Consider the following 57,671-nt stretch of genomic DNA (forward strand, 5'->3'; position numbering starts at 1 on the left):
GGCGAGTCCCAAGCCCGAAGTTAGCCCGCAGAGGCGGCGACGCAATTCGCGCTTGTTGGCCAGGGCGACGGCATGTCCGGGATGAGTGGGGTCGGGGAACTCGATCGCGGTGTTGACGAAGGCGCAGCCGCGATAATCCGGGCTGGAAATCCGTTTGGCCAAGGCATTGAACAGGTCACGCAACTGGGCGCGGGGATTGCCCGCGCTGGCCGCTGTCACATCGTCCCACCACAGCCAATAGCGCCGGTTGCGGTCGGCAAGGAACGCCGCGACCAGATCGTCCTTAGAGGGGAATGAGCGGTAGAGGCTCATTTTCGCGACCCCCGCCTTTTCGATCACCGCCTCGATGCCGACGGCGCGAATTCCCTCCCGGTAAAACAAATCCGCCGCTGCGGCCAGGATGCGGTCGCGGGCACAGGGTTTGCCGTTACAGTCAGACGGGTGCGTTTTGGTGGTGTTCATCGTGGTTCCGGTCACATCATCGATTGACAATGATAGGAACCCCTGTGTATCGGTGCAAGGAGTAGACCGATCTGTCTCATTTTATCCCCGTCTCTCCGCGATCGCCGAGGTTCCGATGTCGCTGTTTCCTACCTTTCACCGGATACATTTCGGCTGGATCGTCGCCGGGCTGACCTTCGTCACCCTGCTGGTGGCGGCGGGGATTCGCTCGGCCCCCGGGGTGATGATGGTGCCGCTCGAAACCGAGTTCGGTTGGAGCCGGGCCACGATCTCGGTGGCGATTTCGGTCAATCTGGTTCTGTACGGGCTGATGGCACCGTTTGCCGCCGCCTTGATGGATCGGTTCGGGGTGCGCCAGACGATAGTGGTGGCCCTGTCGGTGCTGGCGATCGGTGTTGCGACCACGACGGCGATGGGGGCGCCGTGGCAAATGGTCGTGTTGTGGGGAATCGTCGTCGGGTCCGGGTCGGGCAGCATCGCCCTGGTGCTGGGGGCGACGGTGGTGACTCGCTGGTTCGATGCCTGGCGCGGAACGGTGATGGGGGTGCTGTCGGCGGCCAACGCCACCGGGCAATTGGTGTTTCTGCCTTTGATGGCGCTGGCGGTTCAGCATTGGGGGTGGCGTGTCGCCGTTCTGTTGATCGCGGCGGCGGCGGCTTTGTTGGTGCCGGTGGTCTGGGTGCTGATGCGCGAGCGTCCGGCTGATCTCGGCTTGTGGCCGGTGGGGGCGAGTGAAGCGCCGCCTGCGCTGCCGTCTCACGGTAATCCGGCCTGGACCGCGATCGTGGCGTTGGGCGAGGGTTTGCGCTCGCGCGATTTCTGGCTGCTGGCCGGGGGATTCTTCGTCTGCGGCCTCTCGACCAATGGTCTGATCGGCACTCACCTGATCCCGGCCTGTTTCGATCATGGTATCCCCGAAGTCCGGGCGGCCGGGCTGCTTGCCCTGATGGGGGCGTTCGATCTGGTTGGGACCACGTTGTCGGGGTGGCTGTCCGATCGGTGGGATTCTCGCCGTTTGTTGTTCTGGTATTATGGGTTGCGCGGACTCTCGCTGATCTTTCTCGATGCCGCTTTCGGTCCCGATGTGTTCGGTCTGTGGCTGTTTGCGGTGTTTTACGGTCTGGACTGGATCGCCACCGTGCCGCCGACGGTCAAGCTGGCTGCCCAATCGTTCGGGCGCGAGCGGGCCGGGGTGATGTTTGGCTGGATCTTTGCTGCCCATCAAATCGGGGCGGCGGTCGCCGCGTTTGGGGCGGGGTGGATACGAACCGACCTGGGGGATTACTGGCTGGCCTTCGTGATTTCGGGTGTTGCCTGCCTGCTCGCCGCGGTGATGTCGTTGATGGTCGGGCGCCGTGTCAAGCTTGAGTCGGCATAGAAAGAAATCAATATAAGGCATTGAATATAAAACAACATTCATCGCACACACTCCCGTGTGCAACGATAGGGTGCGTGCCTCATTTAAATCAGTTACTCTAGTAGCTTGTCGTCTTTGGCCGGAGAGTTCGGCGCGTGCATCCCGTTTTTGCAACCTGCGGCACCTCGGTCTTTGAAGAGATGTCGCGTCTGTCCGCCGCTCATGGCGCGATCAATCTCGGTCAAGGCTTTCCGGTGGGGATGGAACCGCCGGAGGTGCTTGCCGCCGCCGCCCGCGCTATGAACGAGGTGTCGCACCAATACCCGCCGATGATGGGGATGCCGGTCCTGCGTCAGGCAGTGGCCGAGGCCAATCGTCGCTTTTGGGGCCTTGACGTCGATTGGGAGACCGAGGTGCTGATCACCTCGGGCGCGACCGAGGCGCTGGCAGATTGTTTTTTCGCCCTGCTCAATCCGGGCGATGAAGTGATCGTCTTCCAACCTGCTTATGACAGTTACGGGGTGGCGATCCGCCGTGCCGGGGGCGTGCCGGTGCCGATCCGGCTTGACCCGCCGGATTGGGATTTGCCGCGTCAGCGGATTGTCGATGCGATCACGCCGCGCACCCGACTGATCGTTCTCAACAGCCCGATGAACCCGATCGGAAAGGTATTCGACCGCGACGAACTAGCCTTTCTCGCCGATCTGCTTGATCGTCACGATCTGATCGCGGTCTGCGACGAGGTCTATGAGCACATCACCTTTGACGATGCGCTCCATATCCCGCTGATGACACTGCCCCAGGCGCGCGAGCGCTGCTTGCGGATCGGGTCGGCGGGCAAGACGTTTTCGGTCACCGGGTGGAAGGTCGGCTATGTCACCGCTCCGCCCGCTCTGCTGGGGCCGGTTGCCCGGGCTCACCAGTTCCTGACCTTCACCACGCCGCCGATGCTGCAAAGCGCCGTCGCGGTCGGACTGGGGCTGGGGAACGATTATTTCGACGGGCTGAAGGCGACGTTGCGCCAGCGTCGCGACGTGTTGGCGGCCGGATTGCGCGGGTTGGGAATCGAGGTGTTGCCCTGCGATGGCACCTACTTCCTCTGCGCCGGGATAACTGGTCTTGGGGATGACGATCATGCCCTGTGCCGCCGCCTGACCGCCGAAGCCGGAATCGCCGCTATTCCCCTCAGCAGCTTTTACGAAGACCGGGCTGTCCGCTCCCACCTCCGGTTCTGTTTCGCCAAGGAAACCGTCGATCTGGAGCGGGCGGTGGTGCGGATCGAATCCTGGCTTGGTCAAAGACAAAGGAGAGCGATATGAAGCGTTTCCTCGGTGCCGTGGGCGCTGTGATCCTGGGCATGGCCGCGTTGCCCGCCTTGGCGGGCGAGATCGAGATCGGCAATGCTACCCTGCGGCCTCCGGTGGTGGCGGGGGGGAATGGAGCGGCTTTTTTCACGATCACCAATCACGGCCCGGCTGACCGTCTGATCGCTGCTGCTGCCACCGCTGCCCGCTCGGTCGAGTTGCACACCCATATCCGCGACGGAGACGTGCTGCGGATGCGCAAGGTCGATGCGATTGCGGTGCCCGCGCAGGGGCAGGCCGAGTTGAAGCCGGGCGGCGACCATGTGATGCTGTTCGGACTGGACCCGGCGGCGACCGGTCCCGGCGCCCATGTGCCACTGACCCTGACCTTCGAACGGGCGGGAGATATCCAGATCGAGGTTCCGGTCGCGGCTTTGCCTGCGGCGGCTTCCGGGCATCATGGAGCGCATGGTGATCAATAACACGGTTAAGGCCGCGGGCCTGATCGCCGTTCTGGCCGTCTTGCTGATCCTGGTGGCGGCGCTCAATCCCGGTTTGTCCGAACGGATCAGCCAGGGGTTGGCGCTGGTCACATCGCCCCGGCTTGATACCGGGTTCACCCTGACCGATCCGACCGGAAAGACCGTTACCGACCGCGATTATCGTGGTCGGTATATGCTAGTCTTTTTCGGCTATACGTTCTGCCCCGACGTCTGTCCGACCACTTTGACCGTTCTGGCCGGAGCGCTCGACCATCTCGACGCGGCGACCGCCGCCAAGATCGTGCCGGTTTTCGTTTCGCTCGATCCCGAGCGCGACAGTCCGGCGGTGATGGGGCAGTACGTCGCCGCCTTCAGCCCCGCGATCGTCGGCCTGACCGGCAGTGCCGATGCGATCGCCCAGGTCAAGAAAAGCTATCGGGTCTATTCCGCCAAGGTCGAAGGCAGCGCCCCCGATCTCTACACCATCGACCATTCGGCGTTGCTGTATCTGATCGGCCCCGATGGGCGCTTTCGTGCCACCATCGATCCCGGTCATTCCGCCGCGGGTCTGGCGGCGGAACTTTCCCGCGCGGTGCAATAGGGGCCGTCAGTCCGGCTCGGTTTCGCTGGCGCGGCGTTGCCGTTCAACGCGCAAGCGGGGCAGGTGGCGGTGAAACAGGAGTCCGGCGGCGGCGCAGATCAGGCCGCCCAGCGCGACCGTCGGCGGTGCCCCGACTCGTCCCGCCAATATACCGGACAGCAGGGCGCCGAACGGGGTCATCCCGATAAACATAATCGAGTACAGCGCCATGGTGCGCCCCCGATAGCGGTCGGGGACCATCATCTGGATCAAGGTGTTCGAGGACGCCATCTGAACCATGAAGCAAAAGCCGGTGCAGACCAGGATCGCGGCCGACAGCCAGAACCAAGGCGACAGGCTGAACAGCACCAGCGACAGCCCAAACCCGACTGAGCCATAGGCGACCCAGGTCTCCAGCCCATGGAGTTTGCTGCGGGTTGCTAGCAGCATCGCGGCACAGAGCGCTCCCAACCCTGACGCACTCATCAAGATGCCCAATCCGGCCGCACCGCCGCCCAGGATGCGGTCGGCGAAGATCGGCATCAGCACGGTGTAGGAGATTCCCATCAGGCTGGCGATGCCGAGCAACAGCATCAAGGCACGGATCGGGCCGTGCCCGGCGACAAAAGCGACGCCTTCGCGGATATTGAACAGCACGCTGCCGGAACTCGGTTGTCTTGGCTCAGGGTGGCGGCGCATCGCCAGGAGCCCGGCGATCACCGCCAGATAGCTGACCGCATTGACGGTGAAACACCATCCTTCTCCACCCGCCGCCACCACCAGTCCGGCGATGGCCGGACCGAACAGGCGGGCACCGTTGAACAGCGAGGAATTGAGAGCGATCGCGTTGGGCAGATCGTCGCGCCCGACCATCTCGACAATGAAGGCTTGGCGGGCCGGGATGTCGAAGGCGTTGGACACGCCCAAAAGCGCGGCCAGGGTGAACAATTCCCACACCTGGACCCGTTCGGTCAGTGTCAGAACGGCGAGGACCGCCGCCAGCACCATCGCGCTGGTCTGGGTTATCAACATGATGCGGTGGCGGTCAAAGCGGTCGGCGACGACACCGCCCAGGGTGGCGAGCAGAAAGACTGGACCCTGGGAGGCGAATCCCATCAATCCCAGCAGTTCTGCCGAGCCGGTCAGACGGTAGACCAGCCACGATTGCGCCACGGTCTGCATCCAGGTGCCGATCAGCGAGATCAGTTGACCGGCGAAGAACAGCCGGTAATTGCGGTGATGCAGGGCGCGGGCAAGCAGGGCAAGTTTGGGGGGTGGATTGGTCATGGCCGACCCATCAGCGCCCGAAGCCGGGCTGTAGGTCAAGTGTCGAGTTGTCCGACACTTGGGTCCGGTCGAGCTTGCCCGCATCGCTTGTCTTGGCTGGTACGATGTCGGAAAATAATACAATATCGGAGCCAGTGCGAAGGGTGAGCGCTGTTAATCGCGGGCGGATCGCAATCACGCTGGCGAAGGGGGGATGGATGTCGGTTTGCTACCGATGGTGGGCGTCACGGCCTGTCATTGTATTGACTTTTCTTCTGACCGTCTTCGCCTTCGGTGCTCCCGCCCAGGCGGCCGATAATCGTGAATCGACGATTTACCAGCGCGGCGTTCTGCGTGTCTGCATCTGGCCCGATTATTACTCGATCACTTTCCGCAATCCCCGCACCGGGACGTTGGAAGGAATCGATATCGACATGGCGCGGGCCTTTGCCGCCGATCTGGGGGTGTCGGTGGCGTTCATCGAAAGCTCGTTCGCCCGTCTGATCGAAAACCTGTCCGGCAATGCCTGCGACATCGCGATGCATGCCGTTGGGGTCAGGGCTGATCGCGCCGCCCATGTCGCCTTCAGCGCCCCCACTTTGATCAGCGGCATCTATGCCGTCACCATCCGCGATCATCCGACCATCCATACCTGGGCCGATATCGATCGTCCCGGTATCGTCGTGGTGGTGCAAAAGGGGACCTATATGGAACCCGAAATGCGCCGCCGTCTGGTTCACGCAGAATTGCGGGTGGTTTCCGCGATCCAGGAACGCGAGCGCGAAGTCGAAAGCGGCCGCGCCGATGTTTTCATGACCGATTACCCCTATGGTCGGCGGATGGCCGATCTGACCGACTGGGCATTGCTGATCGAACCGCCGGTGCCTGTAGCGCCGACCGCGTATGCTTATGCGCTGCCCAAGAACGAGCCGGCCTGGCTGGACCGGGTCAATCGCTTCGTTGCCTCGGTCAAGGCTGACGGACGCCTGCGCACCGCGGCCGAGCGCCATCGTCTGCTGCCGATTTTGGCCGAATAGCCAAGGAGTGGGGATGGCTCGTCCGCTGCCGCCGCCCACCCCACCTTCCGCTGCGGGTCCCGCCGTCGCCTCGCGTCTGCGAGTCGCCAGACCGTTATGGATCGCCGGATTCCTGGCCTTCTCGGTGGCGGGATTGTTCGCCGCAGCGGTGGCGGTCTCGTTGCGCGACGCAATCGACCATCAGGGGGAGAGCGCCCGTCTGGTCGCTGCTCTGGCCGAGGAAAGCCTGACTCGCAGTCTTGAATCGACCGAAAGCACCTTGGCCGCGATCGGCTCGATCGTGCGAAACCCAAACAATAACGGGGCATTGCGGCAGGCGTTCGAACAATCGCTTCGCTTTGCGCCGCATCTGCGGCAAGTGGTGGTGATCCATCGCGACGGTCGCGTGCTGGCCGACAGCGCCAACCGATCGGTGGGGGCCACAATCGATTTGGAGCGGTTGGGGTTTCACACCGGACTCGGTGCTGACAGGGCACATGATCCGACTCAGCTTGATCTGGGTGGTGAAGTCACCGGACGGTACCTTCCCCTGCTCAACATGCCGCCGGATCTGTCACCCCGCAGCATCGTTCCGGTTGCCCTGGCCGCCGGTCCCGATTTCGTTGTGGTCGGCGCGCTCAATCCCACCCATCTGCTGCGCCGGTTGTCGTCGTCCGGGCTGGGACCATCCAGTTCGGTACAGTTAACCCGGCTTGATGGGCATCCGATTCTGACCGCCGAGGACCCCCAACGGTCGGTTCTTGCCAACGGGCGAGGAGTATCGCTGATGCCCGCGGTCGATCAGGGGCTCCAGTCCGGGATGTTGCCACTGTCCGGTCCGGGAGAGGCGGGGGTGGCGGCGTTCCGTCTTTCCTCGCATTACCCTCTGGCGGTGGTGGCGGCGATCTCGCGCCAGGACGGGATTGAAACATGGCTGCGCAATAGCGGAATCCTGCTGTTCTGGGGGGCGGTGTCGCTGGGCGGCCTGCTGGTCGGTGGCGGATTGTTGCTGCGCGAGATGGTGCGGCGGATCAGCCTGCAAGACGAGGTGCGGTTGCTGGGGCTAACTCAGACCGTGTTCGCCCATTCGGCCGAGGCGATGCTGATCACCGGCGAAGACGATCGCATCCTCGCCGCCAATCCGGTCTTTGCGACATTGACCGGCTTAGACGCGGCGGCCTTGGTCGGGCGTTCTCCCGCCGAATTCCTGGAGATGGATTCCGTCGCGGCGGTGGGAGACGGCCCCTCGCACTGGCGGCTGCGCTCGGCATCCGGGTCTTCGCGTGCCGTCACTCTGACCCGTGCGCCGCTGGGCAGCGGTACCGTGATCATGACCTTAAACGACATTACCGAGCGGATTGACAATGAACGTCGTCTGCAAGACGCTCTGCGCCAGGCAGAATTCGCCAATCGGGCCAAAAGTGAGTTTCTGGCCGCGATGAGCCATGAATTGCGCACGCCGTTAAACGCGATCCTGGGCTTTTCCGAGATTATCCGCGACGAATTGGGCGGGCCGGTCGATCCGGCATTGTGCCGCGATTATGTCACCGATATCTATAACAGCGGCTCTCACCTGCGCGACATCATCAACGATCTGCTTGATCTCGCCCGGATCGAAGCGGGAAAGCACAATCTGGTTCCCCAGCCGCTCGATATCGATGCCGAGATCGCCATCTGTGTCCGATTGGTACGGGAACGTGCCGCGCACCACCGGCTCACTCTGACAATTGTCCCGTGCTCTTGCCCCAACCGGGCGGTGCTGTATGCTGATCAGCGCGCTGTGCGTCAGATGCTGTTCAACTTGTTGTCGAACGCGATCAAGTTCACCCCACCGGGCGGAGATGTTACCGTGTCGTGCGATTGCGATCCCGATGGCTCGGTTCGGTTGGCGGTCAGCGACAGCGGGATCGGGATCGCGCCCGAACTGCACGAGGTCGTGTTCCATGCCTATGAACGGGTGCCCAACAATGTGGTCCGCAAGATCGAGGGCAGCGGGCTTGGCCTTGCGCTGGTGCGGACGATGATGAACCAGCATGGCGGATCGGTGACGTTGGTGAGCACCCCCGGGGTCGGGTCAACCTTTACCCTGGTTTTCCCCCCGGGGGCTTGCTGAACGCGGCGGTTAGAAGCACTCTTCCTCAAGCTTCTTCAACGCCTCCATCGCCACGTCATCGTCATGGTCCTCGAACAGTTCGACCATGTAATAGACGTGGGAGTGGAGCAACAGCAGCTTGTCGGTCGTCGCGGTCGCGCTGCTTTCGGCCAGTGCCAGCCGCTGACGGAAGCGGTCCCACAGGGCGTTATTCTTCGCCGGGTCGTCGATGTGGCGATAGAGATGGCCCAGCACCACCTCCATGTTGCCGTCGAAATCAATGCCGCGGAAGCTGATATAGCGATCGGGGTTGGCGGCGGACTCGTCCGCGGACAGAGAGAGCGAAGCCGGGGAAGACGTCATGGACGGTACCTTCATGCCAGGAGAAGCCGAACCGTAAGGCTTCGCTCAGGGTGACATTGCCCGGCCTGAGCGGACAAGTCCTTGCGCGTGAACCGTTCGATATCTGCACGAACGACACTGAAGCTGCACGGACGGCGGCGATCACACCGCCAACAGACGCCGCATCAGGTCGATTTTGTCTCGGCTGACCGGGATCAGAGTGGAATCCGGGTCGGCCAACCGCAGATGCAGGCGGCCCTGGTCCCGTTCGGCGGCGAGGACGTGGCGGATATTGACGAGGTGGCGGCGATGGACCCGAACGAAGGTCAGCGGATCGAGCCTGCGTTCAAGATCGGCCAGCGGACGCGGGCAGAACGCGGTGAAGGACAGCGTTTTCGCTTCGGCATAATGACCCTGGGCAGTCAGGCAGGCGACCTGATCGACATCGATCAACGTGGTAACGCCCCCCTTGCCGCGCATCAGCGGCAGTTTGAGCAGGGGGCCGAGGCCGTCTTCGCCCGTGTCGCCCATCTGAAGCTCGCCCTGGGCATGAAACATCATGCAATAGCCGATATTGGCGGGGGCGGGGCCGGTATGCAGCCGGGTCACCTTCGCCACCAGACTCCCCATCGGAGTCGTCACCAGCAACGAAGCGACTCCATCGGCCGAATCGCGGGCGCAATCGATCAGCCAGCCGACCTTGGCCCGCGCCCCCTCGGGGTGGAGGGACAGGATATCGACCCCGTAAAGCGGTGTCGTGCTTTCGCGGCCCAACAACAATTGCCGGGCCAGCGGATTGACCGAGCGAATCTTGCGCGCCGCATCAAGGATCACCACCCCCACCGGGGTCCGTTGCAGCCGGTATTCGAACGAGCCGCCATCGGCCGCACCAGCGGCCATGAACGAAGGGGCGCGGTGGGGATGGGATTTAGATTCCTCACTCATCGCGCCTGATGTCTCCGCCGCCAGAGACGCGCGGATCCCGCCCAGGTCAGGGCCACCAACAGCGCCATCGCCGACCCCAGACAGGATTCGAGGAACCGCAAGCTGGCATTGCTGACGGGATGCAGGTCGGGATTGATCACGGTCAGGATCGCGATCACCGTCACCGTGATCGCCGACAGTCGGCCACCGTCGGTCAATTGGAGCAGGGCACCGGCTCCGGCAGCCAGCCCCGCCGCAACGGTAAGGCCCAAGAGGCTGAACGGCAGGAAAGAGAGATAGAGGGCGGCGATCACTGCGCCGACCAGGGTACCCCAGACCCGCAGCGTGGCGGCGACCCTGGTGCCGGGCAGATCGTCTTGCAGCGAGGCCAGCCCGGAAACGGACGCCCACATTGCCCCGAACAAGGCGGAGTCGGGATGGATCAGGCCAGTGAAATAAATCCCGCCGCTATAGGACAGCAGCACGACGGTAAACGCCTTGATCGCCCGGCTGAGGGCGAGCGAGCGGCGGATCGAATCGAGACTGAGGATGCTCTTCATTTGCTGTGGAAGATAGGGGGGGCGGCGTTTCGAGACAAGCCCATCGGCTGGAACAATGCTCGTCAGGAAAAAATGATGTCGCACCATTGAGAAACGCGGCGCGGCTGCATAAATGCCGACTACCCTGTTCCAAACGGCGAACAACCGAGGTTCCATGACGGCAGAGTCCTCTTTTCGCGCGTCGCCCCTCGGCCCCGACGCGGCCCGGAAACTCGATGATTTGATCGGGATCGTATCGGCGGATGAAGCCCTGTGGATCAGTGGCTATCTGGCCGGTTTCGCCTCCAAGGCGGGGCAGGGATTCCGTGATGCCGCGCCGAAGACCGAGGCGGTGGCGACCGAACCGCTGGTGATCCTGTTCGGATCGCAGACAGGGCATTCCGCCGAGCTTGCCCGCCATATCGAGCGCCGTGCGATTGGAATGGGGCTGGCCGCCCGTGCCATCGACATGGCGTCCTATCCGCTTCAGGAAGTGAAATCCCTCCGCCATCTTCTGCTGGTGGTCAGCACCTATGGCGAAGGCGAGCCACCGGATGCAGCGCGGGGATTTCACGAATTTCTGATGGGGCGTCGGGCACCGCGTTTGCCTGGGGCTGAATTTGCCGTGCTGGGCCTGGGCGATTCCAGCTTCCGCCATTTCTGCAAGACCGCCCGTGAGTTCGATGCCCGATTGGAAGAATTGGGGGCGCATCGCCTGATGCCCAGGCTCGATTGCGACGTCGATTACGAAGACCCGGCCGAGACATGGATCGAGGCGACCCTGGCGGCGATCGCCCCACACCTGACCAAGGTTCCGGTTGTCTCCGTTGCCACTTCCATCCCATCTGCCGGGGGGTATGACGAGGCCAATCCGTTCCCGGCTCCGCTGCTGGATACGATCCCGCTGACGGGGCGAGGGTCGGACAAGGTGGTTCGCCATGTCGAGCTGTCGCTGGAAGGATCGGGACTGGTCTATCAGCCCGGCGATGCGCTGGGGGTGCACCCCCGGAACGATCCGGCCCTGGTGGCGGAACTGATCGAAACCCTGCATCTGGATCGCGATGCCTTGATCGCCGAAGGCGGGCAACAGCAGCCTTTGGCGACGGTGCTTGAGCAGACGCGGGAGATAACCCTGGCGACGTCCCGCTTCATCGATCTCTATGGCGATGCGGCGAAGGCGCGAAAGCTGAAGACGCTGACCCGCCCCGATAAACGTGACGAGCTCGAAGCCTATCTGAAGGGGCGCCAGATCGCCGATATCGTCCGCGAGTTTCCCGCCAAGGGGATCGAGCCGGGCAGCTTCGTCACGATGTTGCGGAAATTGCGCCCGCGCCTCTATTCGCTGGCGTCCAGTCCTCTGGTGTATCCCGACGAGGCCCACCTGACCGTCGGTCTGGTCGCGTTCGGCGCGGCCGAGCGTCCCCGCCGCGGGGTGGCTTCGGGTTGGCTGGCCGAGCGGGTCGGGCCGGAAGACACGGTCCCGGTCTTTGTCGCCGCCAACGAGCATTTTCGTCTGCCCGCCGATCCGACCCGGCCGATTCTGATGATCGGGGCAGGAACCGGGGTTGCTCCCTTCCGCGCCTTTATGCAACAGCGCGAGGCGATCGGAGCGAGCGGACGGAACTGGCTGTTTTTCGGCGATCGTCGCTTCCGTACCGACTTCCTCTATCAGACCGAATGGCAGCGTCTGGTCAAGACCGGACTGTTGACCCGGATGGATGTCGCCTTCTCGCGCGATCAGGCGGAAAAAGTCTATGTCCAGCACCGCCTGTTGGAACAGGCCAAGGATGTCTTCGCCTGGATCGAAGCGGGCGGCCACGTCTATGTCTGCGGCGACGCCTCGACTCTGGCTCCGGCGGTCGAAGCCGCTTTGACCCGGATCGTCGCCGACCATGGCGGTCTTGGTCCCGAACAGGCTGCCGACTATCTCAAACGTCTTCAGCGCGAAGGCCGCTATCAGAGGGACGTCTATTGACCATGGATGAGCAGCCCACCCGTTCGCCCGAAGACCGCTCGCGCGATGTCACCCAGCCCTTGTCGGCTCTCAGCCCCGCCGAAAGCCTGAAAGCATCCAGCGATTATCTGCGTGGCACGATTGCGCAAGGGTTGGTCGAACCATTAAGTGGCGCGATCTCCGCCGATGATCAGAGCCTTTTGAAATTCCATGGAATTTATCAAGAGGATGATCGCGATCTCCGTGACGAGCGACGGCGGCAGAAGTTGGAACCGGCCTTTGAATTCCTGGTGCGGTTGCGTCTGCCGGGTGGGGTGTGCTCCCCCCAGCAATGGCTGGTGCTGGACGATCTTGCCCGCACCTATGCCAACGGGACGTTGCGCCTGACGACGCGACAGACCTTTCAGTTCCACGGCATCTTGAAGAAAGATCTGAAGAAGACGATCCAGGGAATTGATAAAGCTCTGCTCGATTCGATCGGGGCCTGCGGCGATGTCGTGCGCGGGGTGTTGTGCTCATCCTTGCCCGAACGCTCGCGCCTGCACACCGAATTGTACGAACTGGCGAAACGGACCAGCGAACATTTCCTGCCCAAGACCCGCGCCTATCACGAAATCTGGCTGAATGAGACGAAGGTGGCGGGCAGCGCCGCCGAGGATGAACCGCTGCTTGGCAAAACCTATCTGCCGCGCAAGTTCAAGATCGCGTTTGCTGCTCCGCCGTCGAACGATGTCGATGTCTATACCCACGATCTTGGCTTTATCGCGATTGCCGAGGAAGGGCAACTCGTCGGCTTCGATGTCGTTGTTGGCGGGGGGATGGGGCGGGCCGACAACGATCCCACCACCTTTCCTCGTCTCGCCGATCCGATTGGTTTTTGCCGCACCGACGAGGTGATTGCGGTTGCCGAGGCGGTGGTGTCGATCCAGCGCGATTACGGCGACCGGGTCACCCGCAAACATGCGCGGATGAAATACACCATCGATTCGCGTGGGGTAACGTGGTTTCGGGGCGAACTGGAACGCCGCCTGGGGCGGAGCCTGGAGCCGCCGCGTCCCTTTGTCTTTACCGCGAACACCGATCCGTTCGGCTGGACCGAGGGAGAGGACGGACGGTCTCATTTCACTCTGTTCGTCGAAAACGGGCGGGTGAAGGGACGGATGATGGAGGGCGTGCGTGCTCTAGCCGCGATTCATCAGGGCGATTTCCGTCTGACCGCCAACCAGAACCTGATTATCGCCAATATTCCCGCCCATGAGCGGGGGCGAATCCAGGCTGTGCTGGCCGAGTACGGATTGGATGGTGGAGGCGACAGCGGCCCCAGCCTGTTGCGGCGCAACGCGATGGCTTGCGTGGCCCTGCCCACCTGCTCGCTGGCAATGGCGGAAAGCGAGCGTTATCTGCCCGGCTTCATCACCCGGCTCGAGAAAATCCTGGTCGATTTTGGTCTGGGCGAGGTGCCGATTATTCTGCGGATGACCGGCTGCCCCAACGGTTGCTCGCGTCCTTATGTCGCCGAGATCGGCTTCTCCGGACGGGGGCCGGGGACCTACAACCTCTATCTCGGGGGCGGTTTCCACGGTCAGCGCCTCAACCGCCTGTTCCTCGAAAATGTCGATGAAGAGACGATTGTCGCGACGCTGACCCCAATCTTCCGCCGTTTTGCCGCTGAACGCGGCGCAGATGAACATTTCGGCGATTATGTGATTCGGGCTGGGCTGATCGCGCCGGTGACCTCGGGACGGGATTTTACCCGGTAAGCGGGATAAACGAAATGTGATGGAGTGTTGTCCTGTCCGATCACATCTCTAGGTAGTCATGCGCTTTGTGGTGTTTTCTTAGGTTGCTGTCTGTGCGAGGATGAGGCGTCAGGGTTTTGTCGATCCTGGCGATTCAGGCATTTTGCAACCTAGGCGGATGACACCGTGTCGAATACCCGTACATCAAGCCGTGGGCGCACCCCGTCCGGGCGCCCCAATCCCGTCGATATTCACGTCGGCGAGCGCTTGCGCCTGCGGCGCATGCTGCTGGGCCTCAGTCAGGAAGCCCTGGCGCGATTACTGGGGCTGACCTTTCAGCAGATTCAGAAATACGAAAGCGGCGCCAACCGCATCGGAGCCTCGCGGTTGTACGACCTCGCCCATGCCCTGGGTGTGTCGGTTGATTATTTCTATGAAGAGATGACCGAGCAGGTGCGGCAGGCCAGCCCCCGCCATATGGTGCGGCTGGATTTAGAGCCCGAGGTGCCGCCGATTCTATCGGTCAATAGCCGCGAGACTCTGGATCTGATCCGGACCTATTACCGGATCAACGATCCCTCGGTGCGCCGCCGGGTGCACGAGCTGGCCCGCTCTCTTGGGGCACAGCTCGAACGTCAGGCGGAACGGCTCCGGCTTAGTCAGGGTGTCGATGCGGTTCGGCAGAATCGGCCGGATCCTGGTGAATGATGATATCGAAGCGGGGATATTCGGCCAGAATGGCCGCTTCGACCTCATCGGCGATCCGATGCGCCTCGGCCAGCGGCAGGGTACCCGGCAATTCAAGGTGAAGCTGGATGAACCCCTGGCGGCCCGATGTACGCGAGCGCAGATCATGCATGCTCTGCACTTCGGGATGAGCCAGAACCAGGGCACAGATACGGTCGCGGTCGGAATCCGGCAATTCCCGGTCCATCAGCGTGTCAAGCGCGCCGCGAGCGATTTGCGCCGCATTGATCATCAGCCAGATGCCGATGGCGATGGCGAAGATCGGATCGGCGACGGTCCAGCCCGGCCCCATTGCCAACAGCAGCGAGATGATGACGCTGGCATTGATCGCGACGTCACCGGCGTAGTGCAGCGAATCCGCCGAAATCGCCAGTGATTTCGTTCGAGCCACCACCCGGCGCTGGAACGCGACCAAGGCAAAGGTGGCCAGGATCGAGAACACCATCACGGCGATACCCCATTCGCCATGGGTGACGGGCTCGGGGTGAACCAGACGTCCCCCGGCCTCGACCATCAGCAACCCACCCGATCCGACAATGAACGCCGCCTGTCCCAGACCGGCCAGCGCCTCGGCCTTGCCATGACCGAAGCGATGTTCGTGATCGGCCGGTTGCAGCGCCTGACGCACCGCCATCAGGTTGAGCGCCGAGGCGGCGAGGTCGAGAGCGGAATCAATCAGGGTTGACAGCAGCGATACCGATCCGGTGGCGATCCAGGCGGCCAGCTTGGCGGCGATCAGCAGGGCCGCGGTCGCGGTCGAGGCATAGGTCGCCAGCCGCATCAGCCGGGCTTCCGCCTTGTCGTTCTCGTGTAATGACGCGGCGGCTAGGGGAAGAGAGTGACGGTCGTCCATGATCCATTTTCCCGAAGAAAAACCTGCCGCTCATGCAGCCTGAACTGGCGGTCCTGCCAAAACTCGATCCGCTTGGGCACCAGACGAAAGCCCGACCAATGCGGCGGGCGCGGCACCGTGCCAAGTCCGAAGCGGGCGGTGAATTCGGCGATCCGGCGCTCGAGCTCGAACCTGCCGGTCAGAATCCGCGACTGGCGCGAGGCCCAGGCCCCGATCTGACTGGCGCGGGCCCGGCTGGCGTAATAGGCATCGGCCTCTTCTTCCGACACCGGGACGATGTCGCCTTCGACGCGAATCTGCCGTTTCAGGCTTTTCCAGTGGAAGCACAGCGCCGCCTGGGGGTTTTCCGCCAGATCCTGTCCCTTGCGGCTTTCCAGATTGGTGTAGAAAACAAAACCGCGTTCATCAGCGCCCTTCAATAGCACCATCCGCACACTGGGACGGCCGGTCGCATCGGCGGTGGCCAGCGCCATGGCGTTGGGATCATTGGGTTCGTGGCGGGCGGCTTCGTCCATCCAGGCGTGAAATTGGGGAAGCGGGTCGTTCCCATCGGCAGGTTTCGAAGTCTGAGACATGATATCCTGTGGATTATTCCCTCTTGCCGAGGGTACCTCAAAATGCCCCAAATTCATCCCATATGGTAGTCGTTCCTTAAATCTGATCTTGACGCGAAGAGACTGAGATGCAGCCGCAATTTGCCGATTGCTTTCCCCCTTTTGTCCGCTGCCGCGGCGTTACCCCGCCGCCAACGCGGAATCCCGGGTGGTGGAGTCGGTCGAGTTTCCGTAACATGCCGCCCGACGGGGGCCGGCTTGTTCCCGTCCTTGCACTTTTCTCGATCATGCGGACGCCGATATTGTGAAAGACCCTTATCAGATTCTGGGCGTGGCCAAGACTGCCACCGACGACGAAATCAAGAAGGCCTATCGCGCGCTGGCTCGCGAACTTCACCCTGACCTCAATCCCGGTGACAAAAAGGCCGAGGAACGGTTCAAGGACATCTCGGCAGCCTATGACTTTCTGTCGGATACGACCCGGCGCAGCCAGTACGATTCGGGAGAAATCGACGCCACCGGCGCGCCGCGTCGGACCCGCTCCTCGTCCTGGCGTCCCGGCACGGGCGGCGGAACCGATTGGGGATCGGCCGGGTCGGCCTGGGGATCGCGCAGCGGTTTTTCCTTTGGCGATGATGCCGACGATATTCTGGCCGAGATGATGCGGCGCAAGGCGCAGGGCCGCGCCCGCTCCGATTCCCATCGCGGCGGCGAGGTCCGTCATTCTCTGACGGTTTCCTTCACCGACGCGGCGCAGGGGGTGACCAAGCGGGTAACCCTCATCACCGGCCGCACCGTCGAGGTCAAGATTCCTCCCGGAGCGACCGACGGCCAGACTTTGCGGCTGAAAGGGCAGGGTCAGCCCGCCGGTCCGACCGCCGCGATTGTCCCTGACGCCTTCATTGACCTGCATGTTGAAAGCCATCCCTATTTCGTCCGCCGCGAGCTCGATATTCTGATCGATCTACCGATCTCGGTGCAGGAGGCGGTGCTGGGAGGCAAGGTCACCGTGCCGACCATTGACGGCAAGGTCACGTTGAGCATTCCCCCGGACTCGAATGGGGGCGGCGTCTTGCGGCTGAAGGGCAAGGGGATTGCTGGTTCCGACGGAACTCGCGGCGATCAGTTGGTCACCTTACGGGTGGTTCTGCCCGAAAATGATGCCGAGTTTAAAAAGCTGGTCGAGAAATGGGGGCCGCGCAACGGCTACGATCCCCGTGCCAAGGCTGGAATGGCTTGATACCAACTGGTCAAGGACTTGGCCGGTTGTATTGTGCCTCTGCCTTAGCGGGCGCATTCGCGGCCCTCGGTCGCCGCCGCAATGGCGGCTAAATACCGGCCAACGGGGTAAATCGAGGTGAGATAATCCCGGCCTGGGGGGATCGCTTCAAAGTGATCTTTCCAGGCCGAAGGTCGCGTAGGTGACGGGCTGTTCCCTCAGCCCCGCGTCTTCACTCTCGGCTTCTCTTACATTTTATGGCCGGGCAGGCGGATCACGCCGAACCAATATTCCTGAATACCCTGAATCGCAGCGAACAGGGCATCAACATCAACAGGTTTGGTGACGTAGCCCGACGCCCCGGCGCTATAAGCGCTGGTGATATCGCGTTCGGCGTCCGACGTAGTCAGCATCACTACCGGGATGTCGCGCAACTGTGCATCGGCTTTCAACTCGCTTAAGACGGCATGGCCGTTTTTACGCGGCATGTTGATGTCGAGTAGAATCAGATCGGGGCGCACCGGGCCGTTATGCCCGTTGCTGTCCTTGCGCAGGAATTCCATTGCCGCCATGCCATCGGCAACATGGTCGAGCCGACAGGGGTACCGCCCGACCGAGAACGCTGCTTTGACCAGACCGGCATCGCCGGGATCATCATCGACCATGAGAACGACAAAGGGGGGCGGCATTCTTGCACGCGTCCTGATATTTACGAATAAGTGCAAGTGTACCCTTCTGTGGCGCGCCAAGGGAAACAAACTTTGGCAGCCTGGCTCTGCCGATCGATTTATCCCGGTTGGATCAGGGGTGTCTCTGCGACGATCAGCACATTGCATGGGGCGCGCTCAAGCAAATCGTGTCCAACCGAGCGATCGACCAGACGTCCTAGCCATGACAGATGGCGGTGACCGATCACGATCAGATCGGCGGAGATCTCGGTGGCCAGGCGGGCGATTTCATCTGCCGCCAAGCCGGTTGGGGCATGGGTTCGGCAGGGCAGTCCGTTTGCGGCCAACTGACGCGCCGATGCCTCCAGAGTGGCGACGGTGTCGTGATCCAGCACATCGAATGGCACAGAGGTCGGGTTGGCGATCCCCAATTCCCAATGGCGAGCCGGGTCAGAGACCGAAACTACATGCAACTCTCCCCCACATTGGGTGGCGATATCCGCCGCCGCCTTGATAACAGCCGAAAGTTGTGGCGAGGCATCGACGGCGATCAGTACGATTCTGGGCATCGGACTCTTCCCCTTATTCCTTTCGACGCGGCCGCATCAACCAAGCCGGACCGAGGGCAACGAAAAAGATCACGGCGACCAGCAGGAAGCTGTCGCGAAATCCCATCACACTGGCCTGGGCCGCCACTATGCTCGACAGGAAACGGTAGACCTCCTGGCTGTGAAGGGAGAACTGCGGGCTATCCGGAATCCCGGCGCGGGTCATCAAGACCGCCAGCTTGTTCAACGTTTCGGTCGCGGCGGCTCCGCCCGTCTGAAGGGCGTTGAAGGCATCGGCATGGAGCGCGGTTTGCCGCTCCAGCGCGACCGACAGCGCCCCCACTCCAACGGCACCGCCCAATTGGCGCATGAAGTTGATCGCTCCGGCCCCCTGGCTGATCAGGGCCGGGTCCAGAACCCGTAACGCTCCGACATTCAGAGACGGCAGGATCAGACCGAGCCCGATCCGGCCCACCACCACCCATCCGGCAAAGACCCAGAAATCGGTCGAGGTGTCGGCGTTTGCCATCAGAAGGCTTGACCACGCAAACAGGATCAGACCGGAGAGGATCAGGATATAGGGTGGCAGCCGGTCACTCATTCGTCCGGCCAGGGGAAAGACCACGCCAAGAACGATCCCGGCAGGCATCAGCAACAGACCGGATTCGGTGGGGGTATAGCCCTGGACGGTCTGGACGAACAGCGGGACCAGATAGGTGGAGCCGTACAATCCCAATCCCAGGATGAAGGCAACCGCCGAGGCAACTGCGAAGCGGGGATTGAGGTAAACGCCCAGCGACAGAATCGGCGATCTCGTCCGGTTTTCGTGCCAGATGAAGCCCAACGTCGCGACCCCGGCCAGGGTAAATCCGCCGGTGACCATCGTGGACTCCCAGCCCTGGCGCTGTCCATTGGCCAGGGCGGTCAGCAGCGCGGCAATCGCCACCGACAGCAGGATGAAGCCCAGCATGTCGAACGCGACCGGGCGGCCGGGGGGGCGCGTCGCCAGGAAGGTCGGGGCCAGGAGGATTCCGGCGAAGCAGAAGGGGGGGCCAAGAAAGAAGACATCGCGCCAGGAATAATTGTCAATCAGCATCCCGCCCAGGGTTGGCCCCAACGCCGGGGCCAGGATCACGCCGACGCCGTAAATCCCCATCGCGGTGCCGCGCTCGGCGGGGGGGAAGGCGCGGAAGATCACCACCATCGCCAGTGGCTGGACCAGCCCGGCAGCAGCGCCTTGCAGGGTGCGGGCGACGATCAGAACGTCTTCGTTGGGGCTAAGGCCGCCCAGGATCGAACTGGCGATGAACACGACCAGGGCGGCGATATAGGTCGTGCGGGTGCCAAAGCGGGCAATCGCCCAGGCGGTCACCAGCATCGTCGCCGTCATCGCCGCCAGAAAAGCGGTGGACAGCCATTGCGCCTTGTCCTGCCCCATCCCGAATTCGCCCATGATGTCGGGCAGGGCAACATTGACGATCGTCGCCGATAGCACCATTGCGATGGTGCCCAGCATCACCGTGCCGGTGGCGTACCATTTGTAGGCCGGACCATAGCGCTCGGCGAGGTCTTCAGCGCTGACCGACATCGATATCAATCTCCACCATCATGCCGGGTCGCAAGGGGAAATCGTCGGGTTGAGTAACGGCGATCCGCAGCGGAACCCGCTGGGTGATCTTGGTGAAATTGCCCGATGGGTTCGGGCTGGGCAGCAAGGCAAACTGGCTGGTGGTGGTGTTGCCGATCCGCTCAATCGTCCCGGTGAAGCTGCGGTCGGGATAGGCATCGACGGCGATCGAGACACTCTGGCCGGGACGCAGGCGTTCCAGCTTGGTTTCCTTGATGTTGGCCTCGACCCACACCGTCTTGGGGTCGTGTAGCAGCAACAGGCGTTGGCCGGGGATCACATATTCGCCGGGTTCGACGAATTTCTGATCGACGATGCCATCGACCGGGCTGCGAACGACGCGGTCGCCCATTGATATCTCGTGCTGACGCCGTTGTGCCTCGATCTGCTCGGCATCGTGGGCCAGCCGTTCGGTCTCTTTTTGCAGCACACCGACATCACCCAGATGGGCGCGGGCCTCGGCCAGGGCGGCTTCGGCCTCGCCTAACCGGGCCTGGGCGGCGCGCTGGGCCTCCTCGGCTCGCCGCAATTGCGAACGATGGAGGTCCCAGGTCTGGCGCGAGGCATATTGCGCGGCGAGCAAGGCGTCAGTGCGGTGAAAATCCTCGGCGGCGCGCTCCGCCTCCGAGTGAGCGGCGGCCAGATCGGCGATTGCGGCGGTGCGGCGCGCTTCGGCGGCGGTAACCGCGCTGGTCGTGGTGCCGGTAACGATCCGCATCTGGGCTTCGGCGCGTTCGCGGTCCAGCCTGATCGAGTCGGCGCGGGCCTTGAGCTCTTCCAACTGCTGGGCCGCCTCGCGCTGGTCGATCACAGCGAGGACGTCTCCCGCTTTGATCTTCTGTCCGTCGGTGACCGGGCGTTGCGCGATCCAGCCATCAATCCGGCTGCTGATTGTTACCATGTCGGCCATCACCCGGGCATCGCTCTCCGTGATGTGATCAAGGCGGCCATACGACCAGCCTCCTACCACGAGCACGGCGACGAGGGCGGCCCCGATCATCGCCTGGCCGCGCAACCGGGGTAGACGCGACATCGCCCGCAGACGCAGCCCCAGCGAAGGACGGTCCGGCGATAAGAGCGGCTTCATAGCGACTCTCCGTCACTCGTCCGACCGCCGCCAAGATTTCGGGTCATCCGGGCGATCAGCGACTGGCACAGTTCCAACTCGGCATCGTCGATTTCACTCAAGGCTTCGGCGCGCAGGATGGCGGCAATCGTGGCGATTTCGCCGATCAGCGGCGTCGCAGCGGAGGTGAGGTGAATGATCTTGCTGCGGCGGTCGGTCGGACAATCGCGCCTCTCCAGCAAGCCCAGCCTCTCCAGGCCGTCGAGCACGCGCACCAGGGTCGGACCTTCGACGCCGACCCGTTCGACCAGTTCACGTTGCGGCAGATGGCCATCAGCTTTCGACAGATGGAGGAGAATCGTCCATTTCGCCTGGGTCAGCCCCAGGGGAGCCAGCCGCTCGTCCAGTCGCGCCCGCCACAGCCGGGCCAGTCGGGCGAGATCGAAACCGAATTGTTCTTTGGCCCGAGGGGGTGCCATCGGATTCTCCAACGCGGGAAATAGGTATGAGGCTATTAAGTAGGAAGCTATCGATTTTGACGCAAGCCCCAAAATGACGAAGGCTGGCATTGCTGCCAGCCTTCGCCGTTCCGGTTCGCACGAATTCGTCTGTTCAGCAGCAGCGGGTTGCTCCGCCGCCGCCGTACCGCGCATCCTGGCGGTTGCGGAAGAATTCCTCGTAACTCATCACCGGGTCGTCGGGATGGCGGGTCATCTGGTGAATGACATACCCATCGTAATCGGGCACGCCCACCATCAAGCGGCTGGCCTGGCTGAGGATGCGATAGGCAACCTTCAGATCAAGCATGCCCCACCTCCTTGGTCCCACCGGATTCGAGTGCGGTCGGGTGATCTGTGGCGATCGCCCGACGGATCGAAACGATGCCAAAACCCACCATCGCCACGACCAGGATCAGCAGGAAGATCGCGATCCCGGCATCGACATAGGCGTTGAAGACGATCTGGTTCATCTGGTCGATCGTCTTGGCCGGACCGATCACCTTACCGGCATCAAGTGCGGTGCCGAATTTGTCGGCCTGCGCCAGGAAGCCGATTGCCGGGCTGGCGTGGAACACCTTCTGCATTCCGGCAGTCAGGGTGCAGATCAGCAGCCAGATCGCCGGAAGCACGGTGACCCAGGCATAACGCTGCCGTTTCATCTTGAACAGCACCACTGTGCACAGCACCAAAGCAACCCCGGCCAGCATCTGATTGGCGATGCCGAACAGCGGCCACAAGGTGTTGATGCCGCCCAACGGATCAATCACGCCGGTATAAAGGATATAGCCCCACAAGGTGACGGCGATCCCGGTGGCGATCAGGTTGTTGCTCCAGGATTTGGTCTGGCGGAAGCTGGGAGCGACCGCGCCGATCATGTCCTGGACCATGAAGCGGCAGGCACGGGTGCCCGCATCGACGGCGGTGAGGATGAACAACGCCTCGAACAGGATCGCGAAATGGTACCAGAAGGCCATCATCGCCTTGCCGCCGATGACGCTGGAAAAGATTTGCGCCATGCCCACCGCCAAGGTGGGAGCACCGCCTGCCCGCGACAGGATCGAGGTTTCGCCGACATCCTTGGCGGTCTCAAGCAGCATTTCCGGGGTAATCGCAAAGCCCCAGGAACTGATCACCGTCGCCGCGTTGGCGACGTCGGTGCCGATCCGGGCAGCCGGGCTGTTCATTGCGAAATAAACGCCGGGGTCGATCACGGTGGCGGCGACCATCGCCATCACCGCGACGAAGCTTTCCATCAGCATGCCCCCATACCCGATCAGGGGGATCTGTGTCTCGGTTTCCAACATCTTGGGCGTGGTGCCCGATGAAATCAGGGCGTGGAAGCCCGACACCGCGCCACAGGCGATGGTGATGAACAGGAAGGGGAACAGATTTCCAGCAAAGACCGGCCCGGTTCCGTCGATGAACTGGGTCACCGCTGGCATCTTCAGAGTGGGCATCACGACGAGAATGCCGAGTGCCAAGCAGATGATCGTGCCGATCTTGAGGAAGGTAGAGAGGTAGTCGCGCGGGGCCAGCAGCAGCCACACCGGCAACACCGAGGCGACGAAGCCATAACCGATAATCATCAGCGCCAGTTGTTCCCCCTTGAAGGTGAACAGCGGGGCCAGATCGGGGCTTTCGGCGACGGTCTGGCCATAGAGCAGGGCTGCCATTAGCAGGGCAAAGCCGATCAGACTCATCTCGCCGATCCGCCCCGGCCGCAGGAAGCGGGCATAGATCCCCATCAGGATCGCGATCGGAATGGTGGCGATGACGGTGAAGGTGCCCCAGGGGCTGCCGGTCAGAGCCTTGACGACCACCAGGGCCAGGACGGCAAGGATGATGATCATGATCATCAGCACGCCGACCAGCGCCAGCGATCCGGCGAGGGGGCCCATTTCCGAACGGATCATGTCGCCCAGCGAGCGACCGTCACGGCGGGTCGACAGGAACAGAACCATCGAATCCTGAACCGCTCCGGCGAAGACGACACCAGCGAGAATCCATAGGGTGCCGGGAAGATAGCCCATTTGCGCCGCGAGGACCGGGCCGACCAGCGGACCCGCCCCGGCGATGGCGGCGAAGTGATGGCCGAACAGCACATATCGGTTGGTGGGGACGTAATCGAGGCCGTCATTGTAACGAACAGCCGGGGTCAACCGATTCGCATCGACGCTCATCACCTTGCTGCCGATGAACAGGCCGTAAAATCGATAGGCGATGAAATAGGTACAGACGGCGGCGATCACGAGCCAGATGGCATTGACGCTCTCGCCGCGCTCCAGCGCCACCACGCCCAGCGCAAAAGCACCGAGCAGGGCCGTGGCTAGCCACACCAATTTAGATAGAGGTGCACCCATGGACCTAATCCTCCACTCTGGGAGCCAAGGCAAAAGTTATATTATTGGCCGGGCGCGGAGTCTATTTCCGTCACGGGCTCAGATCAAATATTGCGACGCAATATCACCTGGAGCGCTTCCATTCTCCTCGGCACGCAACCTGAAATTACGCCCGGGGCCCCGGCTGATTTGGAGACGTGCTGGCAACGCGCCGCAGGTTTTACTTGGACAGGAGGTGGCAGCGACGATGTGCGGGGCAAACCCTTTTGGGTCAGGGTTTGCGGGCCGAAGCGTCGGCGGGTTTGCTTTCAGGCTGATCCTTGGGTTGAGACTTGCCTTCGGGCGGTAAAATGGTTTGCCCCATCATCGCTGGCGGAATCGACGGCTCTACTTTGCGTTCAACCCCATACGTCGTCGGTCGGGCAGCATTCTGAGGCGGGATGTCGGACGAGCGGGCATTGTGGGTTTTCAACTCGGTCGCGGTCGAGGTGTCCTTGGTCGCGGCGGCATCGCTGCGGGGGCCGGATGGTGCCGGGTTGTCGGCGGTGTTGAGGATCACCGGCAAGCCATCCTTGCCGCCGCCAATAATGATGATCTTGCCGTTGGGTGAGGTCGACAACGCGATTGTCGCTTCGATTCCCCGCAGGCGCAAATATTCCGGGGTGATGGTGCGGGCGACGATGTCTTGGAAGGTCCGAATACCTTCGGCCTCGATCTTCTTGCGCTCACGTTCTTTTTCTTCACGGGCGATACGGAAATCGTACTCAAGCATCGCCTGGTATTGCTCGGCCTTGCGCTCGATCGCCTCGGTCACCTTGTCGGGGAGTTTCACCGAGCGGATCAGCACATCTTCAACAGAAACCAGTTTGCCGCGAAAGCTTTGATTGACCAGGGACGAGCCCAGTTCCCGCACCATCCGTTCCAGCAACTCGGCCTGGATAAAGCCACGGGCGTCAGAATAAAGCTGTTCCGGGGTATAGCGCGAGATCAGTTCGCGGACATGTGATCCGATTTCGGGATAAACCAGAATTTCGGGATAATCCGGGCCAACCAGGGAATGCAGCAATCCCAGCGCATCCTTGTTGACGCGATAGCGAACCGCTACTTCGACCTGCATGGTCAGGCCGTTCGAGGAAATCGTGTCATATGTCCTGGCATTGTTCTGAAGCCGGGCGTCATAGACATACATCTCGTCCCACGGAAAGATGGCATGGACGCCTTCGCCGTAGGTTCGGTCGGTTACCGTCCCCCCGAAAAAGCGCAGCCACAACACTCCGGCATGACCGGCGGGGACGTTGATAAAAATGCTGGGGGCAAGGAGGATGATGCCGAGGATCAGCAGTAGAGAAAAAATGTAGATGGAACTGGCGTTCTGGCGCAGGCGACGGTGCAGCGAGCGAAGACCAGATCGATCCATAAAGCGACGGAAAGACCCCGGCGAACCGTCCGCCACGGGTGGTGCCGCATTGTTTACCTCTGCCATCTTCACCCTTCTCGCTCGTCGGGCTTATCCTGAAGCGGTCGGTTTGCCCCGAAATACTCGCGATCAATCCACGCGATGCCGGTTCAGGCACCACCGAAGACAGGATTACTCTAACGTAACTTTCTCGATTTGCTTACGAATTTCGCGAGATGGGCGACAGGCGATGAGAATCAGCAGGTCAAAGAGGGGGGAGTAACAGCAGGGCGATGGTAAAATGGCCCAAGAAACCGAACGCGGTGGCCCGGCCCAACAGGCCGCAGATTGCGCAGGCAATAAGATAGAGGATCAAAACAATGATCGACATGCCGCGTTCCCTTGCCTTCCGCCGTTAAATCCGCCGCGCACAAGCCAGTGCTCGCCATGTTCGGACCTGAGACGAGGATACTCTAGGGCCGGTTCAATTGAAATAGAACCGGCCCTAGCCTTTGCCAAAGGGTGACGCCCCTTCGGGGTGCAGGCATACCTCAACCGTCGGTTGGCGCGTCTGTCGGTCAATGTGGATTGGGGTCAGGCCGCCGCCGCGTCGGTAGTCGCTCCCAATCCCTTGTCCTTGGCTTCCTTGAACGTGGCGGCGAACTGATCCTTGGCCTCCTTGGCATTGAACGACAGGAACGTCCCGCCGGAGGCGAAATGGCGCTTGAAGGTCTTGCCAACGGCATATGTGAATGCCGCCGCGAATGCCGGTTGTGTCGCCAACGAGAACACCGTGCCGAAAACCGGCGCACTGCGCAGCAGGCTGTGAACCGCGCCCGAGGACAGAATGCTGCCGCTGACGGCCGAGGTGGCGATCCCGGCCAAAAGGGCGGTGACAGAAGATTTGACGGCATTAGCCTTGAAGGGCACACCGTAGAGATCGCCCAGTTCCTTCAACAGCTTGACCTGAACGGCGATCAGGGCAGCGGTATCAACAAAACGGAAGGGGATGACGCCCGCTCCGATCGACCAATAGACGTTGTTACGGATGATGATATCGGCCTGGGCGGCATGATGGTCCGGTTCCGTGGCCGAATGTGCTTTCTCTTCAACAGGCTCGTCCGAAACAGCGGCCTGAGTCTTGGCTTTAGCCTCGCTGGTCATGATCTCCCCCGTGAGGTGAATCCAGTTGGTAAGGATCGACAAGGCAAGAATAGCATGATCTGGACGCAAAGGGTGGGCCGGTCTGGAACGAAACCGTCCTTTGCGGGCATCGAAGTGCCGAGCTTGCAGCCGTTGGAAATCGGACTCGCTCTGTCGCCCGCACTCGCCCTGAGGATAGGGATGAATGGTTGTGTCGTCAACCTTGGAGTCTTATTAAGTGGGCGCGTCTAATTTTTTAGTTGTGGCTGGAGGAGTCCGATCTCCCGCCAATAGCGGAGCGCTCCGGGATGGAAGGGCAGGTAATTGCCGGTCGACACCATCTCCTGGACGTTGAGAGACTGAAGCGCGGGATGCTGAGTCCGTAACAAGTCGATATTCTCTACCGCCGCGCGGACCAGCCAATAGACGATGGTCGGATCAAGTGGTTCGTAGGCGAGCACCGCCGCCCGGATTCCGTATGTTTCCAGGGGCTTGTCCTGTCCGGGATAGGTGTTCGAGGCGAGGGAGAGCCGGGAGAATTCGGGGTGGAGTCGCAAGATCTCCTCCATCCCCGGACCGGACAGGCCCAGAACCTTGGCCTCACAGCGGCCAACCGCTTCGGTTACCAAGGGCGATGGATGCCCGCTCCACACCGCGAAGGCATCGATATAACCGCTGCACAGACCCTGGGGGCTGGATTCGACCGAAACCCTGTCACGACGGGCCAGATCGACCGGACGAATGCCGCTGGCGCTCAGATAATCGAGGAACAATTCCTGGCCGATGGTGCCGTCCGGTCCAAGATTGATTCGCTTGCCGCGCAAATCGGCGGCGGTATCGATCCCCGCCCTGGCCCGTGTCACCAACAACCCCATTTCGCCATACAGCGACATTACCGATCGCGCTCCGGGGATATCTTCCTTGCCTGAAGCCGCCAGATAGGAGAGGTCCGATTGCATGATCACGACTTGCGCCCGACCCTGTCGCATCAGCCGGCGATTGTCCGAGCTGCCCTGAGAGCGGAGCGCGACGCAATGAATCCGGTGCTGTTCGAAATGAATGCGGAGTGCACTGCAAAGAGCGCTGGCGACGGTGAAGTATACGCCGCTGGTTCTTCCTGAATAAATGGTCAGATATCTCTCTTTGAGGGGCTTTGCCGCATTGGGATGCGACGCCGATGTAAAATTAATATCGGTCCAGTCTTTGTATTCGCTCAGAGGGACGAAGTCTGGGTTGTAGGGCAGGGTGTTCTTTTTCTCTGCCGCCGAAGCGCTCGCCACCGAAAGCAGCACGATCAGGGTGGCGAGACCGCGGAACACAACAAGGCGTGCGCTCTGGATCATGACGCCTCCTGGTAAAGGCCCGATCTGACCGGGGACGATTCGCGTCCGGCTTCTTCGATCATCAGCCGCACAATCTCATCTTTGTGACTTTGCGCGAAAAAGTGGCCAGCAGCCAGCGTTTCGAGGCGGAAGTTGCGGGCGGCAAAGGCGCTCCAGGCTTGCATATCAGCCACGGCGACGAAGGGATCATCGCGTCCGGCCAGGGCGAGCACAGGGGCGGCGATCATCGGAGCGGGCGAGCGGGAAAAGCCTTCCGACAGAAAGAAATCGGCCCGCAGAGCGGGGAGAAACAGCGCCATCAGTTCCTCGTGTTCCAACGCTTCACGCGGGGTGCCGCCCATGGCACCGACCGCTTGCAGGAACGCACGGTCGTCGAGCGGAGACAGAGGGGCGCGGTGGGGGGGCACGTGGGGTGCCGCGCGGGCGGCGACCGTGACCAGAGACAGGGGGGCGGCGGCCTTGCTCAGGCTGACGGCAAGATCAAGCGCCAGGGCCGCTCCCAGACTGTGCCCGTACAGCGCCAGCGGTGCGGCAGGCAGCGCCAGAGCCGCCTGGGTTAATTTCTCGATGATGGTGGCGAGGTCGCGGCAGGGCGGTTCGGTCACTCGCCGTTCGCGGCCGGGTAATTGCGCGGCGACCAACTCGACGCTGGGCGGCAGCGACTCGACCCAGGGACGGAACAGCGCCGGTCCGCCACCGGCATGGGGCAGGCACAATAGCCGCAGCACGGGGCGCTCGACCGGCTCCCCGATCCGAACCAGCCAGTCGCCGCTCATGTCTCCTCTCCGTCGACAAAGGCTCCGTCGCGCATGGCCAGGACCTGGTCGGCCACGCCGAACCAGCGGTCGTCATGGGTGACGCAGATGACGATTTTGCCGCGGGCGCGGTAGGCGGGAAGAATCTCTTCATAGAACAACTTGCGGAAATGCGGGTCCTGATCGGCCGCCCATTCGTCGAGGATCAGCACCGGCTTGTCCTCGATATCGGCAACCACCAGGGCCAACCGCTTGCGTTGCCCGGCCGAAAGGGAAAGGGTTGAAAAGGCACCGTTTTCGATCCGAACCTTGGACTCAAGACCTAACCGGGCCAACAGCGGTCCAGCGGCTTGCCACGCTTCGGATGGAATGCCGTACAATCGGCGAAACAGGTGATAATCGGCGAACACGGCGGAAAGAGTATCGCGATAGGCCTGCATCCGCTCTTCGGTGATGATCTCGCCATTGACCGAGAGAGTCCCGCCGCTTGCCGGAATCAGTCCGACCAACAGGCGCAGAAAGGTCGATTTGCCCGAACCGTTGCCGCCAGTGATAAAGGTGATTTGTCCGGCGCGGAAACGGGCGTTCAGCGGCCCGACCGAAAACCCGTAATCGCCTTTGTCGTCCGGGTAGCGATACCCCAGGTGCGACAAAACGATCTCCTGTGGCGGGGCCATCGGCGACGTGGATTCCGTTTCGCTCCGGCGGCCGCCGCGCAACTCGTCTTTCAGGGCATAAAGCCCGGTCAAGGCGTGTTCCGCATCGCCGATGATCGGAACCGCCTGGACCACGGTGCCGATCGGCCCGATCATGAACATTGCGGCCGTGGTGGCCTGGATCGCCTCGGCGTGAAAGGTGGTGGTGACCATCGGCACCACGAACACCATCACCCCGACCAAAAGGTAGAAGGCCAACTGAATCGCCGCGAACTCGCGGGCCCACCGCTGCTTGATCGCCGATTTCGCCGTCCGGGTCCGGCGCGAAATTCCGGCCAGATCGCCAACGACGTCATGCCCGCGCCGTTCGTTCAGGCGAATTTCCTTCTGCCCGCGCAACAACCCTTCCAGACCGTCGAACAATTCCATTTCGGCGGTTTCGGCCCGACTTGTTTCCTGACGCAAATCGGCCATCCGCCGCCAGTGCAGCCATACCGCCAGCACCAGAAACAGCACCACCGCTCCAAACGCGGCAAGCGAAAGCCAGGCGACGTACAGGGAAACGAACAGCAACGTCACCGTGTCCTGCGCCCCGACCGCCAGCATCGGCACACAGCGCGAAACGGCCTGACAATCGCGGGTCAGGGCGGCAAAGGCTCTGGCCTTTCCGATCCCGTCAAGGCTTTGCATGTCGGATTGGCGAATGCCCTCGACCACCTCGCCGCGCAATCGGTCGACCACGCCCTCGACTTCGGTGGCGCAAATCCGCGTCACCGTCGATTGGGTCGAGGCGTACAAAGCGGTGGCGACCAGGAACAGCAAGATGAGGCGCAACCCGGCCCCACCCGATTGAGCCTGCTCCGCCGCGATGTTGATGACGGCGAGAACCACCGTGGTCGACACCGCCGACAGAATTGTCAGCCACAGCATGACCCTGGGATTGGTGGACATCTCGGCGCGCAACAGGCGAAACGACGACATCGGCTCAGGCTCCGGCAGCCGACGGGACGGCGCGCAGGCGTCCTTCGTCGAGATGATAGCGACGGTCGGCGGCGTCGAAATAGGCGTCGTCATGGGTGACCGCGATGATTGTCAGACCGCGCGCCCGCAATTCGGGGAGTATCTCGCGATAAAACCGGCGGCGAAAGTGCGGGTCCTGGTCGGCGGCCCACTCGTCGAGCACCAGGACTGGGCGTTGCTCCAGCAGCGCCACCACCAGGGCGAGACGTTTCCGTTGCCCGGTCGACAGGTCGATCCGGGTGAAGCGGTCGTCGTGAAGGTCGCAGATTTTGTCCATCTCCAGCATCCGCAGCAACGGTGCGGCCTCGGCAATCCGCTCGGGAGCGATGCCGTACAGGCGCGGAAACAGGTGGAAATCAGAATAGACCGCGGCGATCAGGCCGCGATAGGCCCGCATCGTCGCCGAACCGATGGCGATACCGTCGATCTCGATTCGTCCCTGGAGCGGGCGATAGAATCCGCACAGCACCTTCATCAGGGTCGATTTGCCCGAGCCGTTGCCCCCGGTGATGAAGATGATCTCGCCCCGTTTAACGGTCAGATCGATCGGACCGACGGCAAAGCCGGATTCCCCGTCGGTTCCGTCATACGCATAGCCGATACCCCTCAGGCTGATTTCCGAGAAATCGGCGGGCAGGGGGCGCGGCTCGACCCGCTCGACCTCATCTTCCATTGCCGTCAGGTCCGCATCGAGGCGGAGGATTTTTTCGGCGGCGGCGTTCGACGCGGCCAGGATGCCCAGCGACTGGATCAGTCCGCCCATCGGTCCGATGATGAAGATCACCGCCGTCGTCACTTTGACGATATCGATATTCGCAGCGAGCCCATAAAGCGGGATCACGAAGACGACGACGGCCAGCAGGCAGTAGAAAATCACCTGACCGATGATGAACTGGCTGAAGATGTGAGTCTGGACATCAAGCCGGACCGCACCGGCGTGGCGGCATTGTTCGGCAATGGTCTGTCCGAAATCGGCGCTGCGGCGGCTCGATAGCCGGATTTCCTTGAAGCCCTCGAAGAGGTCGGACAGGCTTTCGAACAGACTGGCCTCTTCCGCCATCATCTCGTGGTGACGGCGGTGAAGCCGGGCTCCCAACCGGGCATAGATCCAGCCGCCGGCCGAGACCCCGATGGCAACGATAACGAACGCCAGCGGCGAGAGGTAGAGGATGTAGAGCAGCACCGCACCGGCCAGAATCCCCGAGCGTAGCGCCAGGGCGAGAAACTGGCTGTTCTGGGAAATCGTCTGAGTTGCCTGGGTGACGCTTTCGAACAGGGTCTGATGCCCGATCCGTTCCAACTGAACGAAATCGGCGCGGCGGATGCGACCCAGGATGCGGACGCGCATGAAGTCGATAGCGGTTTCCAGGTCAGAACCAACCCGTCCGACCAGAAATACCTCGGCGTAATAATAGAGGGCGGCGGCGGAAACGAAGAGAGCGGCTAATCCCCAATCGACCTGATCGAATCCCTGGCGCGCCATCTTCTCGGCGGCGAGATTAACCGTGGCGAGGAGAAAAACCCCTCCAATGCTCGACGCGACGGCGCTGGCGAGCAGTCGCAGGCGAGGTGTGCCCCCTTGCACGGTCAAGAGGTCGAGGATTTTCATCTTCGGATCGATACCCCCGGAACATCTCTTCCCGATGGGGAAGTCTTGCACTCTAGCCGCAACGGCGCCAAGCCGTCCATCCATTGACGGACGATTGGACTCATTCGACGGGCAATGTTTGCGCGCACCAGGAGGCAAGGGCGGCAGGGTCAAGCCGGGAATGATCGATCTGGGCCGCATCTTCCCAGGCGAGGGCGAGGAGATGATCGGGGGGGAGGGGGCACCGCCACAAATGCCAGTGCCGTCCGTTGAGAACGGCTGACTCCTCGCCGATCTCGATTCGCTCCATCGCCACGGCAAGGCCGACGCCTTCGGCCTTCAGCACCGCCTCGCAGGCGGTCCAAGTGGCAAAAAAGGCGGCGCGCCAGGAATCCGAGGTCGGATCGGAGCCGAGCCTTGCCGCTTTGGCGGCTCCAAATGCGGTTTCCGCCAACGCCGCATCAAGTCGGGGGCGACGGATCGATTCGACATCGACCCCGACCGCGCCGCTCGCGACCGCCACCGCGACGTGGCCGTCGGTATGGCTGAGGCTGAAATCCGGTGCGGCGGATGGGGTGGTCAGGACCGGCTTGCCCCCTGTTGTGGTCGCAAAGGTCAGATCAAGCGGGGGAATGCCCAGAGTGAGGCCCAGCGCCAGCCGGGTCAGGGCATGGGCGGCAGTGTACGCATGGCGATCCTCGGCGCGGCGAAAGCGGTCGGCGCGCCCTTTTTCATCGGCCGAAAGCGCGCGGCGCCATACAGATTCCGCTATCGGGTTTCCATCCAGGGCCACGGAATACAGGCGTACGGGCTCCACTGGATCACCCGACCCAAACCAGGAGAACAGAGCGAACCCGACCTCTGCGTGCCGCCATATTTTCTCTCCGTCCCTGCGCCGTAAGGACCTCCCCAATGCCCGGAAACCGGCCGACGGTCAAGCCGAACCAGGGGCGTTGCCGTCCTCCTTTCTTGCCATTATGGTTGAGACGGTGAGGCGCTCTGTCGTTGTCAGTCTAGGCCAGGAGGGGGTGCATGTGCTTGGAATAGCTGCCCAATTCGCAAATGATGTGATTCTTGTCTTTTCTTTGGCCGGGCGGCTGTTAGAAGCCAATGAAAGATTTTACGACCTATACGGGTATCGTCATGATGACGTGGCTGACATCACTCTGAGCGATATCCGCAGCCTGAGTTGCATGGACTCGGTTCCTGCCGATTTGAAGCGGGCGGAAGATGAAGGCGGGGTGACGTTCGAAACCGAGCACCGTCGCAAGGATGGCTCGGTCTTTCCCGTCGAAGTCAGTTCGCGGGTGGTCGAGATCAAAGGCACCCGTTGTGCCGTCAGCATTGTCCGCGACATCACCGAGATGAAGGCGGCCGCGGCCCGAATCGCCGGGATGAACTGTCTGTTCCAGACCGTGACCGCCGCCCATCAGGCCCTGTTACATTCAAGCAGTGATGACGAGGTTTTCGCCGGAATCTGTTCGGTCGCGACCGCATTCGGGCTGAAGATGGCCTGGGTTGGTCTGGTCGATGGCAACGAGGTGACCCCGGTCAGATGGTCGGGCAACGGGAGCGAGTACCTGGCTGGAATTATGATCAGGGTCGATCCCGATGACCCTCGCTCATGGGGGCCGACCGGAAAGGCGATACGGCTTGGGGTTCCTGTCGTCTGTAACGATTTCCAGAACGACCCGCAGACCGCTCCCTGGCACGAGCGGGGGCGCGCCTATGGCTGGGGGGCCTCGGCGGCGTTTCCGTTGTTCCGACGCTCACGCACGTGCGGGGCGTTTACCATCTACAGCGATCGCCCTGATTTTTTCGGTCCGGACGAGGTCAATCTGTTGGAAGATCTGGCCGGAAACATCTCCTTTCGGCTCGATCAGATTGATATCCGCAACGAAAACAGAGAGTTGGAAGGCATTCTTCAGAAGAGTCTGCAAAGCCTGCTTGACGTCAATATCGAGCTGGAACGCTTTGCTGAAATCTATTCGCACGATCTTCAGGAACCCGTTCGCAATGTCGTCAGCTTCACCCAGTTTTTAGAACGGCGGCTATCGGGAAAATTGGATGCCGAGACCCAATCTCTGTTGAAAACGATTGTTGAAGCGGCAATGAGAATTCGGCAGTTGAATTTTGATTTGCTGGAATTCTCCCGTTCACGTCATTCGCAGACGGCGTTGGCCTGCGTCGATAGCGAAACGGCGGTGCAGTATGCTTGTGGCGAGTTGGAAACCAGCCTGGAGCAGGCGGGAGGGCAAATCCGGCTGCATCAGCCGCTGCCCCAGGTTCTCGGAAACGAAGCAGAGTTGCGTCAGGTCTTTATCAACCTGCTGTCCAACGCAATCAAGTTTGCCTCTCCGATGCGTCCGTTGACGATCGACGTTAGCGCGACGCCCGAGTCCGGAGGATGGCATTTTACCATTCAAGACAATGGGATCGGGATCGAAGATCAATATTTGGATAAGGTGTTTACCGTGTTCTTCCGACTGCACGCCCTGCCGGAATATCCGGGGTCGGGTGTCGGATTGGCGATCACCCGCAAGATCATCGATCGCCATGACGGTCGAATCTGGATCGAATCGCGTTATGGCGTCGGGACATCCGTCCATTTCTGGCTCCATGCCGTGAAATGATCCGATGTCGGCTTGCCCTATCCAGGCGCGTACGCATCCTGGATAGGGCAAGGTAATTAAGCAATAAAAACAAATTTCTGGAGCGAAGTCTCCAGGGCTTAGGTGATTACAGTGGGTTCGGCCCGGCCGGTCCGGGCTTCGATCTGGGCCAGGGTCCGGGCGGTAATGATCAGCCCGGCCAGCGCGACCTGGGGATCAAGGGTGTGGCGCGCCGGATCGGCCTCGTACTGCTCGATATAGACCCGCAGAGTAGCCCCTTGGGTGCCCGTGCCGGACAGACGATAGACGATGCGGGCTCCATCGCTGAACAGGACGCGGATGCCCTGTTTGGTGCTGACACTGCCATCGACCGGATCGGTATAGGCGAAATCGTCGAAAGTCGTCACAGCCCGGCCGTCCAGCACGGTTCCGACCAGCTTGAGCCCGCGCAGATGGTCCATCAGACCTTCGGCGGCGGCACTCTCGATCCCCTCGTAATCGTGACGAGAGTAAACGTTGCGGCCATATTCGCGCCAGTGTGCCGTGACGATGTCGGCCACACTTTCCCGCCGCCGCGCCAGGATGTTGAGCCACATCAGGACGGCCCACAGCCCGTCCTTTTCGCGCACATGGTCCGATCCGGTGCCGAAGCTTTCCTCGCCGCACAGGGTCGCCTTGCCCGCGTCGAGCAAGGTGCCAAAGAACTTCCATCCGGTCGGCGTTTCGAAGCTGGGGATGCCCAGCTTCGCCGCAACCCGGTCGGCGGCGGCGCTGGTCGGCATCGAGCGGGCGATCCCGGCCAATCCCCGCGCATAACCGGGGCACAGGTGGGCGTTGGCGGCCAGCACCGCGAGCGAATCCGAAGGCGTCACATAAAAATCGCGGCCGAGGATCATGTTGCGATCGCCGTCCCCGTCCGAAGCAGCTCCGAAATCGGGGGCATCCGCTCCGGTCAGCGCCGCCACCAGATCGTGGGCATGAGCCAGATTGGGATCGGGATGGCCGCCGCCGAAATCTTCAAGCGGGGTGCCGTTCAACACCGTGCCGACTTCCGCTCCCAGGCGGCGTTCGAGAATCTCGTGGGCATATGGGCCGGTGACCGCGTTCATCGCGTCGAAGCGCATCCGGAAGCCCGAGGCGAACAGGGCCCGGATCGCATTAAAATCAACCAGGGTTTCCATCAGATCGGCGTAATCGGCGACGGGATCGAAAATCTCGACGTCCATCTCGCCGATCCGAATATTTCCCAACTGGTCAAGGTCGATGTCGTCGGTCTCGACGATCCGGTAAGATTCGATGATCTGCGATCGGGCGTAGATCGCCTCGGTGATCGCCTCGGGGGCCGGTCCACCCGCCGGAATATTGTATTTGATCCCGAAATCTTCGTGCGGGCCGCCTGGATTGTGGCTGGCCGAAAGGATGATCCCGCCGAACGTCTGGTATTTGCGAATTACGCAAGATGCCGCCGGGGTCGACAGAATGCCACCACGCCCAACCATCACCCGGGCGAACCCGGCGGCGGCGGCCATCTTCAGGATGATCTGGATCGCGGTTCGATTGAAATAGCGACCGTCGCCCCCCAGCGTCAGGGTTTTTCCCGTGGTGTCGCCGATGCTGTCGAACACCGACTGCACGAAATTCTCAAGGTAATGGGGCTGGACGAAGACCGTGACTTTTTTGCGCAGTCCGGACGTCCCAGGTTTTTGCCCGGCAAACGGGGTGGTGGCGACGGTTTTGACAAGGGCCATCTCAGCATCCTTTTTGGCGATATCGCACCCGGTGGGTGATGGCCGATGATCGACCGGGTGTCAACCACCCTATGCCCCTAAACCGACGGTGAGGAGACGCTGAACCCCCTTGGAGGCCAAGACGCCTCGTCGTAGACTGCGCGCCTTGACGCAACCACCAATCGGGACCGACCATGACCGAAGAGACCGAGACCCAATCCGCCCCGCCGACCAAGCGCGTGTCCAGCGCTGTGGCGATGAATCGCTTCATCTGGGGGATGCTGAAGCCGTTCCTGCTGGTGGCGGGCGGTGCCGTGGCCCTGTTGTATCTGTTGCGGCAGTCTGGACTCTGATCGTCCTATCTTAGGGCCTATCCCTGATAAGCCTCAAGGTTGTTCCGGTCGCAAATCATGACTATAGTATAAGTCATATCCACGCTGTCGCCCGGTGCGGGCGACGGCGGTTGGGAACCTTGATGGTGGGGAGTGAAGACCGGGATGCCCGCGCCTTCCCGCGACCGGTTCATCGCCATTGCGACCCTGGCCTATGGGGTTTTGGGGTTCGCCTGGATTTTATCCTCCGATTCCCTGTTGTTCTGGCTGGCTCCCGATGACCAAATCGGTTGGGTCGAGTTGGTCAAGGGCGGCGGTTTCATTCTTCTGACCGCTTTTGCCCTGTTTGTTCTGCTCCAACGTGTTCCCGATCGAGTGCCGGCGGATCTTCCCTTGCCCGGCCCGTCGGCTCCGTTTTCACTTGGCCGAAGCGGAACCTTGCCCAAATGGGCGGCTTATTCTTTTGCAATTCTGTCCTGCCTTGTCACGATCGCCCTTCGTGCCGCGATCGCAGCTTCGTTTCCGAGCAGTTCTCTTTTGATTCTGTTCGTGCCCCCGATTGTCCTGTCCGCCCTATTGGGTGGATTGGGGCCGGGGGTGGTGGCGACAATGCTGTCGGCGTTGGCGGTCGATCTCCTGGCGATTTCACCCGTCGGCAGTCTGGCGATCACTCATTCCTTCGATCAATTTCAGTGGCTGGTGCTGATTGCCTCTGGGCTTCTGGTCAGTATTCTGAGTGAAGCGCTGCACCGTCTGCGTTTACAGGCCGAGATAAACCGCCAGATTCAGGCAGTGACCCTGAACAGCATTGGCGATGCGGTGATTTCGACCAACACGGCGGGATTGGTGACGTTTATCAATCCGGCGGCCGAGGCCTTAACCGGGTGGCGGCGGGATGAGGCGGTGGGCCGCCATGTCTCCGAGGTTTTTCGCGTTATTTCCGAGGATGAGCGCCTCACCGTCGTCGATCCGGTCGCTCAGGTGATCGCGACCGGCGAGGTTGTGGGCCTAGCCAACCATACGTTGCTGTTGGCACGAGACGGTCGCGAGATTCCTATTCATGACCGGGCCGCTCCGATCCGCGCCCAGGACGGACGGTTGCTGGGCGTCGTGATGGTATTCGAAGACAATGCCGACCGCCGTGCCGCCGAACGTGCTCTGGCCGCGGAGCGCCGTCTGTTGCGCACTCTGATCGATGGTCTGCCCGATCTGGTGTGGCTCAAGGACACCGAGGGTCGTTTCATCATCTGCAACCCGATGTTCGAACAGTTTGTCGGCTATCCGGAAGCCGAAATTGTCGGCCGCACCGATTACGATCTGGTGCCACGCGACATGGCTGATCTGTTCCGCAGCAACGACCGGCGAGCCATGAAGCTGGGCCATCCCGTCGTCAACGAGGAATGGATCAACTTTGCTGATGATGGTCACCGTGTCTTGCTGGAAACGATCAAGAACCCGGTGCGCGACGCCAATGGAACCATCACCGGGGTTCTGGGGATCGGTCGGGATATCTCGGCCCGCTGGCAGGCGGAAAGCGCGTTGCGTCGCAGCAGCGAAAAGCTGGCCCGGCTTGCTTCGACCGTCCCCGGCATGCTGTACGATTATTGCGAGGATGCCGAGGGTGTCCCCCGTTTGCTCTATGCCAGCGATTATTGCCGGGAGATTTTCGAGGTCGAGCCCGAAGCCGCCGTCGCTGATATCGGCGTGCTTCGCATGATGATGGATCCGGAGGACGGGGTACGGATGCGGGTTGGCCAGAAGGCCGCCGCGGAAGCTGGCGAATTGTATGCCTGCGAGGTGCAAATCACCACGCCCTCAGGACGGCGCAAATGGGTCCAGTTTATTTCCCGTCCGGCTCACTCCGATCTGGAAGAGGTGTTTCACCTGCGCAGTGGCCTCGCCCTGGATGTGACCGAGCGCAAGATTGCCGAGGCTTCGCTCCGGGAAAAAGATGCGCTGCTGCACGAGATGAGCAGTATCGCCAAAATCGGGGCCTGGAGCCTTGATGTTGAAAACCATCGGGTCGCCCTGACCGATGAAGTCGTTCGTATCCATGATCTGGAACCGGGCGTAGCGGCTTCGGTCGAACAGGGATTGAGCATGTTCCAGGGCGAACAGCGCACCATGCTTGAAACCGCACTGAACGACGCGATCGCGTTGGGTCGTCCCTACGACCTCGAACTTGAAATGCAGACGTCTAAAGGGAGTCTCAAATGGGTTCGTACGATTGGCTCTCCCGTCCTTGCCGATGGAAAAGTGGTTACGATCCGAGGGACCCTCCAGGACATCAGTGACCGTAAACAAGCCGAACAGGCGCGGTTGCAGGCCGAGGAACGCTTCCGCCGTATGGCTGAAACGGTTGGCGAGGTGTTTTGGTTGGCGACGCCCGATTTCTCGCGGTTCGATTATCTTAGCCCCGCCTTCGAGCCGATTTGGGGGATGCGCTGCCAGGACTTGTACGATAACGGTCTGGCATGGATGACCCCCATCCATCCCGATGATTGCCAGATGGTTCGGACGGCCTTCGATGCGGTGCGGGAGGGGGTTCCCTGTGACATTGAATTTCGCATTCAACGCGGTGACGGCACCTTGTGTTGGGTCAATTCCCGTGCCTATCCGTTGCGCCGCCCCGATGGGACGGTCGAGATGGTCTCGGGCGTCGTCACCGATATTACCGAGCGTAAGCAGGCGGCGTTACGGCTGGGCGCTGCCGAGGCGAAGCTCAGGCTGTTCATTGAAAATGCTCCGGCCGCACTGGCGATGCTCGACCGCCAGATGTGTTATATGTTCGTCAGTCGTCGCTGGCTAACCGATTATCGGTTGAATAGGACTGATGTGATCGGTAAATGTCATTACGATATTTTTCCGGATATCCCCGAGCGCTGGCGTGACATTCACCGGCGTTGCCTTGCGGGGGCGACCGAAAAATCTGACGAAGACCCCTATGTCCGCGATGATGGCAGCACGGAATGGCTGCATTGGGAGATTCGGCCATGGATGGAGGATGACGGCCAGATCGGTGGAATCCTGATCATGTCCGAGAACGTCACCGAACGGGTGTTGTCACGGGAACAAGTGCGCAAACTCTCGCTGGCGGTTGAGCAGAGTCCGAACGGGATTCAGATCACCAACGCGGTTGGTGGGATGATCGAGTATGTCAACGAAGCCTTCCTCAACATGACCGGCTATGCTCGCGACGAACTGATCGGCCACAATCCCAACATCGTTTCCTCGGGTCTGACCCCTGCGACCACCTATGCCGATTTGTGGCGCACCCTGTCCGACGGCCAGCCGTGGCAGGGCGAATTCATCAACCGCCGCAAGAACGGTGAAATCTTCATTGAATTCGCCCGTATCTCGCCAGTCCGCAACGAAGACGGCGCGGTGTCTCACTATCTGGCGATCAAGGACGACATCACCGAACGGAAAAGAATCGGGCAGGAACTTGATCTTTATCGTCACCATCTTGAAGACGTGGTGACGATGCGGACTGCCGAATTGCGTGCAGCGGAAAGCAAGCTGCGGCTGATTCTGGAATCAAGCGCCGATGGATTATATGGGATGGATGTCGATGGCAGCCTGACCTTCATCAATTCTGCCGCCTGCCAAATGCTGGGATACGCCCCGTCGGAATTGTTGGGGCGAGGCTCGCACGCCACCTTCCACCATAGCTATGCCGACGGCAGCGTGTATCCCGATCACCTCTGCCCGGCCTTCTCGACGGTGCATGACGGTGTAGTTCGCCGCACCACTGACGAGGTGTTCTGGCGCGCCGACGGCTCCGCATTCCCGGTCGCCTATGCCGTTCATCCGATGATGCAGGACGAAACGATCGTTGGCGTGGTGGTCAGCTTTTCCGATATCACGGCACGGATAGAAGCCGATCAGGCCCGCGAAGCTGCCCTGGCCGAAGCCCAGCGTCTTGCCCGCTTGCGCCGCGATTTCCTGGCCAATATGAGCCATGAAATCCGCACTCCGCTGAATGCCGTGCTGGGGCTGGCCCAGATCGGCCGGGTCGAGCGGCAACTCGACCGCGCCCAGGGTCTGTTCTCACGCATTCTGGATTCGGGGCAGGCGTTGCTGGAAGTCGTCGACGATGTCCTCGATTTCTCGAAGATCGAAGCAGGCAAGGTTCAGGCCGAGAAAGCGCCGCTGATCCTGGGGGCGATGGTCGATCGCGCCGTCGCCTTGGTCTCGCACCGCGCCTACGAAAAAGGCCTGCGGTTCCGGGTCGAGGAGGCCCCCGGGCTTCCGGTGTCGATCCTGGGCGACTCACTGCGCCAGACCCAGGTCCTTGGCAATCTGCTGTCGAATGCGGTGAAGTTCACCCCGACGGGCGGTACCGTGGTGGTGTCGGTCGACAGCGTCGGCGGCAAATTGCTGCTGCGGGTCTCCGATACCGGCATCGGGATGACGGTCGAGCAGATCGGGCGGCTGTTCCAGCCATTCGAACAGGCCGACGGTTCGACCACCCGCCATTACGGCGGCAGCGGGCTTGGCCTGTCGATCTGCCGCCATCTGGTTAATCTGATGGATGGCGAGATTTCGGTCGAAAGTACCTTGGGTACGGGGAGTCTGTTCACCGTTCGCTTGCCGCTGGAGGCGGTGGCTGAAGAGAGTCCGGCCCCGACCGCAATAGCCTCGGTGGCTCTGGTCGGTCTGGCTGACGATGATGCCGAGGCGCTGAGGATCGCTTTGCAGGCGCGGGGGTGCATAGTCTCCGTGGCGGCCGATCTCAGCGATCTGTTGCCGGAGGGCGATATCCTGGTGCTGGGCCATGCTTTCGCCGCCGAGACCGCCAATCATCTGATTTTGCGTAAGCTGGCCCAATTGGGGCGGCGGCTCCTGGTCGCGGCCGATCCCGACAATGGACGGGTGCCGCCAGGGTTGTCCGATCTGGCCGGTGGGCTGGATTGGCCGTTGCGGGCGCGTCACGTTCTCGCCGTTGAGCCGGTTTCGCTCAGTCCCTCGTCTTCGATGGAACGGCCCCTGAACGGCTATACCATCCTTGCCGCTGAGGATAACGAGGTCAATCGTCTGGTTCTCGACGAGATGCTGACCCTGGCGGGAGCGGTTCTGACCCTGGCGGTTAATGGGCGTGAAGCCCTGGAGATTGTCGAACAAAAAGGCGAGGGGGCTTTCGACCTGGTGCTGACTGACATTCAGATGCCGGAAATGGATGGATACGAATTGGCTCAACGTCTGTCGGTTCTGGCCCCCGGCCTGCCGGTGATCGGGGTCACGGCCCACGCGATGCCCGAGGAAGAGGGCCGGTGCCTTGCGGCGGGGATGGTCGCCCATGTCACCAAGCCGATCCACATGGACAAACTGGTCGCGGTCATTCGCCGTCAGGCCCGTCAGCCCAGTCCGGCCGTCCCGCTCAGTTCGGTCGAAGTGATGTCCGGCATCGATTGGGATGCGCTGGCCCGTCAATATCCGGGCCGGGAAAGCTTTGTGGCCCGACTGACCGCCGCCGTGACCCATTCTCATGCCGAGACGGCAGACGCGCTGCGTCGAGCCGCCCAGACCGGGCAATTGGCCGAGATTTCCCAGATCGCCCATGCGGTCAAAGGGACCGCTGGCAATGTGTTTGCCGAATCGCTGCGGGTCCGGGCGATGGAAACAGAACGAGCGGCTTTGGCCGATGGAGCCGATGCCGATCCGGTTGCGCTGGCCGAGCCTCTGGCCCAGGCAGTCGAAGCGTTGTTGGCTGAGATCGAGGCCCATGATCGGGCTCACTCCGATCTGTCGGTGCCGCAATGAGAGCCCGGCCGCGCATTCTGGTCGTTGACGACCAACTCGATAATTGTCTGGTTCTTGAGGACCTGTTGTCGGCGTCGTATGAGGTCGAGATCGCTTCGGACGGTCTGGCCGCTCTGGCGGCGGTGGAGCGTGAGACGCTTCCCGATCTGGTCCTGCTCGACGTGGTGATGCCCGGTCTGGACGGGTTCGAAGTGTGCCGCCGGTTGCGTGAGTGCCCGACCACACGCGATCTTCCCCTGATCTTCCTGAGTGGTCTTGAATCCGCCCGTGACGAGGAGCACGGCCTCTCGCTCGGTGCCGACGATTTCATTCATAAACCGTTCGTTGCTCCGCTGGTCCTGGCGCGGGTCCGCAACGTCATCGGCCGACGGGAATCGGCGATCCGCGAGCGTCAGATCGCCGTGATCCAAGCCCGTCTGGCCGAGCAGGAGTCCAACGCCGCCGCGATGCAGGCGGTGATCGACCGGCTGACGGTGATGAACACCGAACTCGAACGCTATGCCTTTGTCGCGGCTCATGATTTACGTGAACCGCTGCGCTCGGTCACCAGTTTTGCCCAATTGCTTGAACGCCACCTTGGCGATGGCCTCGACCAGACCGGGCGGGATTATCTGCGGTTCGTCGTCGATGGTGCCCGCCGCATGCACGATCTGATCGGCGGGCTGCTGGCCTATTCCTATATCTCGTCGAATGTCGGGCCGCCTGCCTGGGTGTCGTCAGACGCGGCTTGCCGGGCGGCGATCGAGAATCTTGACCTGATCATCCGCGAAAGCCGGGCCGAGATCGTCATTGTTGATTTGCCGATTGTCCGTGCCGATGAATTGCCATTGCTACAATTGTTCCAGAACCTGATCAGCAATGCGGTCAAGTTCCGCTCTGCCGACCGTCTCTTGCGAGTCGAGATTTCTGCTCGCCGGCGCGAGGGTGAGTGGGAATTTTCCATAGCCGACAATGGAATCGGGTTCGATCCGGCCGAGCAGGACGTGTTTGAACTGTTCCGTCGTCTCAGTCCACATAACGGCCCGGGGGGAAGCGGCGTCGGACTGGCGATCTGCAAGCGGATCGTTCAGACTCTGGGCGGTCGGATTTCGGTCAAGTCGCGTCCCGGCCAAGGCAGTGTGTTCTCCTTCACCCTGCCATCGCCGGAACTGCCCGACTAAGGTCGGATCATGGCGATCCTCGTCTGGTTGGGCGATTATTTCGAACGAGCAACGAGATGGTCGAGCAGCCCGGCGGCACCAGCCTCGATCAGGTCAAGCACCTGTTCAAACCCCTCCGATCCGCCGTAATACGGGTCGGGGACGTCGTGAACCCCGAGCGTCGGAGCGAACGACAGAAACAGTCGCACCCGGTCCAAACTGTCCGGCGGACAGCGCCGTCGCAGCAGATCAAGATGGCCGCGATCCATCGCCAGGATCAGGTCAAAACGGTCGAAATCCTCGGCGGCAACGACTCGGGCCCGTAGCGGTGTTAAATCGATCCCCCGCCGCGCCGCCGCCGCAATCGAGCGGGTATCGGGCGGATCACCGACATGATAGGCGTGCGTGCCTGCCGAATCGGTCAGGATCGCCTCCGACAGATTTCGGGCGTCGACCATGGCCCGGAAAACCCCTTCGGCGGTCGGGGAGCGGCAGATATTCCCTGTACAGACGAACAGAACCTTGACCATTGCTGCGTTCCGGTTTTCGATCACAGCCCACATTATAGCGAAGAGAACGGACACCGCCATGCATCAGGTCTCCTCGCCCGGCAGCATTGTCGTGCTGACCGGAGCCGGTATTTCGAAAGAATCCGGTCTTGATACCTTTCGCGACCATGACGGTCTGTGGGCGCGGGTCCGGATTGAGGATGTTGCCACCCCGGAAGGATATCGCCGCAATCCGCAGCGGGTTCAGGCGTTCTATAACGCCCGGCGGCGCGAATTGTCCCAAGGCAGCGTCGAGCCCAATCCGGCCCATCTGGCCTTGGCGCGGCTGGAGCGGGAATGGCCGGGCGAGGTGTTGGTGGTGACGCAGAACATCGACGATCTGCACGAACGCGCCGGAACCTCGCGGCTGATCCACATGCATGGCGAATTACTGAAGGTGCGGTGTGAACGCTGTGCCCGTCCGCTCCCTTGGGCCGCCGATATCGATGAATCCAGCCTGTGCCCCGAGTGTGAGCGAACTGGAACATTGCGGCCCCACGTCGTCTGGTTCGGCGAGGTGCCGCTGGAGATGGACCGCATCCTGGCGGCGCTGGAAAAGTGCTCTTTGTTCGTCTCGATCGGGACGTCCGGCCATGTCTATCCGGCTGCCGGGTTCGTCACGGCGGTGCGTGAGGCCGGTCGAGCCCGGACGGTCGAACTCAATCTGGAGCCGTCTCACGGTGCCAGTCTGTTTCACGAGGTTCGCACCGGACCGGCCTCGGAATTGGTTCCCGCTTTTGTCGAGGAGACGCTCTCCTCCGCAGCTCAAAACGCCAATCTATGATGTGGAATGGCGGAGGTCATGGCCCGGGGTTTCGCCTCGAAATTGTTTTGAGACTAGGACGGGCGTCGGTCGTGGGTGGCAAAATTCCCTCAAAAAGGGAATTTTGCTTACGATGCTTGACTCCTGACTCAATCCGGGTAGGCATGTGCCGATCAATTCTGCGGGGGACCCCGACATGACAGCCACCCAGGCCGAGGGGACGTCCCGGAATGTGCCTGCTCTGATGCTTGCCGCGATCGGCGTGGTGTTCGGCGATATCGGCACCAGCCCGCTTTATGCGATGAAGGAAATCTTCTCGGGCCCGCACGCCCTGACGATGGACCGTGCCAATGTTCTTGGCATTCTGTCGCTGGTGTTCTGGTCGATTACCATGATCGTCTCGTTCAAGTATGTGATCGTGATCATGCGGGCCGACAATCGGGGCGAGGGCGGCTCTCTGGCGCTGCTGGCTTTGGTCAGTCATGCCGCCGAAGGGAACAAGCGTCTCGCCCTGCTGGTCAGTGCGCTGGGAATCTTCGCCGCGGCCCTGTTCTATGGCGATAGCATGATCACCCCGGCGATTTCGGTTCTGTCGGCGGTCGAGGGATTGGGCGTGGCCGCCCCCAGTTTGGAACGCTGGGTGGTGCCGCTGACTTTGACCGTGCTGGCGGCGCTGTTTCTGATTCAGCGGCAGGGGACCACCGTCGTCGGGCGGCTGTTCGGTCCGGTGATGCTGGGATGGTTTGCTGTCCTGGCCATTCTCGGTATCCGCAATATCGTTCATGCCCCGTGGGTTCTTGCCGCGCTTAGTCCTCATCACGCCCTGATGTTTCTGGTGCGCGAGGATTGGCACGCCTTTCTGGCGCTGGGATCGGTGGTTCTGGCGGTGACCGGGGCCGAGGCGCTTTACACCGACATGGGCCATTTCGGCCGCCTGCCGATCCGGCTGGCGTGGTATCTGCTGGTGCTGCCCGCGCTGGTGCTGAACTATTTCGGTCAGGGTGCATTGTTGCTGACCGACCCCTCGGCGCTGGCCAACCCGTTCTTCCGCCTTGCCCCTGCCTGGGCAACGATGCCGATGGTTCTTTTGGCGACGGCGGCGACGGTGATCGCCAGCCAAGCGGTGATTTCCGGTGCGTTTTCAGTGACCCGGCAGGCGATTCAGCTGGGCTATCTGCCGCGGATGGAAATCATCCATACCTCGCGGGAAGAGATCGGCCAGATCTACCTTCCCTTCATCAACTGGATGCTGATGATTTCGGTGTTCGCGTTGGTTTTAGGCTTCCAGACCTCCAGTAACCTTGCCGCCGCCTATGGCGTTGCGGTGACGGGAACGATGGTGATCGATTCGCTGCTGATCGGCTCGGTGATGTTGCTGATCTGGAAGTGGACCCCGCGCAAGGCCGGGATTTTCGTCGGATGCTTCCTGGTGGTCGATCTTGCCTTCTTCCTCGCCAACGCGACCAAGATTCCCTATGGCGGGTGGTTCCCCCTGGCGGTCGGCCTGATGGTGTTCACGATGTTGACCACCTGGAAACGCGGCCGCCGTCAGTTGATGGAACGGTTGAAAGCCCATTCCTTTCCGGTGGTTGATTTCCTGGCCAGCCTGTCTGACCGGGTGCCGCGTGTGCCGGGAACAGCGGTCTTTCTGACCGGTACGTCCGAGGGCGTGCCAATCGCCCTGCTGCATAATCTGAAGCACAATCGGATCATGCATGAACGGGTCGTGCTGCTGACCGTTCTGGTCGAAGAAACGCCATTCATTCCCGAGGACCGCAGACTGGAAAACCGGTTGATCGCTCCCAATGTGCATCGCCTGTATCTGCGCTATGGTTTCATGGAGAGCCCCAACATTCCCAAGGCGCTGGCTCAGGCCCGCAGCGACCAGCTCGGCTTTTTCTATGAGCCGATGTCGGTGTCCTATTTCGTTTCGCGCGAGACGGTGATTCCGCTCAAGCGTCCCGGCTTTTCCGGCTGGCGCGAGCAATTGTTCGCCACCTTGTCCCGCACCTCCACCAGTGCCGCCGACTTCTTTCATCTGCCCAGCGATCGGGTGGTTGAACTCGGTAGCCAGGTGGAAATCTGACCGGCGGGGGATCAAAAATGACGACGGTTTCAACCAGCCTTCCCGCTACGCCGGGAACGAAGGCCCGTCTGGGCGCGTTGTCGCTTGCCGCCGCTGGGGTGGTCTATGGCGATATCGGCACCAGCCCGCTTTACACCCTGAAGGAATGTTTCAATCCCAGCCATGGGATCGAGCCGAACGCCGACAACGTGCTGGGCATCGCCTCGATGGTGGTGTGGGCGCTGCTGCTGATTGTTACCCTGAAATATGTCGTTTTATTGATGCGGGCCGACAATCGGGGAGAAGGCGGCATTCTCGCTCTGCTGGCGTTGGCTCTGCGCTCGGTCGGACCTGGCCGGGCGGCGGCGGGGCCAGTGATGGCGCTGGGCTTGATCGGGGCCGGTCTGTTCTTTGGCGACGGGATGATTACCCCGGCGGTGTCGGTTCTGTCGGCGATCGAAGGGATCGAAGTTCTTACCCCGGCACTAAGCCCCGTTGTCGTGCCGCTGTCGCTGGCGGTGCTGATCTGGCTGTTCCTGATGCAGAGTCGGGGCAGCGAGCGGGTCGGGCGGCTGTTCGGTCCGGTGATGGTGGTGTGGTTCGTGACGATTGGCCTGCTCGGGCTTGTCCAGATTTTCGATAATCCCGCCATTGTCGGTGCCTTTGATCCCCGGTACGCCGTGACGTTTCTCCTCGATCATGGCTGGATCGCGTTCCTGACCCTGGGATCGGTGGTTCTGGCGGTGACCGGGGCCGAAGCGCTGTATGCCGACATGGGCCATTTCGGCAAAGTGTCGATCCGGCTGGTCTGGAGTGTGCTGGTGCTTCCCGCGCTGCTGCTGAACTATCTCGGACAGTCGGCCTTGGTGCTGGCCGACCCCGCAGCGGCGCAGAACCCGTTCTATATGCTGGTACCCAGCTGGGCTGTGGTGCCGATGGTCTTTTTGTCGACCGCTGCGGCGGTGATCGCCAGTCAGGCGGTGATTTCGGGAGTGTTCTCGCTGTCGCGTCAGGCGATGCAATTGGGCTATTCCCCCCGTCTGGCGATCCACCATACCTCCGACGAGGAAGAGGGGCAGATTTACGTCCCCCGCGCCAATTGGGGGCTGATGCTGGGGGTCGTCGCCCTGGTCGTTGGTTTCCAAAGCTCGTCGGGGCTGGCCACCGCTTACGGGATCGCAGTGACCGGGACGATGGCGGCCACCTCGATTCTGGTGATGGTAGTGGCGCGGACGTTGTGGCGCTGGCCGCTGTGGCTGTGCGTGGGGTTGGCGGGGTCATGCTGGCGGTCGATCTCGCCTTCTTCGCCGCCAATCTGATGAAGTTCGGCCATGGCGGCTGGTTCCCGCTGCTGGTCGGGGCGGGGATGTTGCTGCTGATGGGGACTTGGCGCAAGGGGCGGGCGATTCTCGACCGCCGTCTTGCCGAAGGGGCAATCCCGCTGCCGAACTTCCTGGAGCAGCAAAAGGTCAATCCCAGCGTCATCCGTGTCGATGGGACTGCGATCTACATGACCGGAAATTCCCAGACGGTGCCGCTCGCCCTGCTGCATAACCTAAAGCACAATAAGGTGCTGCACCGTCGCGTCGTGTTCATGACCGTCACGGTCGAGGATATTCCCCGCGTGCATGGCCGCGACCGTCTGACGGTCGAAAACCTGTCCGACGGGTTCTATCGGATCTCCGTTCGCTATGGCTTCATCCAGGAACCCGATATCCCCAAGGTCCTGCGGCTGTGCAAGGCGCTGCACGGACTCGAGTTCGACATGATGGACACCACGTTCTTCCTTGGCCACGAAACCCTGGCGCCCTCGGCGCATCACGACATGCCGGAATGGCGCGAGCGCCTGTTCGTGGTGATGAGCCGCAATGCCGTTCCCGCCACCGAGTTCTTCCACATTCCGCCGGGACGGGTGGTCGAACTGGGCAGCCAGATCCGGCTGTAACGCCGGTTACGGCCCGCCCGGGTCGGGGTCGGGAGCGGTCTGGGCTGGATTGCGCAGGTCGAGTTCGACTTCGAGAATGTCTCCATCGACGGTGCGGGTCGGGACAAAGCCGAGATGCTGGACGAAGGCCAGCATCCGCGGATTGTCCTTCAACACCTGCCCAGCAATCGATCGGGTTCCGCGCGAGCGGCAATAATCGATCATTTTGACCAGCAGACGTTTGCCCAGCCCGGTTCCCTTGATGTCCGAGCGGACGACGATCGCGAACTCGGCTTTTTCATTATCGGGATCGGTGACGGTGCGGACCACGCCCACCGTTTCCTTGCCATTCTGGATCGCGGTTTCGGCGATGAAGGCCATCTCGCGGTCATAATCGATCTGGGTCAGCCGGGCCATTTCGCTGTGCGGCAGTTCGTGGACCAGACCGAAGAAGCGGAAGCGGATGTCCTCGGGCGTCAGTTTCGAGATGAAGACGTGGTGGTTGGGCTCGTCTTCGGGACGAATCGGGCGCAGCAGCGCTTTTTGCCCGTCGGGCAGGGCGAAGATCTCCTCAAGCTCTTTGGGATAGGGGCGGATCGCCAGATGCTCGGTGCCGGGCTTGGCCGGGGCAACCGAGATATGGGCGTCGAGCGCCAGCACGCCTTTTGAATCGGCGAACAGCGGGTTGAGGTCGAGTTCGACGATTTCAGGGAAATCGACCACCAGTTGCGACAGATGCACCAGGGTCCGGGCGATGGCCTCGCGGTCGGCGGGCGGGCGACCGCGATAGCCTTCGAGCAGGCGGGAGACCCGGGTCCGCGAGATCAACTCATAAGCCAGCGTGGTGTTGAGCGGGGGCAGGGCCATCGCCCGGTCGGCGATCACCTCGACCGCAATTCCTCCCTGGCCGAACATGATCACCGGGCCAAACACTGGATCGGTGGCGACACCGACGATCAATTCCTGTGCGCCGGCTCGCCGTGCCATCGTCTGGACGGTAAAGCCGGTGATCCGGGCTCCCGGATAGAACTGGACGACGCGATCGAGCATATCGCTGGCGGCTTTTTCGACTTCGGCCGCGCCGGTCAGGTTCAGCACCACGCCCCCGACATCGGATTTGTGAACGATGTCGGGCGACAGAATTTTCAGCGCGATCCGCCCGCTCATCGTCGCGGCGATCCGCCCGGCTTCGGCCGGAGTTTCGGCGACATGGGTCTCGACGGCGGGAATCCCATAGGCTTCCAGCACCGCCTTGGCCTCGGGTTCGTTCAAAGTGCCGCCGCCATGGGCCAGCGCATTGTCGATCAGGGCGCGGGCGCGGGCGGTGTCGGGCACGAAATCGAGAGGAGCCGAAGCCGGGACTTCCATCAGCAGGGTCTGATTGCGGCGATATTCGATCAGATGCATGAAGGCCTGGATCGCCGCGCGCGGGGTGTCATAGGCCGGGATCCCGGCCCCGCTGAACATGTGGCGGGCATGAGCCACCGCTTCGTTGCCGACCCAGCAGGTCATGATGGTGGCGCGGGGGCGGTCCTTGCAACTGCGGATCACTGCGGTCGCCACTTCGGTCGGATCGGAGATCGCGCTGGGAGCGTGCATTACCAGCACGGCATCGACCGATTTGCATTCGGTCAGGATCGTCAGCGCCTTAACATAGCGTTCACCGTCGGCGTCACCAGCGATATCGACCGGATTGCCGCGTGACCAGTTCGGCGGCAAGACCGCGTCGAGTTTGGCGATCACATCGTCGGGCAGCACGGCCAGTTCGCCATTGCGCTCGGCCAGATCGTCGGCGGCCAGGACACCGATCCCGCCCCCATTGGTCAGGATCGCCAGACGGCGCCCCTTGATCGGGCGGGCTCGCGCCAGCGTCTCGACCGCGCCGAAAATCTCGTCGATATCGCGGACCCGCAACATGCCGGCCCGACGCATCGCGGCATCGAACACCAGATCGGACCCGGCCAGAACCCCGGTATGCGAGGCGGCGGCGCGGGCGCCTTCCATACTGCGTCCGGCCTTGATCGCGAGAATCGGCTTGTTGCGGGCGGCGGCGCGGGCTGCCGACATGAAATTGCGCCGCTGCTGGATCGTCTCGATATAGAGCAGGATGGCCCGGGTCGAGGGATCGCTGCCGAGATAGTCGAGCACGTCGCCGAAATCGACTCCGTCGGTATCGCCCAGGTGGATGAAGTGGGAAAAGCCGATCTCGCGCGGGCGGGCCCAATCGAGCACCGCCGTACACAACGCGCCGGATTGAGACACGAAGGCAAGCTTGCCCGGACGGGCCCCGCGATGGGCGAAGCTGGCGTTCAACCCGATTCCCGGGACCAGAATCCCCATGCTGCTGGGGCCGAGAATGCGCATGTCGTGGGCGCGGGCCATCGCCAGTGTCCGCTCGATCACGCTATGACCATCCGGGGTGACAGCCTGATGCAGGCCATGCGTCATGATGCAGGCGGCGCGGGTGCCCCGCTGTCCCAACGTGTCGAGGATGCCGGGAACGGTCTCGGGCGGGGTACAGATCAGCGCCAGATCGGGTGCCTGGGGCAGACAGGCGACGTTGGGATAGGCCAGAACGCCGGCGACCGAGGGGTGATCGGGCGTTACCGGCATCACCGGCCCGGCAAATTCCTCCTGCAACAGATTGCGCATGACCACCCAGCCGATGCTTTTGGGCTTGGTCGAGGCCCCAACAACCGCAATCGATTGCGGCCGAAACAGCGGCTTCAGGTTGCGTATGCTCATCGTCCCCCCGGATGCGAACCTTCGCGTTAAACAAATAGGATAGCCCCCGATCCCGGTGCGCAGCAATGACCGTCCGGATCGTGGTGGTTACGGATGTGAACTGGACATTGTGTCTATGCCAGGAGATGGATTATATTGTTGCACTGCAAAATAAAAATAACAGCGAACGCCACTGACGGAGCCGAGCATGCCCGAGATGATGGAAAACCGGACGTTCGATGAGATTCGGGTCGGTGACAGCGCCACTCTGACCAGGACCTGCACCATGGACGACGTCGAACTGTTCGGCGTCGCGATCGGTGGCTTGAACCCCACGCATTACAGCCCGGAGAGTGCAGAACTCTTTACCCGCAGCGGCAAGATCAAAGCGCACAGCATGTGGGGGTGTTCGTTGCTGTCGGCCTTGTTCGGCAACGAACTGCCGGGGCCGGGGACATCCTATCGCAGCCAGGACATCACCTTTACCGCACCGATCGATATCGGTGACACGGTAACGGTGACGGTTACCGTGATCGAGACTCTGCCACCCCACGACGTCGTGTTCGATTGCCTGGCGACCAAACAGACCGGGGAAACCGTCTATACCGGGCGGGCCCGCGTTGCCGCCCCAACGGTCAAATCGGTGCAGCCGCGCATTCAGTTGCAGGAAGCCAGCCTGCATCGCCGCCATCATGTCTTCGAAGATATCATCACCAGTTGCAGCGGGCTGACGCCGGTGACAGTGGCGGTGTGCCATCCGTGTGATCAGGTCTCGCTGGAAGGTCCGGTCGAAGCCGCCCGTCTCGGCCTGATTGCCCCGATCCTGGTTGGCCCAGAGGCCAAAATCCGTCAGGTTGCTGCCGAATTCTCGATCGATATCGCTGGTCTGCGCATTGTTGACTGCGCCCACAGCCACGAATCGGCGGAAAAAGCGGTCGCTCTGTGCCGGTCGGGCGAGGCCGAGGCGTTGATGAAGGGTTCGCTGCACACCGACGAGATGATGCACGAGGTTGCCTCGCGCGAGAAAGGTCTGCGTACTTCGCGGCGGATCAGCCACGTCTTCATCATGGACGTGCCGAGCTATCCCCGGACGCTGATGATCTCGGACGCGGCGATCAACATTTACCCGACGCTGGAGGACAAGGTCGATATCGTCCAGAACGCGATCTCGCTGGCCCATGTCCTGGGGGTTGATCTGCCCAAGGTGGCGATTTTGTCGGCGGTCGAGACGGTCTATCCCAAAATCACCTCGACGATCGAAGCGGCGGCCCTGTGCAAGATGGCCGACCGGGGACAGATCACCGGGGGGCTCCTCGACGGGCCGCTGGCGTTTGATAATGCGATCAATGTCGAAGCGGCAAAGATCAAGAAGATCGTCTCGCCGGTGGCGGGACGGGCCGACATCCTGATCGTTCCCGATCTCGAGGCCGGAAACATGCTGGCCAAGCAATTATCGTATTTGGCCGATGCTGAAGCCGCCGGAATCGTTTTAGGGGCCCGTGTTCCGATCGTGCTGACCAGCCGGGCCGACAGCGCCAAGGCGCGCCTGGCCTCGTGCGCGGTGGCGGTTCGTTTCGCCCATGCCCGCCGCGCCAAGAACAAGTCGATTGCCGCCGAATAATGGCTTTAACGCGAGACTCGAAGGGTCCTGCCCATGAAAGACGGAATCCTGGTCATCAATGCTGGCTCATCCAGCATCAAATTCTCTTTGTACATCTCGCAGGAAGGAATTAAGCCGACTCTGTCCTGTAAGGGATCGGTCGAGGGGATCGAGACCGCGCCGCATTTTGTCGTTAAATCCCCGCTCGGGCTGGTTCTGAACGAGCGGCGGTGGACCGAACAGAGCGACATGCAGCATGAGGTGCTGTTCAAGCACCTGATCGACTGGGTCGAAGATCATCTGGGCGATGTTGAACTGCGCGCCGCCGGTCATCGGGTGGTGCATGGCGGGGCGCTGTATTCCCAGCCGATGCCGGTTACCGATCAATTGCTCGATGAACTCGAGGAATTGGTGCCGTTGGCCCCGCTGCACCAGCCGCATAATCTGGCACCGATCCGGTCGCTTCGCCTTGTCCATCCCGATTTGATCCAGGTGGCCTGCTTCGACACCGCGTTTCATCGCTCCAACCCCTGGCAGGCACAAAGCTTTGCCCTGCCGCGTAAGATCACGATCGAGGGGGTGCGGCGGTACGGCTTTCACGGCCTGTCATACGAATACATCTCGCGCACCTTGAAGTCCTACGCCCCGGCGACCGCCCGCGCCAAGGTGGTGGTGGCGCATCTGGGCAACGGCGCGTCGATGTGCGCGATCGCCGAAGGCAAAAGCATCGCCAGCACCCTGGGCTTCACCGCTCTGGACGGTCTGCCGATGGGCACCCGCAGCGGCTCGATCGATGCCGGGGTGGTGCTGTATCTGTTGCAGCAAAAAGGGATGACCCCCAAAGAGATCGAGGATCTGCTCTATCGCCAGTCCGGTCTGTTGGGCGTGTCGGGGGTCAGCAGCGATATGCGGGTTCTGCTCGACAGTCTTGAACCCCGTGCCGCCGAGGCGGTCGATCTGTTCGTCTATCGCATCTCGCGCGAGTTGGGTTCGCTGGCGGCGTCGATGGGGGGGATCGATGCCTTTGTCTTCACCGGGGGGATTGGCGAGAATGCCGTCGCGATCCGCTCCCGCGTCTGCGACCTGTCAGAATGGCTGGGGATTCGAATCGACCAGGAAGCCAACGAGCAGGGCGCTCCTCTGATCAGCGCTCTCGACAGCAAGGTGTCGGTCTGGGTGATTCCCACCGACGAGGAGATGATGATCGCCAAACATACCCGCGAGGTTCTGCGGGCGTTGCGCAGCCAAGGTGGAACGGTTTGAACCGGGGTTTGGAGTCGACCCTAGCCAAGTCAGATCGGAAAAGGCACACTGACGGTCAATCGCAAACGGTTGGGGGCCGGGTGATATGCCGAAAGTGAAAATCAGCGTCGGGCGCGTTGCCCTTCATGTGGACTTGCTTGATACGCCGACGGCCCAAGCCATCCTGGCCGCAGTCCCGTTCGATTCTCGGGCAACCACTTGGCCCGGCGAAGTTTATTTTCAGGCTCCGGTGCGTGCCCCGTTGGAAGGCGATGCGCTTGAGGTCGTCCAGTCGGGCGAGATCGTGTTTCGTTCCGAAGGGGAATCGATCATTATCGGCTATGGTCCGACTCCGTGCTCGGAAGGGTCCGAAATCCGTCTGGCGGCTCGGGCCAATCTGTGGGGGCGGACTTCCGACGATCTGACCGCCCTGTCGGCGGTCGAGGCGGGTGATCTGGTTCGGGTCGAAGCTTTCGATCCGGCCTGATGCTCCAAAAGGATGGGTGACAACGTGCGTGCGGTCGTTCTGGTGTGTGTGTTGGCTCCGCTGCTGGCGGGGTGTGGGATTCCCGATCTGGTTGCCCATACGGTCAAGGCGGTTGAGAAAAGCCAGCGGGAGCCTGCCGCGTCGGCTCCGGCGGCTGATCCCGCTCCCGCTGCCGCCTATACCTCCCAGGAGAGAGTTGAGGAGGCTGCGCCTCCCGCCGCAGCCCCGGCCTATACCCCGTCCTCGCGCTCTGGCGGGGGTGGCGGTGGGATTACGGTCGAGGAATTGCCGCCGCGCTGAGATGCGGGAGCGGTTCTTCCGCCGCAAGGGCCAGCGCGGTCAGCGCGGCCTGAAGCCGGACCGCGTCGCGGTCGCCGCTGAATGTCTCAACATGATCGCTGGTCGCACCGCCCCGGATCGCCAGGGCGAAATGAACCAACCCGACCGGTTTCTGGCTGTTATCCGAAGTGGGACCGGCGATTCCGGTGATCGAGACGGCCCGGTCGGCGTGAGAGTGCGCCAACGCCCCTTCGGCCATAGCGCGGGCGACAGGGGCGCTGACCGCGCCATTCGCCGCGATCAGGGCGGCGGGCACCCCCAGCATCTCGGTCTTGGCGTCGTTGGAATAGGTGACGAAGCCGCGCTCGACCACCGCCGACGATCCCGAAAATGCGGTCAGCGCCGCCGAAACCAGTCCGCCAGTGCAAGATTCGGCGGTGGCAAGCGTCAGCCCCCGGTCCTTTAGGGATTCGAGAGTCCGCCGCGCGGACTCTCTCAATAAATCGGGGAAGGTCATCCGAGCAGCGGGCGGAGGTGGAGGAAGAGAACCAGCCCGGCCAACGCGAACATTCCGGCCAGAATGTCGTCCAGCATCACGCCCATCCCGCCGCCGAACGAGCGGTCGGCCCGACCGATCGGGCCGGGCTTCCAGATGTCGAACAGCCGGAACAGGATGAAGGCGACGCCATAGGCAACCGGATCGAGCGGAGCCGCCACCAGCACCAGCCATTGCCCGGCGACTTCATCGATCACGACTTCCGAGGGATCTTCGACTCCGGTCCGGCCGATATAGTCGCGGGCGGCCCACCAGCCGACGACGAAACAAATCACCGTCGCCACCAGCAGCATCCGGCTGCCCCCAGCCGACGCCAGCGCCCAACCGAGAGGAAGTGCCACCAGGGACCCCCAGGTGCCGGGGGCTTTGGGCAGCAGGCCGACACCAAAACAGGTGGTGATCAGGGTCACGGGATGAAAGGCGGAAATGCCGTCGCGTCGGTAGGCCAAAATCGAACTCCCCAGGGACAAAAGAGGCCGCCAGGATAGCACGACCGGGCCGGACGGGTCACCCGGCCGGACGGGGGAGGGGAGGAGCGATCGGTGGAATGTCCCAGCCGGATTGCAGGGCGATCCGGACCGCCTGGGCCCGGTTGGCCGCGCCGATCTTGCGATAGACGTTGCGCAGGTGAACCTTGATGGTGATTTCCTGAAGACTGAGCGCCTGAGCGATTTCCTTGTTAGTCCGCCCTTCGATCAGTTGCGCCAGAATTTCGCCCTCACGCCGCGACAGGCGGTCAAACGGCGGGGGTGCCCCTGCGGCGTGGGGTGCGGGGGCCGCATCGGTCGTTTCAAAGAAGCTGCTGGACGGCAGATAGGTTTCTCCCGACAGAACCAGCCGCAAGGCGTTGACCATCGCATTCCCGCCGACCGTCTTGGGGATGAAGCCGGCGGCACCGGCTTTAACCGCTGCCTGGACGTGGTCGCGGGAGGAATAGCCCGACACGATCACCACCGGAATTCCTGGGGCAAGAGCCTTGATCTGGGTCAGTCCGTCAAGTCCGGTCATTCCCGGCATCATCAGATCAAGCAGCACCAGATCGGGTCGGGGCGCGCCTTCAATGGCGGCGACAGCCTCTCCCAGCGAGGCCGCATCGATGATCTCGGCCTCGGAATCAAGCTCTTTGAGGAACGGTCGTAACCCGTCCCGCACCAGCTTGTGGTCATCGGCCACAAGAATACGCAATTCGGTTACTCCCAATCAGGGTGGGCTGAAATCAGCCCGCCCGAAAGTATAAGCGTCCCCGTCCATATCGACAACCCGCTCACTTAATCCTTGGGAAATAAGGCATATCAGTATGACGTGATGGCGTCGCAGGCTGGCGGACGCAGAAAAACAGCAATCACTCTGTCGAGTGAAGGCCAGTCTAAAGGTTTTGCAATGACGGCAAGTCTCTCGTCAAGGTTGGTGATATCTCGGCTGTCATGCTCATCCGGCTGGAGCGGAGTCAGGATAATCGGTTGAAGCGGGTCGAAATCGCGCAGCGTGGCAATCAGGGCAGTGTCGTCACCGATCTGTCCGTCCGGGTCGATCACGACCACGTCGGCGGGATCGTTGCAAAACTGGGTCCAGGCATCGGTGCAGGTCGCGGCGACGCTGACCCGAATTCCCGGACGATTACCGAAATGGTCCTGGAGGGCGGTATCGTTCCCGACGATGAGGATGTGAGCCTCGGCAGAGGCGCAGGGCACTGCCATCGGGCTGCTGGTCGATGGTGAGACGGATGTCGGGCGAAACAGCGCGTTCATGTCCTCAAGACACTGGGAGGTGCGTTCGGCCTGTTCGGCAATCAGGGCAAATTGGGTCTCGGGCCAGCCGGACGCGGGGGGCT

General features: G+C 62.0%; 50 protein-coding genes and 1 pseudogene (1 of these 51 running past the window's edge). 22 read left to right on the forward strand and 29 right to left on the reverse strand.

Annotated elements, in window-relative coordinates:
- On the reverse strand, positions 1 to 462 hold a 462-nt coding region (locus K678_RS05545), incomplete at its 3' end, for a TetR/AcrR family transcriptional regulator (RefSeq protein ID WP_039852152.1).
- Between the two features lie 115 nt (positions 463 to 577).
- On the opposite strand from K678_RS05545, the gene K678_RS05550 reads away from it, so the two are divergent.
- From K678_RS05550 to K678_RS05565, 4 genes are all read left to right on the forward strand, one after another.
- Positions 578 to 1,840: an MFS transporter gene (locus K678_RS05550; protein WP_021131475.1), complete on the forward strand. Its 1,263-nt coding sequence runs from the start codon at positions 578 to 580 to the stop codon at positions 1,838 to 1,840.
- A gap of 134 nt (positions 1,841 to 1,974) precedes the next feature.
- Positions 1,975 to 3,138 (forward strand): aminotransferase, encoded by a 1,164-nt coding sequence (locus K678_RS05555; protein WP_021131476.1) that lies wholly within the window; start codon positions 1,975 to 1,977, stop codon positions 3,136 to 3,138.
- On the forward strand, positions 3,135 to 3,605 hold the full coding sequence (locus K678_RS05560) for a copper chaperone PCu(A)C (protein WP_021131477.1): 471 nt from the start codon (positions 3,135 to 3,137) through the stop codon (positions 3,603 to 3,605). The genes K678_RS05555 and K678_RS05560 overlap by 4 nt, the downstream gene beginning before the upstream one ends.
- Positions 3,592 to 4,206 (forward strand): SCO family protein, encoded by a 615-nt coding sequence (locus K678_RS05565; protein WP_021131478.1) that lies wholly within the window; start codon positions 3,592 to 3,594, stop codon positions 4,204 to 4,206. The genes K678_RS05560 and K678_RS05565 overlap by 14 nt, the downstream gene beginning before the upstream one ends.
- Before the next feature lie 6 nt (positions 4,207 to 4,212).
- On the opposite strand, the gene K678_RS05570 is transcribed toward K678_RS05565, so the two are convergent.
- Positions 4,213 to 5,472, reverse strand: coding sequence for an MFS transporter (locus tag K678_RS05570; RefSeq protein WP_021131479.1), 1,260 nt, complete (start codon positions 5,470 to 5,472; stop codon positions 4,213 to 4,215).
- 242 nt (positions 5,473 to 5,714) lie between these two features.
- Between K678_RS05570 and K678_RS05575 the strand changes: the two genes are divergently transcribed.
- Both K678_RS05575 and K678_RS17595 read left to right on the forward strand, forming a co-directional pair.
- Complete coding sequence (locus tag K678_RS05575) at positions 5,715 to 6,488, forward strand: substrate-binding periplasmic protein (protein WP_021131480.1); 774 nt, start codon at positions 5,715 to 5,717, stop codon at positions 6,486 to 6,488.
- Positions 6,489 to 6,501: 13 nt separating this feature from the next.
- On the forward strand, positions 6,502 to 8,580 hold the full coding sequence (locus tag K678_RS17595) for an ATP-binding protein (protein WP_021131481.1): 2,079 nt from the start codon (positions 6,502 to 6,504) through the stop codon (positions 8,578 to 8,580).
- Positions 8,581 to 8,589: 9 nt separating this feature from the next.
- Here the strand turns inward: K678_RS17595 and cowN are convergent, their stop codons facing one another.
- The 3 genes from cowN to K678_RS05595 form a co-directional block, all read right to left on the reverse strand.
- Positions 8,590 to 8,922, reverse strand: coding sequence for a N(2)-fixation sustaining protein CowN (gene cowN, locus K678_RS05585; RefSeq protein ID WP_021131482.1), 333 nt, complete (start codon positions 8,920 to 8,922; stop codon positions 8,590 to 8,592).
- A 141-nt stretch (positions 8,923 to 9,063) separates the two neighbouring features.
- Positions 9,064 to 9,846: a LytTR family transcriptional regulator DNA-binding domain-containing protein gene (locus tag K678_RS05590; RefSeq protein WP_021131483.1), complete on the reverse strand. Its 783-nt coding sequence runs from the start codon at positions 9,844 to 9,846 to the stop codon at positions 9,064 to 9,066.
- A complete protein-coding gene (locus K678_RS05595; RefSeq protein ID WP_051185844.1) occupies positions 9,843 to 10,385 on the reverse strand; it encodes an FUSC family protein in 543 nt (180 codons plus the stop codon). Before K678_RS05595 ends, K678_RS05590 begins: the two co-directional genes overlap by 4 nt.
- A 154-nt stretch (positions 10,386 to 10,539) precedes the next feature.
- Between K678_RS05595 and K678_RS05600 the strand changes: the two genes are divergently transcribed.
- From K678_RS05600 to K678_RS05610, 3 genes are all read left to right on the forward strand, one after another.
- Positions 10,540 to 12,339, forward strand: coding sequence for an assimilatory sulfite reductase (NADPH) flavoprotein subunit (locus tag K678_RS05600; protein ID WP_021131485.1), 1,800 nt, complete (start codon positions 10,540 to 10,542; stop codon positions 12,337 to 12,339).
- A gap of 2 nt (positions 12,340 to 12,341) precedes the next feature.
- The gene (locus tag K678_RS05605; protein ID WP_021131486.1) at positions 12,342 to 14,078 is read left to right on the forward strand and encodes an NADPH-dependent assimilatory sulfite reductase hemoprotein subunit; all 1,737 of its coding nucleotides are present in this window, start codon (positions 12,342 to 12,344) and stop codon (positions 14,076 to 14,078) included.
- A 165-nt stretch (positions 14,079 to 14,243) separates the two neighbouring features.
- Entirely contained in the window at positions 14,244 to 14,765 is a 522-nt protein-coding gene (locus tag K678_RS05610) for a helix-turn-helix domain-containing protein (RefSeq protein ID WP_021131487.1), read from the forward strand.
- Here the strand turns inward: K678_RS05610 and K678_RS05615 are convergent.
- Entirely contained in the window at positions 14,713 to 15,585 is an 873-nt protein-coding gene (locus K678_RS05615; protein ID WP_021131488.1) for a cation diffusion facilitator family transporter, read from the reverse strand. The genes K678_RS05610 and K678_RS05615 overlap by 53 nt on opposite strands.
- A gap of 44 nt (positions 15,586 to 15,629) precedes the next feature.
- Positions 15,630 to 16,232, reverse strand: coding sequence for a pyridoxamine 5'-phosphate oxidase (pdxH, locus tag K678_RS05620; RefSeq protein ID WP_021131489.1), 603 nt, complete (start codon positions 16,230 to 16,232; stop codon positions 15,630 to 15,632).
- Positions 16,233 to 16,515: 283 nt separating this feature from the next.
- Between pdxH and K678_RS05625 the strand changes: the two genes are divergently transcribed.
- A complete protein-coding gene (locus K678_RS05625) occupies positions 16,516 to 17,451 on the forward strand; it encodes a DnaJ C-terminal domain-containing protein (RefSeq protein ID WP_021131490.1) in 936 nt (311 codons plus the stop codon).
- 227 nt (positions 17,452 to 17,678) lie between these two features.
- Here the strand turns inward: K678_RS05625 and K678_RS05630 are convergent, their stop codons facing one another.
- The 15 genes from K678_RS05630 to K678_RS18980 form a co-directional block, all read right to left on the reverse strand.
- Complete coding sequence (locus K678_RS05630; RefSeq protein WP_021131491.1) at positions 17,679 to 18,119, reverse strand: response regulator; 441 nt, start codon at positions 18,117 to 18,119, stop codon at positions 17,679 to 17,681.
- A 98-nt stretch (positions 18,120 to 18,217) separates the two neighbouring features.
- Complete coding sequence (locus K678_RS05635; protein WP_021131492.1) at positions 18,218 to 18,667, reverse strand: universal stress protein; 450 nt, start codon at positions 18,665 to 18,667, stop codon at positions 18,218 to 18,220.
- A 13-nt stretch (positions 18,668 to 18,680) separates the two neighbouring features.
- Entirely contained in the window at positions 18,681 to 20,234 is a 1,554-nt protein-coding gene (locus K678_RS05640; RefSeq protein ID WP_021131493.1) for an MDR family MFS transporter, read from the reverse strand.
- On the reverse strand, positions 20,218 to 21,360 hold the full coding sequence (locus tag K678_RS05645) for an HlyD family secretion protein (RefSeq protein ID WP_021131494.1): 1,143 nt from the start codon (positions 21,358 to 21,360) through the stop codon (positions 20,218 to 20,220). The genes K678_RS05640 and K678_RS05645 overlap by 17 nt, the downstream gene beginning before the upstream one ends.
- A complete protein-coding gene (gene slyA / locus K678_RS05650) occupies positions 21,357 to 21,818 on the reverse strand; it encodes a transcriptional regulator SlyA (RefSeq protein ID WP_021131495.1) in 462 nt (153 codons plus the stop codon). The genes K678_RS05645 and slyA overlap by 4 nt, the downstream gene beginning before the upstream one ends.
- A 133-nt stretch (positions 21,819 to 21,951) precedes the next feature.
- Positions 21,952 to 22,146, reverse strand: a complete 195-nt coding sequence (locus K678_RS05655; protein WP_021131496.1) for a YbdD/YjiX family protein — start codon at positions 22,144 to 22,146, stop codon at positions 21,952 to 21,954.
- A complete protein-coding gene (locus K678_RS05660; RefSeq protein ID WP_021131497.1) occupies positions 22,139 to 24,199 on the reverse strand; it encodes a carbon starvation CstA family protein in 2,061 nt (686 codons plus the stop codon). The genes K678_RS05655 and K678_RS05660 overlap by 8 nt, the downstream gene beginning before the upstream one ends.
- Before the next feature lie 250 nt (positions 24,200 to 24,449).
- Positions 24,450 to 25,595, reverse strand: coding sequence for a prohibitin family protein (locus tag K678_RS05665; protein WP_021131498.1), 1,146 nt, complete (start codon positions 25,593 to 25,595; stop codon positions 24,450 to 24,452).
- Between the two features lie 244 nt (positions 25,596 to 25,839).
- The gene (locus tag K678_RS19710) at positions 25,840 to 25,965 is read right to left on the reverse strand and encodes a hypothetical protein (protein WP_021131499.1); all 126 of its coding nucleotides are present in this window, start codon (positions 25,963 to 25,965) and stop codon (positions 25,840 to 25,842) included.
- A gap of 203 nt (positions 25,966 to 26,168) precedes the next feature.
- On the reverse strand, positions 26,169 to 26,738 hold the full coding sequence (locus tag K678_RS05670) for a YcjF family protein (protein WP_021131500.1): 570 nt from the start codon (positions 26,736 to 26,738) through the stop codon (positions 26,169 to 26,171).
- A 227-nt stretch (positions 26,739 to 26,965) separates the two neighbouring features.
- Positions 26,966 to 28,060: a TAXI family TRAP transporter solute-binding subunit gene (locus K678_RS05675; protein ID WP_021131501.1), complete on the reverse strand. Its 1,095-nt coding sequence runs from the start codon at positions 28,058 to 28,060 to the stop codon at positions 26,966 to 26,968.
- On the reverse strand, positions 28,057 to 28,836 hold the full coding sequence (locus K678_RS05680) for a thioesterase II family protein (RefSeq protein ID WP_021131502.1): 780 nt from the start codon (positions 28,834 to 28,836) through the stop codon (positions 28,057 to 28,059). The genes K678_RS05675 and K678_RS05680 overlap by 4 nt, the downstream gene beginning before the upstream one ends.
- Positions 28,833 to 30,452, reverse strand: coding sequence for a cyclic peptide export ABC transporter (locus K678_RS05685; RefSeq protein ID WP_021131503.1), 1,620 nt, complete (start codon positions 30,450 to 30,452; stop codon positions 28,833 to 28,835). The genes K678_RS05680 and K678_RS05685 overlap by 4 nt, the downstream gene beginning before the upstream one ends.
- 4 nt (positions 30,453 to 30,456) lie before the next feature.
- Positions 30,457 to 32,100: a cyclic peptide export ABC transporter gene (locus K678_RS05690; protein ID WP_021131504.1), complete on the reverse strand. Its 1,644-nt coding sequence runs from the start codon at positions 32,098 to 32,100 to the stop codon at positions 30,457 to 30,459.
- 100 nt (positions 32,101 to 32,200) lie between these two features.
- Entirely contained in the window at positions 32,201 to 32,896 is a 696-nt protein-coding gene (locus K678_RS18980) for a 4'-phosphopantetheinyl transferase family protein (RefSeq protein WP_196802542.1), read from the reverse strand.
- A gap of 211 nt (positions 32,897 to 33,107) precedes the next feature.
- Here K678_RS18980 and K678_RS17605 point away from each other — a divergent pair, with 211 nt between their 5' ends.
- On the forward strand, positions 33,108 to 34,712 hold the full coding sequence (locus tag K678_RS17605; RefSeq protein WP_196802543.1) for a GAF domain-containing sensor histidine kinase: 1,605 nt from the start codon (positions 33,108 to 33,110) through the stop codon (positions 34,710 to 34,712).
- A gap of 98 nt (positions 34,713 to 34,810) precedes the next feature.
- Here the strand turns inward: K678_RS17605 and K678_RS05705 are convergent, their stop codons facing one another.
- Positions 34,811 to 36,439: an alpha-D-glucose phosphate-specific phosphoglucomutase gene (locus K678_RS05705; RefSeq protein ID WP_021131507.1), complete on the reverse strand. Its 1,629-nt coding sequence runs from the start codon at positions 36,437 to 36,439 to the stop codon at positions 34,811 to 34,813.
- A gap of 173 nt (positions 36,440 to 36,612) precedes the next feature.
- Here K678_RS05705 and K678_RS18535 point away from each other — a divergent pair, with 173 nt between their 5' ends.
- From K678_RS18535 to K678_RS05715, 3 genes are all read left to right on the forward strand, one after another.
- On the forward strand, positions 36,613 to 36,771 hold the full coding sequence (locus K678_RS18535; RefSeq protein WP_155804472.1) for a hypothetical protein: 159 nt from the start codon (positions 36,613 to 36,615) through the stop codon (positions 36,769 to 36,771).
- Positions 36,772 to 36,915: 144 nt separating this feature from the next.
- On the forward strand, positions 36,916 to 42,513 hold the full coding sequence (locus tag K678_RS17610; RefSeq protein ID WP_021131508.1) for a PAS domain S-box protein: 5,598 nt from the start codon (positions 36,916 to 36,918) through the stop codon (positions 42,511 to 42,513).
- Positions 42,510 to 43,673 (forward strand): sensor histidine kinase, encoded by a 1,164-nt coding sequence (locus K678_RS05715; RefSeq protein ID WP_021131509.1) that lies wholly within the window; start codon positions 42,510 to 42,512, stop codon positions 43,671 to 43,673. The genes K678_RS17610 and K678_RS05715 overlap by 4 nt, the downstream gene beginning before the upstream one ends.
- A gap of 35 nt (positions 43,674 to 43,708) precedes the next feature.
- Here the strand turns inward: K678_RS05715 and K678_RS05720 are convergent, their stop codons facing one another.
- Positions 43,709 to 44,182, reverse strand: a complete 474-nt coding sequence (locus K678_RS05720; RefSeq protein WP_039852177.1) for a low molecular weight protein-tyrosine-phosphatase — start codon at positions 44,180 to 44,182, stop codon at positions 43,709 to 43,711.
- Between the two features lie 58 nt (positions 44,183 to 44,240).
- Here K678_RS05720 and cobB point away from each other — a divergent pair, with 58 nt between their 5' ends.
- From cobB to K678_RS19930, 4 genes and pseudogenes are all read left to right on the forward strand, one after another.
- Positions 44,241 to 44,984, forward strand: a complete 744-nt coding sequence (gene cobB / locus K678_RS05725) for a Sir2 family NAD+-dependent deacetylase (RefSeq protein ID WP_021131511.1) — start codon at positions 44,241 to 44,243, stop codon at positions 44,982 to 44,984.
- A 175-nt stretch (positions 44,985 to 45,159) separates the two neighbouring features.
- The gene (locus tag K678_RS05730) at positions 45,160 to 47,049 is read left to right on the forward strand and encodes a potassium transporter Kup (protein WP_021131512.1); all 1,890 of its coding nucleotides are present in this window, start codon (positions 45,160 to 45,162) and stop codon (positions 47,047 to 47,049) included.
- A 17-nt stretch (positions 47,050 to 47,066) separates the two neighbouring features.
- Positions 47,067 to 48,427 (forward strand): annotated as a pseudogene (locus K678_RS05735) (potassium transporter Kup); the annotation flags it as partial.
- A 111-nt stretch (positions 48,428 to 48,538) separates the two neighbouring features.
- A complete protein-coding gene (locus K678_RS19930) occupies positions 48,539 to 48,973 on the forward strand; it encodes a KUP/HAK/KT family potassium transporter (protein WP_414532748.1) in 435 nt (144 codons plus the stop codon).
- Between the two features lie 6 nt (positions 48,974 to 48,979).
- On the opposite strand, the gene K678_RS05740 is transcribed toward K678_RS19930, so the two are convergent.
- On the reverse strand, positions 48,980 to 51,697 hold the full coding sequence (locus tag K678_RS05740) for a bifunctional acetate--CoA ligase family protein/GNAT family N-acetyltransferase (protein WP_021131513.1): 2,718 nt from the start codon (positions 51,695 to 51,697) through the stop codon (positions 48,980 to 48,982).
- 187 nt (positions 51,698 to 51,884) lie between these two features.
- Here K678_RS05740 and K678_RS05745 point away from each other — a divergent pair, with 187 nt between their 5' ends.
- The 4 genes from K678_RS05745 to K678_RS05760 all read left to right on the forward strand — a co-directional run bounded on the left by K678_RS05745 (position 51,885) and on the right by K678_RS05760 (position 55,305).
- A complete protein-coding gene (locus K678_RS05745) occupies positions 51,885 to 53,297 on the forward strand; it encodes a bifunctional enoyl-CoA hydratase/phosphate acetyltransferase (protein ID WP_021131514.1) in 1,413 nt (470 codons plus the stop codon).
- 33 nt (positions 53,298 to 53,330) lie between these two features.
- A complete protein-coding gene (locus K678_RS05750; RefSeq protein WP_021131515.1) occupies positions 53,331 to 54,539 on the forward strand; it encodes an acetate/propionate family kinase in 1,209 nt (402 codons plus the stop codon).
- Positions 54,540 to 54,624: 85 nt separating this feature from the next.
- Complete coding sequence (locus K678_RS05755; protein WP_021131516.1) at positions 54,625 to 55,005, forward strand: cyclophilin-like family protein; 381 nt, start codon at positions 54,625 to 54,627, stop codon at positions 55,003 to 55,005.
- 24 nt (positions 55,006 to 55,029) lie between these two features.
- A complete protein-coding gene (locus tag K678_RS05760; RefSeq protein WP_155804473.1) occupies positions 55,030 to 55,305 on the forward strand; it encodes a hypothetical protein in 276 nt (91 codons plus the stop codon).
- Here K678_RS05760 and K678_RS05765 read toward each other — a convergent pair.
- The 4 genes from K678_RS05765 to K678_RS05780 all read right to left on the reverse strand — a co-directional run.
- Positions 55,277 to 55,801: a CinA family protein gene (locus K678_RS05765; RefSeq protein ID WP_021131517.1), complete on the reverse strand. Its 525-nt coding sequence runs from the start codon at positions 55,799 to 55,801 to the stop codon at positions 55,277 to 55,279. The genes K678_RS05760 and K678_RS05765 overlap by 29 nt on opposite strands.
- Positions 55,798 to 56,289, reverse strand: a complete 492-nt coding sequence (locus tag K678_RS05770) for a phosphatidylglycerophosphatase A family protein (RefSeq protein WP_021131518.1) — start codon at positions 56,287 to 56,289, stop codon at positions 55,798 to 55,800. The genes K678_RS05765 and K678_RS05770 overlap by 4 nt, the downstream gene beginning before the upstream one ends.
- A 58-nt stretch (positions 56,290 to 56,347) precedes the next feature.
- Positions 56,348 to 57,025, reverse strand: coding sequence for a response regulator transcription factor (locus tag K678_RS05775; RefSeq protein ID WP_021131519.1), 678 nt, complete (start codon positions 57,023 to 57,025; stop codon positions 56,348 to 56,350).
- A gap of 107 nt (positions 57,026 to 57,132) precedes the next feature.
- Positions 57,133 to 57,671, reverse strand: partial view of a PAS domain-containing protein gene (locus K678_RS05780; RefSeq protein WP_021131520.1) — the 3' portion only. Its footprint extends 406 nt past the window's final position; 539 of the gene's 945 nt are visible here — the last part of the coding sequence; the start codon falls outside the window, past its right edge; the stop codon is at positions 57,133 to 57,135.

This window comes from Magnetospirillum fulvum MGU-K5, assembly GCF_000442515.1.
GTDB classification, from domain to species: domain Bacteria; phylum Pseudomonadota; class Alphaproteobacteria; order Rhodospirillales; family Magnetospirillaceae; genus Phaeospirillum; species Phaeospirillum fulvum_B.

Bases quoted from the DNA above. Each gene is read 5' to 3' on its own strand.
- K678_RS05685 (WP_021131503.1), bottom strand. From the start codon at position 30,452: ATGTCGTCGTTTCGCCTGTTGCGCGCCGAGATGTCCACCAATCCCAGG.
- cobB (WP_021131511.1), top strand. From the start codon at position 44,241: ATGCATCAGGTCTCCTCGCCCGGCAGCATTGTCGTGCTGACCGGAGCC.
- K678_RS05645 (WP_021131494.1), bottom strand. From the start codon at position 21,360: ATGAAGCCGCTCTTATCGCCGGACCGTCCTTCGCTGGGGCTGCGTCTG.
- K678_RS05715 (WP_021131509.1), top strand. From the start codon at position 42,510: ATGAGAGCCCGGCCGCGCATTCTGGTCGTTGACGACCAACTCGATAAT.
- K678_RS05635 (WP_021131492.1), bottom strand. From the start codon at position 18,667: ATGCCCAGAATCGTACTGATCGCCGTCGATGCCTCGCCACAACTTTCG.
- pdxH (WP_021131489.1), bottom strand. From the start codon at position 16,232: ATGTCTCAGACTTCGAAACCTGCCGATGGGAACGACCCGCTTCCCCAA.
- K678_RS19930 (WP_414532748.1), top strand. From the start codon at position 48,539: ATGACCGGAAATTCCCAGACGGTGCCGCTCGCCCTGCTGCATAACCTA.
- K678_RS05660 (WP_021131497.1), bottom strand. From the start codon at position 24,199: ATGGGTGCACCTCTATCTAAATTGGTGTGGCTAGCCACGGCCCTGCTC.
- K678_RS05565 (WP_021131478.1), top strand. From the start codon at position 3,592: ATGGTGATCAATAACACGGTTAAGGCCGCGGGCCTGATCGCCGTTCTG.
- K678_RS17595 (WP_021131481.1), top strand. From the start codon at position 6,502: ATGGCTCGTCCGCTGCCGCCGCCCACCCCACCTTCCGCTGCGGGTCCC.
- K678_RS05640 (WP_021131493.1), bottom strand. From the start codon at position 20,234: ATGTCGGTCAGCGCTGAAGACCTCGCCGAGCGCTATGGTCCGGCCTAC.
- K678_RS05680 (WP_021131502.1), bottom strand. From the start codon at position 28,836: ATGAGCGGCGACTGGCTGGTTCGGATCGGGGAGCCGGTCGAGCGCCCC.
- cowN (WP_021131482.1), bottom strand. From the start codon at position 8,922: ATGACGTCTTCCCCGGCTTCGCTCTCTCTGTCCGCGGACGAGTCCGCC.
- K678_RS05745 (WP_021131514.1), top strand. From the start codon at position 51,885: ATGCCCGAGATGATGGAAAACCGGACGTTCGATGAGATTCGGGTCGGT.
- K678_RS05560 (WP_021131477.1), top strand. From the start codon at position 3,135: ATGAAGCGTTTCCTCGGTGCCGTGGGCGCTGTGATCCTGGGCATGGCC.
- K678_RS05550 (WP_021131475.1), top strand. From the start codon at position 578: ATGTCGCTGTTTCCTACCTTTCACCGGATACATTTCGGCTGGATCGTC.
- K678_RS05750 (WP_021131515.1), top strand. From the start codon at position 53,331: ATGAAAGACGGAATCCTGGTCATCAATGCTGGCTCATCCAGCATCAAA.
- K678_RS05630 (WP_021131491.1), bottom strand. From the start codon at position 18,119: ATGCCGCCCCCCTTTGTCGTTCTCATGGTCGATGATGATCCCGGCGAT.
- K678_RS05720 (WP_039852177.1), bottom strand. From the start codon at position 44,182: ATGGTCAAGGTTCTGTTCGTCTGTACAGGGAATATCTGCCGCTCCCCG.
- K678_RS18535 (WP_155804472.1), top strand. From the start codon at position 36,613: ATGACCGAAGAGACCGAGACCCAATCCGCCCCGCCGACCAAGCGCGTG.
- K678_RS05600 (WP_021131485.1), top strand. From the start codon at position 10,540: ATGACGGCAGAGTCCTCTTTTCGCGCGTCGCCCCTCGGCCCCGACGCG.
- K678_RS05570 (WP_021131479.1), bottom strand. From the start codon at position 5,472: ATGACCAATCCACCCCCCAAACTTGCCCTGCTTGCCCGCGCCCTGCAT.
- K678_RS05605 (WP_021131486.1), top strand. From the start codon at position 12,342: ATGGATGAGCAGCCCACCCGTTCGCCCGAAGACCGCTCGCGCGATGTC.
- K678_RS05740 (WP_021131513.1), bottom strand. From the start codon at position 51,697: ATGAGCATACGCAACCTGAAGCCGCTGTTTCGGCCGCAATCGATTGCG.
- K678_RS05690 (WP_021131504.1), bottom strand. From the start codon at position 32,100: ATGAAAATCCTCGACCTCTTGACCGTGCAAGGGGGCACACCTCGCCTG.
- K678_RS05590 (WP_021131483.1), bottom strand. From the start codon at position 9,846: ATGAGTGAGGAATCTAAATCCCATCCCCACCGCGCCCCTTCGTTCATG.
- K678_RS05675 (WP_021131501.1), bottom strand. From the start codon at position 28,060: ATGATCCAGAGCGCACGCCTTGTTGTGTTCCGCGGTCTCGCCACCCTG.
- K678_RS19710 (WP_021131499.1), bottom strand. From the start codon at position 25,965: ATGTCGATCATTGTTTTGATCCTCTATCTTATTGCCTGCGCAATCTGC.
- K678_RS05705 (WP_021131507.1), bottom strand. From the start codon at position 36,439: ATGGCCCTTGTCAAAACCGTCGCCACCACCCCGTTTGCCGGGCAAAAA.
- slyA (WP_021131495.1), bottom strand. From the start codon at position 21,818: ATGGCACCCCCTCGGGCCAAAGAACAATTCGGTTTCGATCTCGCCCGA.
- K678_RS05670 (WP_021131500.1), bottom strand. From the start codon at position 26,738: ATGACCAGCGAGGCTAAAGCCAAGACTCAGGCCGCTGTTTCGGACGAG.
- K678_RS05595 (WP_051185844.1), bottom strand. From the start codon at position 10,385: ATGAAGAGCATCCTCAGTCTCGATTCGATCCGCCGCTCGCTCGCCCTC.
- K678_RS05755 (WP_021131516.1), top strand. From the start codon at position 54,625: ATGCCGAAAGTGAAAATCAGCGTCGGGCGCGTTGCCCTTCATGTGGAC.
- K678_RS05615 (WP_021131488.1), bottom strand. From the start codon at position 15,585: ATGCGGCTGGCGACCTATGCCTCGACCGCGACCGCGGCCCTGCTGATC.
- K678_RS05765 (WP_021131517.1), bottom strand. From the start codon at position 55,801: ATGACCTTCCCCGATTTATTGAGAGAGTCCGCGCGGCGGACTCTCGAA.
- K678_RS05665 (WP_021131498.1), bottom strand. From the start codon at position 25,595: ATGGATCGATCTGGTCTTCGCTCGCTGCACCGTCGCCTGCGCCAGAAC.
- K678_RS05730 (WP_021131512.1), top strand. From the start codon at position 45,160: ATGACAGCCACCCAGGCCGAGGGGACGTCCCGGAATGTGCCTGCTCTG.
- K678_RS17610 (WP_021131508.1), top strand. From the start codon at position 36,916: ATGCCCGCGCCTTCCCGCGACCGGTTCATCGCCATTGCGACCCTGGCC.
- K678_RS05655 (WP_021131496.1), bottom strand. From the start codon at position 22,146: ATGCTTGATCTGAAGGTTGCCTATCGCATCCTCAGCCAGGCCAGCCGC.